This is a genomic window from bacterium, from assembly GCA_037147175.1.
Taxonomy (GTDB): Bacteria; Cyanobacteriota; Vampirovibrionia; order Gastranaerophilales; family UBA9971; genus UBA9971.
Map to the genome: position 1 here is coordinate 1 of JBAWVS010000010.1, position 57,671 is coordinate 57,671.

Annotated in this window: 63 protein-coding genes and 3 tRNA genes; 37 read left to right on the forward strand and 29 right to left on the reverse strand. The window is 33.0% G+C overall.

Annotated features, from left to right (window positions below; genetic code table 11):
* Positions 1–183: 183 nt before the first annotated feature.
* From WCG23_03785 to WCG23_03815, 7 genes are all read right to left on the reverse strand, one after another.
* A complete protein-coding gene (locus WCG23_03785) occupies positions 184–1,725 on the reverse strand; it encodes an oligosaccharide flippase family protein (GenBank protein ID MEI8388990.1) in 1,542 nt (513 codons plus the stop codon).
* Positions 1,719–2,309: an acyltransferase gene (locus WCG23_03790; protein ID MEI8388991.1), complete on the reverse strand. Its 591-nt coding sequence runs from the start codon at positions 2,307–2,309 to the stop codon at positions 1,719–1,721. Before WCG23_03790 ends, WCG23_03785 begins: the two co-directional genes overlap by 7 nt.
* A gap of 88 nt (positions 2,310–2,397) precedes the next feature.
* Complete coding sequence (locus WCG23_03795; GenBank protein MEI8388992.1) at positions 2,398–3,321, reverse strand: polysaccharide pyruvyl transferase family protein; 924 nt, start codon at positions 3,319–3,321, stop codon at positions 2,398–2,400.
* A 1-nt stretch (position 3,322) separates the two neighbouring features.
* The gene (locus tag WCG23_03800) at positions 3,323–4,453 is read right to left on the reverse strand and encodes a glycosyltransferase family 4 protein (GenBank protein MEI8388993.1); all 1,131 of its coding nucleotides are present in this window, start codon (positions 4,451–4,453) and stop codon (positions 3,323–3,325) included.
* 22 nt (positions 4,454–4,475) lie between these two features.
* Complete coding sequence (locus tag WCG23_03805) at positions 4,476–5,453, reverse strand: glycosyltransferase family 2 protein (protein MEI8388994.1); 978 nt, start codon at positions 5,451–5,453, stop codon at positions 4,476–4,478.
* A 38-nt stretch (positions 5,454–5,491) separates the two neighbouring features.
* Positions 5,492–7,648, reverse strand: coding sequence for a Wzz/FepE/Etk N-terminal domain-containing protein (locus tag WCG23_03810; protein ID MEI8388995.1), 2,157 nt, complete (start codon positions 7,646–7,648; stop codon positions 5,492–5,494).
* 27 nt (positions 7,649–7,675) lie between these two features.
* A complete protein-coding gene (locus tag WCG23_03815) occupies positions 7,676–8,779 on the reverse strand; it encodes a polysaccharide biosynthesis/export family protein (protein MEI8388996.1) in 1,104 nt (367 codons plus the stop codon).
* Between the two features lie 458 nt (positions 8,780–9,237).
* Between WCG23_03815 and WCG23_03820 the strand changes: the two genes are divergently transcribed.
* The gene (locus WCG23_03820) at positions 9,238–9,870 is read left to right on the forward strand and encodes a flavodoxin family protein (GenBank protein ID MEI8388997.1); all 633 of its coding nucleotides are present in this window, start codon (positions 9,238–9,240) and stop codon (positions 9,868–9,870) included.
* A gap of 68 nt (positions 9,871–9,938) precedes the next feature.
* On the opposite strand, the gene WCG23_03825 is transcribed toward WCG23_03820, so the two are convergent.
* Positions 9,939–10,478 carry a hypothetical protein gene (locus tag WCG23_03825; GenBank protein ID MEI8388998.1) on the reverse strand — a complete coding sequence of 180 codons (540 nt, stop codon included), beginning with the start codon at positions 10,476–10,478 and terminating at the stop codon, positions 9,939–9,941.
* A 303-nt stretch (positions 10,479–10,781) separates the two neighbouring features.
* Between WCG23_03825 and WCG23_03830 the strand changes: the two genes are divergently transcribed.
* Positions 10,782–11,798 carry an alcohol dehydrogenase catalytic domain-containing protein gene (locus tag WCG23_03830; GenBank protein MEI8388999.1) on the forward strand — a complete coding sequence of 339 codons (1,017 nt, stop codon included), beginning with the start codon at positions 10,782–10,784 and terminating at the stop codon, positions 11,796–11,798.
* Between the two features lie 95 nt (positions 11,799–11,893).
* On the forward strand, positions 11,894–12,931 hold the full coding sequence (locus WCG23_03835) for a zinc-binding dehydrogenase (GenBank protein MEI8389000.1): 1,038 nt from the start codon (positions 11,894–11,896) through the stop codon (positions 12,929–12,931).
* Between the two features lie 4 nt (positions 12,932–12,935).
* Here the strand turns inward: WCG23_03835 and WCG23_03840 are convergent, their stop codons facing one another.
* The 4 genes from WCG23_03840 to WCG23_03855 form a co-directional block, all read right to left on the reverse strand.
* On the reverse strand, positions 12,936–13,874 hold the full coding sequence (locus tag WCG23_03840; protein ID MEI8389001.1) for an RluA family pseudouridine synthase: 939 nt from the start codon (positions 13,872–13,874) through the stop codon (positions 12,936–12,938).
* A gap of 20 nt (positions 13,875–13,894) precedes the next feature.
* Entirely contained in the window at positions 13,895–14,392 is a 498-nt protein-coding gene (lspA, locus tag WCG23_03845; GenBank protein MEI8389002.1) for a signal peptidase II, read from the reverse strand.
* A gap of 170 nt (positions 14,393–14,562) precedes the next feature.
* Entirely contained in the window at positions 14,563–15,561 is a 999-nt protein-coding gene (locus tag WCG23_03850; protein ID MEI8389003.1) for a fused MFS/spermidine synthase, read from the reverse strand.
* An 81-nt stretch (positions 15,562–15,642) separates the two neighbouring features.
* The gene (locus WCG23_03855) at positions 15,643–16,536 is read right to left on the reverse strand and encodes a hypothetical protein (GenBank protein ID MEI8389004.1); all 894 of its coding nucleotides are present in this window, start codon (positions 16,534–16,536) and stop codon (positions 15,643–15,645) included.
* 219 nt (positions 16,537–16,755) lie between these two features.
* Between WCG23_03855 and WCG23_03860 the strand changes: the two genes are divergently transcribed.
* The 5 genes from WCG23_03860 (at position 16,756) to WCG23_03880 (ending at position 21,452) form a co-directional block, all read left to right on the forward strand.
* Positions 16,756–17,940: an acyl-CoA dehydrogenase family protein gene (locus WCG23_03860; GenBank protein ID MEI8389005.1), complete on the forward strand. Its 1,185-nt coding sequence runs from the start codon at positions 16,756–16,758 to the stop codon at positions 17,938–17,940.
* A gap of 261 nt (positions 17,941–18,201) precedes the next feature.
* Positions 18,202–18,906, forward strand: coding sequence for an MtnX-like HAD-IB family phosphatase (locus WCG23_03865; protein MEI8389006.1), 705 nt, complete (start codon positions 18,202–18,204; stop codon positions 18,904–18,906).
* Complete coding sequence (locus WCG23_03870; GenBank protein ID MEI8389007.1) at positions 18,878–20,260, forward strand: aminotransferase class III-fold pyridoxal phosphate-dependent enzyme; 1,383 nt, start codon at positions 18,878–18,880, stop codon at positions 20,258–20,260. Before WCG23_03865 ends, WCG23_03870 begins: the two co-directional genes overlap by 29 nt.
* Positions 20,257–21,087 (forward strand): alpha/beta fold hydrolase, encoded by an 831-nt coding sequence (locus WCG23_03875; protein ID MEI8389008.1) that lies wholly within the window; start codon positions 20,257–20,259, stop codon positions 21,085–21,087. The genes WCG23_03870 and WCG23_03875 overlap by 4 nt, the downstream gene beginning before the upstream one ends.
* Before the next feature lie 5 nt (positions 21,088–21,092).
* The gene (locus tag WCG23_03880) at positions 21,093–21,452 is read left to right on the forward strand and encodes a hypothetical protein (protein ID MEI8389009.1); all 360 of its coding nucleotides are present in this window, start codon (positions 21,093–21,095) and stop codon (positions 21,450–21,452) included.
* Positions 21,453–21,463: 11 nt separating this feature from the next.
* Here the strand turns inward: WCG23_03880 and WCG23_03885 are convergent, their stop codons facing one another.
* The 3 genes from WCG23_03885 to rpsB all read right to left on the reverse strand — a co-directional run bounded on the left by WCG23_03885 (position 21,464) and on the right by rpsB (position 23,797).
* A complete protein-coding gene (locus WCG23_03885) occupies positions 21,464–22,159 on the reverse strand; it encodes a hypothetical protein (protein MEI8389010.1) in 696 nt (231 codons plus the stop codon).
* 144 nt (positions 22,160–22,303) lie between these two features.
* Positions 22,304–22,954: a translation elongation factor Ts gene (tsf, locus tag WCG23_03890; protein MEI8389011.1), complete on the reverse strand. Its 651-nt coding sequence runs from the start codon at positions 22,952–22,954 to the stop codon at positions 22,304–22,306.
* A 15-nt stretch (positions 22,955–22,969) separates the two neighbouring features.
* Positions 22,970–23,797, reverse strand: a complete 828-nt coding sequence (gene rpsB, locus WCG23_03895; protein ID MEI8389012.1) for a 30S ribosomal protein S2 — start codon at positions 23,795–23,797, stop codon at positions 22,970–22,972.
* 381 nt (positions 23,798–24,178) lie between these two features.
* Here rpsB and WCG23_03900 point away from each other — a divergent pair, with 381 nt between their 5' ends.
* Positions 24,179–24,727: a 50S ribosomal protein L25 gene (locus tag WCG23_03900; protein ID MEI8389013.1), complete on the forward strand. Its 549-nt coding sequence runs from the start codon at positions 24,179–24,181 to the stop codon at positions 24,725–24,727.
* Between the two features lie 184 nt (positions 24,728–24,911).
* Here WCG23_03900 and sepF read toward each other — a convergent pair whose 3' ends face one another.
* The 5 genes from sepF to WCG23_03925 all read right to left on the reverse strand — a co-directional run bounded on the left by sepF (position 24,912) and on the right by WCG23_03925 (position 28,752).
* Positions 24,912–25,388, reverse strand: coding sequence for a cell division protein SepF (gene sepF / locus WCG23_03905; protein ID MEI8389014.1), 477 nt, complete (start codon positions 25,386–25,388; stop codon positions 24,912–24,914).
* 25 nt (positions 25,389–25,413) lie between these two features.
* Positions 25,414–26,064: a YggS family pyridoxal phosphate-dependent enzyme gene (locus WCG23_03910; protein MEI8389015.1), complete on the reverse strand. Its 651-nt coding sequence runs from the start codon at positions 26,062–26,064 to the stop codon at positions 25,414–25,416.
* Between the two features lie 314 nt (positions 26,065–26,378).
* Positions 26,379–26,927, reverse strand: a complete 549-nt coding sequence (locus WCG23_03915) for a hypothetical protein (protein MEI8389016.1) — start codon at positions 26,925–26,927, stop codon at positions 26,379–26,381.
* A gap of 178 nt (positions 26,928–27,105) precedes the next feature.
* Positions 27,106–27,435 (reverse strand): hypothetical protein, encoded by a 330-nt coding sequence (locus tag WCG23_03920; protein MEI8389017.1) that lies wholly within the window; start codon positions 27,433–27,435, stop codon positions 27,106–27,108.
* A 159-nt stretch (positions 27,436–27,594) separates the two neighbouring features.
* Complete coding sequence (locus tag WCG23_03925) at positions 27,595–28,752, reverse strand: PLP-dependent aspartate aminotransferase family protein (protein ID MEI8389018.1); 1,158 nt, start codon at positions 28,750–28,752, stop codon at positions 27,595–27,597.
* A 185-nt stretch (positions 28,753–28,937) separates the two neighbouring features.
* Here WCG23_03925 and holA point away from each other — a divergent pair, with 185 nt between their 5' ends.
* Both holA and WCG23_03935 read left to right on the forward strand, forming a co-directional pair.
* Positions 28,938–29,954 carry a DNA polymerase III subunit delta gene (holA, locus tag WCG23_03930; protein ID MEI8389019.1) on the forward strand — a complete coding sequence of 339 codons (1,017 nt, stop codon included), beginning with the start codon at positions 28,938–28,940 and terminating at the stop codon, positions 29,952–29,954.
* 4 nt (positions 29,955–29,958) lie between these two features.
* Positions 29,959–30,927, forward strand: a complete 969-nt coding sequence (locus WCG23_03935; GenBank protein ID MEI8389020.1) for a hypothetical protein — start codon at positions 29,959–29,961, stop codon at positions 30,925–30,927.
* Here WCG23_03935 and WCG23_03940 read toward each other — a convergent pair whose 3' ends face one another.
* From WCG23_03940 to purB, 5 genes are all read right to left on the reverse strand, one after another.
* Positions 30,928–31,986, reverse strand: coding sequence for a peptidoglycan DD-metalloendopeptidase family protein (locus WCG23_03940; protein ID MEI8389021.1), 1,059 nt, complete (start codon positions 31,984–31,986; stop codon positions 30,928–30,930).
* A 417-nt stretch (positions 31,987–32,403) separates the two neighbouring features.
* Positions 32,404–33,339 carry a homoserine kinase gene (gene thrB / locus WCG23_03945; GenBank protein MEI8389022.1) on the reverse strand — a complete coding sequence of 312 codons (936 nt, stop codon included), beginning with the start codon at positions 33,337–33,339 and terminating at the stop codon, positions 32,404–32,406.
* Between the two features lie 2 nt (positions 33,340–33,341).
* Positions 33,342–36,002, reverse strand: coding sequence for a pitrilysin family protein (locus WCG23_03950; protein MEI8389023.1), 2,661 nt, complete (start codon positions 36,000–36,002; stop codon positions 33,342–33,344).
* Positions 36,003–36,155: 153 nt separating this feature from the next.
* Complete coding sequence (locus WCG23_03955; protein ID MEI8389024.1) at positions 36,156–36,509, reverse strand: hypothetical protein; 354 nt, start codon at positions 36,507–36,509, stop codon at positions 36,156–36,158.
* A gap of 183 nt (positions 36,510–36,692) precedes the next feature.
* Positions 36,693–37,988: an adenylosuccinate lyase gene (purB, locus tag WCG23_03960; protein MEI8389025.1), complete on the reverse strand. Its 1,296-nt coding sequence runs from the start codon at positions 37,986–37,988 to the stop codon at positions 36,693–36,695.
* 100 nt (positions 37,989–38,088) lie between these two features.
* Between purB and WCG23_03965 the strand changes: the two genes are divergently transcribed.
* Positions 38,089–39,075 (forward strand): ABC transporter ATP-binding protein, encoded by a 987-nt coding sequence (locus WCG23_03965; GenBank protein ID MEI8389026.1) that lies wholly within the window; start codon positions 38,089–38,091, stop codon positions 39,073–39,075.
* Between the two features lie 29 nt (positions 39,076–39,104).
* Here WCG23_03965 and WCG23_03970 read toward each other — a convergent pair whose 3' ends face one another.
* Positions 39,105–39,959 carry a hypothetical protein gene (locus tag WCG23_03970; GenBank protein MEI8389027.1) on the reverse strand — a complete coding sequence of 285 codons (855 nt, stop codon included), beginning with the start codon at positions 39,957–39,959 and terminating at the stop codon, positions 39,105–39,107.
* A gap of 189 nt (positions 39,960–40,148) precedes the next feature.
* On the opposite strand from WCG23_03970, the gene WCG23_03975 reads away from it, so the two are divergent.
* From WCG23_03975 to WCG23_04090, 24 genes are all read left to right on the forward strand, one after another.
* Positions 40,149–40,220 (forward strand) — tRNA-Thr (locus tag WCG23_03975).
* 14 nt (positions 40,221–40,234) lie between these two features.
* A tRNA-Tyr gene (locus WCG23_03980) sits at positions 40,235–40,317 on the forward strand.
* A 119-nt stretch (positions 40,318–40,436) separates the two neighbouring features.
* Positions 40,437–40,508: transfer RNA gene (locus WCG23_03985), tRNA-Thr, on the forward strand.
* Between the two features lie 80 nt (positions 40,509–40,588).
* Positions 40,589–41,797 (forward strand): elongation factor Tu, encoded by a 1,209-nt coding sequence (gene tuf / locus WCG23_03990; protein MEI8389028.1) that lies wholly within the window; start codon positions 40,589–40,591, stop codon positions 41,795–41,797.
* An 81-nt stretch (positions 41,798–41,878) separates the two neighbouring features.
* On the forward strand, positions 41,879–42,211 hold the full coding sequence (gene rpsJ / locus WCG23_03995; protein ID MEI8389029.1) for a 30S ribosomal protein S10: 333 nt from the start codon (positions 41,879–41,881) through the stop codon (positions 42,209–42,211).
* 96 nt (positions 42,212–42,307) lie between these two features.
* On the forward strand, positions 42,308–42,955 hold the full coding sequence (gene rplC / locus WCG23_04000; protein MEI8389030.1) for a 50S ribosomal protein L3: 648 nt from the start codon (positions 42,308–42,310) through the stop codon (positions 42,953–42,955).
* A 41-nt stretch (positions 42,956–42,996) separates the two neighbouring features.
* Positions 42,997–43,632, forward strand: coding sequence for a 50S ribosomal protein L4 (gene rplD, locus WCG23_04005; GenBank protein ID MEI8389031.1), 636 nt, complete (start codon positions 42,997–42,999; stop codon positions 43,630–43,632).
* Positions 43,633–43,941 (forward strand): 50S ribosomal protein L23, encoded by a 309-nt coding sequence (gene rplW / locus WCG23_04010; protein MEI8389032.1) that lies wholly within the window; start codon positions 43,633–43,635, stop codon positions 43,939–43,941.
* 2 nt (positions 43,942–43,943) lie between these two features.
* Entirely contained in the window at positions 43,944–44,765 is an 822-nt protein-coding gene (rplB, locus tag WCG23_04015) for a 50S ribosomal protein L2 (protein MEI8389033.1), read from the forward strand.
* A gap of 14 nt (positions 44,766–44,779) precedes the next feature.
* Entirely contained in the window at positions 44,780–45,061 is a 282-nt protein-coding gene (rpsS, locus tag WCG23_04020) for a 30S ribosomal protein S19 (protein ID MEI8389034.1), read from the forward strand.
* A gap of 3 nt (positions 45,062–45,064) precedes the next feature.
* The gene (gene rplV / locus WCG23_04025; GenBank protein MEI8389035.1) at positions 45,065–45,409 is read left to right on the forward strand and encodes a 50S ribosomal protein L22; all 345 of its coding nucleotides are present in this window, start codon (positions 45,065–45,067) and stop codon (positions 45,407–45,409) included.
* A gap of 65 nt (positions 45,410–45,474) precedes the next feature.
* Positions 45,475–46,200 (forward strand): 30S ribosomal protein S3, encoded by a 726-nt coding sequence (gene rpsC, locus WCG23_04030; GenBank protein ID MEI8389036.1) that lies wholly within the window; start codon positions 45,475–45,477, stop codon positions 46,198–46,200.
* Between the two features lie 45 nt (positions 46,201–46,245).
* Complete coding sequence (gene rplP, locus WCG23_04035) at positions 46,246–46,653, forward strand: 50S ribosomal protein L16 (protein MEI8389037.1); 408 nt, start codon at positions 46,246–46,248, stop codon at positions 46,651–46,653.
* 57 nt (positions 46,654–46,710) lie between these two features.
* Positions 46,711–46,911 carry a 50S ribosomal protein L29 gene (gene rpmC, locus WCG23_04040; GenBank protein ID MEI8389038.1) on the forward strand — a complete coding sequence of 67 codons (201 nt, stop codon included), beginning with the start codon at positions 46,711–46,713 and terminating at the stop codon, positions 46,909–46,911.
* A gap of 49 nt (positions 46,912–46,960) precedes the next feature.
* Positions 46,961–47,206, forward strand: coding sequence for a 30S ribosomal protein S17 (gene rpsQ, locus WCG23_04045; GenBank protein ID MEI8389039.1), 246 nt, complete (start codon positions 46,961–46,963; stop codon positions 47,204–47,206).
* A 106-nt stretch (positions 47,207–47,312) separates the two neighbouring features.
* Positions 47,313–47,681, forward strand: coding sequence for a 50S ribosomal protein L14 (rplN, locus tag WCG23_04050; protein ID MEI8389040.1), 369 nt, complete (start codon positions 47,313–47,315; stop codon positions 47,679–47,681).
* Positions 47,682–47,744: 63 nt separating this feature from the next.
* Complete coding sequence (gene rplX / locus WCG23_04055; protein MEI8389041.1) at positions 47,745–48,083, forward strand: 50S ribosomal protein L24; 339 nt, start codon at positions 47,745–47,747, stop codon at positions 48,081–48,083.
* 105 nt (positions 48,084–48,188) lie between these two features.
* Positions 48,189–48,740, forward strand: a complete 552-nt coding sequence (gene rplE / locus WCG23_04060; protein MEI8389042.1) for a 50S ribosomal protein L5 — start codon at positions 48,189–48,191, stop codon at positions 48,738–48,740.
* Between the two features lie 49 nt (positions 48,741–48,789).
* Positions 48,790–48,996 carry a type Z 30S ribosomal protein S14 gene (locus tag WCG23_04065; GenBank protein ID MEI8389043.1) on the forward strand — a complete coding sequence of 69 codons (207 nt, stop codon included), beginning with the start codon at positions 48,790–48,792 and terminating at the stop codon, positions 48,994–48,996.
* An 81-nt stretch (positions 48,997–49,077) separates the two neighbouring features.
* Positions 49,078–49,473, forward strand: a complete 396-nt coding sequence (gene rpsH, locus WCG23_04070) for a 30S ribosomal protein S8 (protein MEI8389044.1) — start codon at positions 49,078–49,080, stop codon at positions 49,471–49,473.
* Between the two features lie 53 nt (positions 49,474–49,526).
* Positions 49,527–50,066, forward strand: a complete 540-nt coding sequence (gene rplF, locus WCG23_04075; protein ID MEI8389045.1) for a 50S ribosomal protein L6 — start codon at positions 49,527–49,529, stop codon at positions 50,064–50,066.
* A gap of 21 nt (positions 50,067–50,087) precedes the next feature.
* Positions 50,088–50,456: a 50S ribosomal protein L18 gene (gene rplR, locus WCG23_04080; GenBank protein MEI8389046.1), complete on the forward strand. Its 369-nt coding sequence runs from the start codon at positions 50,088–50,090 to the stop codon at positions 50,454–50,456.
* A gap of 125 nt (positions 50,457–50,581) precedes the next feature.
* Positions 50,582–51,253 carry a uracil phosphoribosyltransferase gene (gene upp, locus WCG23_04085; protein MEI8389047.1) on the forward strand — a complete coding sequence of 224 codons (672 nt, stop codon included), beginning with the start codon at positions 50,582–50,584 and terminating at the stop codon, positions 51,251–51,253.
* Positions 51,254–51,339: 86 nt separating this feature from the next.
* Entirely contained in the window at positions 51,340–52,335 is a 996-nt protein-coding gene (locus tag WCG23_04090) for a flagellar biosynthetic protein FliO (GenBank protein MEI8389048.1), read from the forward strand.
* Positions 52,336–52,338: 3 nt separating this feature from the next.
* Here WCG23_04090 and WCG23_04095 read toward each other — a convergent pair whose 3' ends face one another.
* Together WCG23_04095 and WCG23_04100 are read right to left on the reverse strand one after the other, a co-directional pair.
* Positions 52,339–54,180, reverse strand: a complete 1,842-nt coding sequence (locus WCG23_04095; protein MEI8389049.1) for a 6-hydroxymethylpterin diphosphokinase MptE-like protein — start codon at positions 54,178–54,180, stop codon at positions 52,339–52,341.
* Between the two features lie 8 nt (positions 54,181–54,188).
* Positions 54,189–54,713: an HAD hydrolase family protein gene (locus tag WCG23_04100; protein ID MEI8389050.1), complete on the reverse strand. Its 525-nt coding sequence runs from the start codon at positions 54,711–54,713 to the stop codon at positions 54,189–54,191.
* 325 nt (positions 54,714–55,038) lie between these two features.
* Between WCG23_04100 and WCG23_04105 the strand changes: the two genes are divergently transcribed.
* Positions 55,039–56,496: a B12-binding domain-containing radical SAM protein gene (locus WCG23_04105; GenBank protein ID MEI8389051.1), complete on the forward strand. Its 1,458-nt coding sequence runs from the start codon at positions 55,039–55,041 to the stop codon at positions 56,494–56,496.
* Between the two features lie 25 nt (positions 56,497–56,521).
* On the opposite strand, the gene WCG23_04110 is transcribed toward WCG23_04105, so the two are convergent.
* The gene (locus tag WCG23_04110) at positions 56,522–57,409 is read right to left on the reverse strand and encodes an N-acetylneuraminate synthase family protein (protein ID MEI8389052.1); all 888 of its coding nucleotides are present in this window, start codon (positions 57,407–57,409) and stop codon (positions 56,522–56,524) included.
* Between the last annotated feature and the right edge of the window lie 262 nt (positions 57,410–57,671).

Below are 57,671 nucleotides of genomic sequence, written 5' to 3' on the forward strand. Positions count from 1 at the left end.
CAAATTTATTTGATGCCCCTACAATAAAACAGCAAAACCAAAAAGGGTATTAGCCAACAAGAGTTTTAACTCTCAAATGTTAACTAGCCGCAGCGATTAGAAGAGAATATACCCGCCTTTATTTATAAAGACAAAACCCGAACTTTATAAAATCCGGGTTCGTAAAAAGATTATTTAAAATTATCATCTATTATTTCCAATAATAAAAAAGTCTTTTAAGTAGGGTAGTATAATTTTTTCTCTTATAAGTGATTTCTCTTCATTATTAAGCATAAAGGTGAAATGAATCAGAGCAATTAATACAAAACATAATGCAATACCAAAAATTTTGAGATAACCGTCAATATTTATTTGCAAAACTAATAGTCCGGCTAAAGAGTATAAAATAAGCCCGATAGATATATTTTTGATGAAAAAGTAATAATACTCAGAAACTTTTATTTGTAGAATTTTACTGACAACAAAGGGCTGAACAAAAGTTTTAACTAAAAATATCGATACAAATGTTCCAAGAGCAACACCTATAATACCCATTTTGAAATATATAACGAAAACAAGGCTGAAAATAAGATTAGATACCCCTTCTAGAATTGAGATGTAAGCAAAATATTGATGGGTATTGGTGGAAAACATATAGTTAACCCCTACTGATTGGGATAAAGCTATAAAATAACCCGCTGCAAGAAGAATTAAAGGGTAATATGCCTTAAGATAATGTACCCCCATCCATATTTTTATGAACGGATAACCAAGAAAAAGAAAACCGAAAAATACTAAAGAAGAAAGGAGAATTACCGGTTTTGATATTAGGAAAAATAATTTTACTCTTTCATCGTTAGATTTTATATTTATATATTTTGAAAATAAAGGATTTAAGATTCCTAAGAATGATAAGCTGAAATTATTTGCAGAACTGTTTAATTTATTGGCAATAGAATATGTAGTGACCATTTTTACTGATATAAATGTGCCTATAACCATCTCATCTAATTTGGATCTAAGGATGTCTGCAATTTGTACTATAAAAGTTTTTCGGCTGAAACCCAATAATTTTTTGATAGTATCTTTATTTATCAGGCTGAAATCAAAAGGTAAAAAATCAAATAATTTTATGGCAAAGATAAAGTATAAGAGGTTTGAGAAAAAAGTTGCCGTTAATGTTGCCAGAGCCAGAGATATTAATCCATAACCTTTTGACAACAGTACAAAAATCATTAAAGAATTTATCAAAAGCTGGATTGACATAATGCTCGATATAATCTCAAATCTTATATTTGCTGAGATAATACTGATAAAAGATTTGAACGGAAAACATAGAGCCAGATTAATACCCATAATTAATATAAGAATTGAAACCAGCTTGTATTCTTTAAAATGGATAAGAGTTATGGCAGCAATAATTAAAAATGTAATAATAAGAACTAAAAATAATATAATAAAATTTAAAAATAGCCCATTATTATGGACTTTATTAAATTCTTCTTTGTTTTTATCGCCGATAGCAACGGCCAGATTTCTTTCAATCGCGCTGGACACTCCTAGCTCTGTATATCCAAGATAATTTACAAAAATAGTAACAAGAACCCATATCCCGTAATTATAATCACCTATATTTTTTATCATGAAAGGGGTCAGGAAAAGCAGGGTTAATATGGACGCAAATTGATACGATAAACGTGATATTGTCGATATCACTATTTTTTTAAAATCACTTTTTGCTAGCATACTTTATCCTCAAAAGTCGGGCTGGAGATAAATTTGATACTTGTTTTCCCCTCTTTTTTTAATCTTAAATAATGCATTTTATTTTGGTTCAGCCTGTTATATTGTTCTTTGTCGCGCATCTTTAAAATTTTTGCAGGATTTCCGCCAATTATAGAGTATTTAGGAACATCTTTAGTGACAACAGACCCTAATGCAATTACCGCACCTTCTCCAACTCTAACCCCCGGGCATATACTCACATTTGCACCAATCCAGACATTCTTTTCTATTGTTACAGGTTTGAGAATATAATAATCATCATAGGGCAGCATCTCTGCGTTCTCATATCTATGGTTTGATGTAAGAATTGTAACTTTGGGACCTATTATTACATTTTCATGAATTTCGATCTTGCCGCGAGCTTCTAATAGGCACTCCGGTCCTATATATATATGGTCTGACAGCTTTATGTTTTCGGGAAAAATAAAAGTAGAATTTAAATCTATAGACAAATTATCACCGCTACTATCGAATTTTTTCATTTTATTTTTTAATTTTATTGAACTGATTATATTTCTCAAATAATTAATAAATTTTTTTATCATTGCTGTTATATTCCTATATTAACCAAATTATAGTGCTCTGAAAAAGTAATTAAGAAATGAAATATTTTTTGCGAAAGCACTATAGCTTTTAGGAGTGATGCTTTTCGGGAAAATTCGGCTTTGCCGGTTTTCCTGAAAACAAACTCGTTTCAGTATAGCTGTTAATTTCCTGCGAGAAAGCTTTAATGAGAGATTCTTGAATTGATTGAACTTTATCAGGATTAATACTGTACTGATCAATATAATCTCTAATGCCATTCTCATTTAATTCACAGGAATTAAGATCAACAGGGGGGCGTTTAATATTGTAAGCAGAATAATAATCATCGAATTTATAGTTTTCTCCTTCAATTCTGTTGGAGAGTTTTACCCATACATTAGGAATATTCATACTATCAGCTGCAATTAAGCCATGCATTGCTGATGAAATAACTATCTCGCACTCAGCAATGAGTTTTGCTACAGACATAGTATTTTTAGTAACATCAATAAATATTGAGTCAGGCAATACATCAACCAGTTTATGTATTGCCTGCTCATTTATATCTACATAATGAGGTATTATTCCATATTTATATTTTTTATTGATTTTTTTGTAATCAAGAAGAAACGGTAAAAGCAAGCCGGGATCACCGAGCGGTAAGTTTTCAAAAGTTTTCTTTTCGATTTTTTCTATTCTTTCTTTGCTTAATTTGCCTCTTACAGCAAGGAATATCAATTTTCTCCTGAAATTTTCCAGATATCCTTTGTTTCCCGGTGGTGCGATAAATCCCGAACCAAAAACTTTAACAGGCTGAAAGAGTGATTTTTCAATATTACACTTGATCTGTGTAACCGAAGTATTATCGGGCTGTAAAAAAGTTTCCAGCAAACTTCCAATACCAAGCCCTTCTGAAAACAATCTGGATGTAGCTATAAGTTCGTATCCTATAAACTTTTCAAAAATTATAACATTAAGATTATCACCAAAATTTGAAGCTCCCGAGGAATAAAATAACCTGAATTTTTTCAATTTAATATTTTCCTTTCCCCTTAATTAGCGCTTTATAAAGTTCATAATATTTTTCACTCATAGTTGAAATATCGAACTGCTGCACAAAACCAAGACCGGTTTTTGAAATTTGATTTAATTTATTCCTGTCTGAATATAATTCGCGGATTTTGTCGGACAGGTCAACATGATTTTCTCTTTCAAACAGCAGACCATTGTGTCCGTGTTTTATTATTTCAGCAGGTCCGCCGATATTGCTGGCTATAACAGGCAAACCAACAGCCATTGCCTCCAATAAGACAAGCCCAAATCCTTCTGAACGAGACGGTAAAACAAATACGTCATAATTTGAAAGCAATTCTTCTATGTTTGATTGATGTCCCAAAAATGAGACCTCATTTTCGAGATTATAGTTATTTACTAACTCTTTTAAGTGAATTATTGAGTCTGTGTCATAGCTGTAAACACCACCTGCAAAATCACAGGTAAATTTCAAATTATTCTTTTTGCATTCATTTAGTGCTTTTACTAAAATATCCTGACCTTTTATTGAATTTTGTATTCTTGCAACATTTATTATTCTTAAAACATTCGTATTTAAATTCAGATTTGCTCTGTATGTTGAAAAATCTTTGACCCGAATCCCGTTATAAATAAGGGATATTCGCTTGACTGAAAATTTGCTAAAGTAATTTAATACTGACTTTGAGATTGCTATATGTACATCTACAAAAAAGTTTTTAATAAATACCCTCGGTTTGCTGAAAAATTGATGCATATCATGCAATGTATAAACCAGTTTGATTTTAGGAAACATTAATTTTAACAGGATTGCCCATTTCTCAGTACTTAAGTCATGGTAATGGATCAAATCAATTCTATTTTCAATTACTATTTTTAATAATTTAATAAAAGATTTCAGTCTGTTTTTATGACCATTTTCAGGGAAAATATAAATATTAGTGTTTGTGGATAGAAGTTCTTCTTTATATTCTTCATTAATAACTCCTGCCATAATAACCAGATTGTTTTGTATATCTTCTCTATTTGACAAAGATTTCAGGGTATCCAAAAGCAGTATTTGTGATCCGCCATTATAAAAATAGTAAATCATATGTAAAATGTTATGTTTTTTTGAAGATTTATTCTGCAAGGTTCAAATCCTTAATTATTACCTAAAATAATGTCAATAATATGTATTTTAATAAGCAATACATATATGATTTTTTGTTATAAAGGACTGTTTTATTTCGTATAATGAATTTTAGAGCCTCAAAAGACAACTTTGAAGTTATAATTGAATAAAAATAACAACAGGATTCTTTAAACAGTTCTTTTTCGTTTTTTGTAAGCAAGTTCGTTTTATCTATAAGTATATTTATGTCCTTAAGTTTTGATTCAAAACGTTTCTTTCTGAATTGTTTTTTTTCTTTCAATAAAGCACTCACAGCAGAGCCGATTTTGCTGTAGAAATTTGTGTTACTGAACAATTTGCCAGTAATATTGTCAGAATGTCTTCTGTATAAAACAAGAGGTCTGTCAATAAATTTTACTCCCGAATGTTTGCATGCAACGATTAAAAACCAGTAATCATGATAACTAAACCCTTCAGGTATTGGTAAAGCCTCTTTTAACAAATTTTTATCGAACAAAATAGTACAACCCAGTGCATAAGGTGTATAAAATAATTTTTTAAAAATTAATTCGGGAGGCTCGAGAAAAACTTCCGTGTCAAAATTCAGGTTTTTTACGAGTGATTCAGCGACCTGATTATTATTTTCATCAATCAATTTTGCATCAGAGCAGATAAGAGAATTATTACCGATTTCACTTAAAAGAATTTCTATTTTATCAGGCAGCCATATGTCATCTTGATCTGCGAATGCTATATATTCTCCTGTACAAAGAGAAGCCGCTTTTTCGAAGTTTTTAACAAATCCTAAATTTTGTTCATTAATAAAAAACTTCAAGCCATATTTATTTTTATATTCCTGAAGGATTTTAACAGTTTCATCAGAAGAGCGATCATCACATACAATGAATTCAATATTTTTATATGTTTGATTATAGATAGAGTCTAACTGTTTCCGCAGGTATTTTTCTCCGTTATATGTTGCCATAGCAATAGAAACAAGTTTGTTTTGATAATTCAAATTAATCTTCCTCTTCATTAGATCTCATTTTTCTGTAATTAATCAGTGCTGACGCTTAATTGTTTAATATACATGTTTTCAGGAACTTCAAGTTCTGTTAAGGTGTCTCTGGCAACGGCTCCAAGTATTTCAACATAGTGATCGTCACATATTTTTTTGATTTTTCTAAGATTAGAACGTGAAGTTTTGACTCCGCAAAGAACAACCAGTCCGTCAAGATATTGGGAAGTTATGATTGAATCGGCTACAGCAAGCATTGGTGCAGAATCTACAATAACAAAGTCAAAATTTTCTTTTAAATTTTGTATTAATTTAGGAAAAATATCATGATTCAAAATTTCGTAAGGATTGTTTACTTTGTTATTGTTCGGAATCAGGAATAAATTTTTCTGATTAGGAATTTGAACAACAAATTTTCGTATAATTTCATTATAATCCGCAGCCTCGCCTAATTTGGATAACTCTAATACAAGATCTGTCAGATCCGGATATTGGCTGAAATCAATATTAAATTCTCTGGTTAAAGAGCCGTCTCTAAAATCGGTATCAATTAAAATTATTCTGTCATCACTTTTAGCAAAGGTATTTGCTAAACCGGCTGTTACTATGGAGCGTCTTTTTTCAAGTTCGGCAGAAATTATCCCGATAGAATTATTTTTTTTCTTATAACATTTGATTTTAATGGACGTTGCGATTTTTTGGTAAATAATAGCAACAACTGATTGAGTATTATAATCTGTAAGGAAATTATTATAATTTGTATCCATCAACCAGGGAATAATACCTAATACGGGAGCCTTAATTATCTCTTCAAGATCATTTGAGCCGTCACAAATATCTTCAACATAATGTAATCCGAGGATTGTACCTATTCCAATAAAAATACCCGCAAACATAAAAAGAGCAGTGATGTGAAATAAGGTCGGAAAAGATTCTGAAGTCGGCAATATTGGGTTTTCTACCACATCAATATTGCTGACTATGGCAGATTCTTTGATTTTTGCTTCAACCAGCTTGCCATTAAGTATTTCTACTATTGAAGCCAGACTCTTTTCTTTTTCTTGCATTGCTTGAAGAGTTTTTTGCAGTTCAGGAATAATATTTTGATTATTTTTAAGTGTCATTAAAGATTGTTGTAAAGTTTCTTTTTGAGCTAATAGAGATTTGAGTTCAATATTATTGTTAACAAAATTTGCGACCATTTCTGATCTTACAGAGTCAGAAATGACAGAATTGTTTTTATTAAAAGTTTTTTTACCTATAAGTGTTATTGTTTCATTATTTATTTGAGATTTTATTTCATTAATTTCAGATAACAGGACTCTTATTTGTGGAGTAGTCACAGGATATTTTATTTTTAAGGAAGCAAGTTTTTGTTGATCTTCCATTAATTTTCTATTTAAAGTTGCTAAAGATTGGCTTTGCCCGATAGCTACTGATTCAACGGCATTTGTTAAATCAACTTTTAAATTTTGCGATAATTCTTGTACTTTTTTATTTGCAGACGCAATATTTGCATTAATATCAGAAAGAAGATTTTCGGTTCTCCCGAGTTTGTCAATCAAACTTCCTGATTCTAAATCAATATTTATGCTTGAATTTTTTTTACGATAATTTTCTATTTCTTCTCGTATAGCTGAAAGTTTTTGATTAGTATCTTTAAGCTGATTCTCTATATATCTTTTAGTGTTAAAAATAGATTTTTTATAAAGAGTTTCATTGTAAGCATAATAGCTGTCTAATAGTGCTTTTGTTATTTTTTGAGAATCTAAAGGATTATTCCAACTAACAGTCAATTCTATGATATCTGTACCAGGCGGATTAACAAGTTTAATGCTGTTTTGTATAGCTTTTGCAAATTGTTTTTCGGGAAAGTTTTGAAAATCCGAATCTTTTGATAGTTTATTAGCTACTTTTAGAGCAATATCAAAAGAGTTCAGCACTTCTATTTGAGTTAATACAGGGTTTTTGTTTTGTCCTAAAGAAGAAACTTCTGTGTCAGAATTCAGCTGGGTAACATATGTATTTGGATTATTTTGTTTTAATAAAATTTTAGCTCCTGAAGTATAGGTCGGACTGTAAAATAAAATACCGTATAAAACAGCTAGCCCTAAAAAAACCAGCATAAAATAAACAACAATTTTCCATCTCTTTAATATTAATTTATAAAATTTATCAAAACTCATATATTCCATTGAATTGAATTCTCCCTATTATTAATTTCATCTATTTATCTTTAAAATATAATTCCAGGAACTATATGTATAGGCCGTATTTAAGAATGGCGAAATAATTCTTGTAAAATATTCTGAACCGGATACAACTTTCATAAATGTTCTTTTTCTAACCTCAACAAGATCATTCGGTCTTAAAAGGAAATCATTCATAAAAGGATCTACGAATATTTTTGAAAGTTTTTCATTATCGGCTTTTCGATAAACCACAACTATCGTTTTTTTTGCATCTAAAGTGTAGCCGTTGGCGTTTGAAACAGCAGTATTTAGATAAGGTGATTCCCCTGAAATATTAAATGTTCCGCCTGTTTTTACCTCTCCAATAATGCGAATCGGGAAAGTTGCAGGGAAAAGGGACATTTTTGAAAGAAGTTTAAAATTCTCATCATTAATCCCTATAGATTCCAGTTTAGGCACAAAGATTACATCGCCTGATTTGAGTTTAATATTTTGCGAAATATCACCGTCTTTAATAAATTTCCATAAATCTATTATTGTTTGTTTTTTGTTCAAACTTGTTACGGTAATATTTGATAAATCAGCATTGTTTGAAATACCGCCGGCGTTGCTTATTATATTAGATAAAGTTAAATCAGTTCTTACGGTGGTATTTTTTGAATCTGCATAATACTTGCTTCCGTTTGTCAGTTGTTGGTACATTCCCGGTTTTTGTACCGCACCGAATATATAAATTGACGGGGGATTAAATTCTTTTATATTTACAGAGATTATCGGATCATTAAGAAAATTTTTAAATTTATTTTCTATAATTCTGGTTAAATCTTGTATATTAAGCCCTTCAACCAAAATTTCCCCGATAGGGTCTATTGTTGCATAACCGTCAGGTCTTACAATGATTTCGGGTTGTAAAAAATTCGGTTCATCATAAACCGATACGGATATTATGTCCCCGGGAATTATTTTATAGTTAAGGGCAGAGAAATTGTCATTTTTTACTATAGTTACGCTTCCCTGCGTAAGCGGCGTTTTCGCAGGATTATTTTCTGTACAAAAACCTTTATCGCAAAAAATTAAAAAAAAGACAAAAGACAAAAATAATATGCAGATTATTTTATTAAAAAATATTTTCATAAAATTAAAATTCTACCTCCCAATATGATTTATCTTTAAACTATTACTGTAAAGTTTAAAGATAAATCATATTGGAACATGGTTTAAATTTATTGATAATAATTCAACTGACTAAATATTATAATAATGCGATGTAAGCCATGTATTCAGAGTTTTTTGTTCAAGAATTATTAGTCTGGTCGATATCCTCGGCTTAAGCAGCAGACTGTTCTGCGTTTTCTTTTTTAAAATAACAGGGGATTATATTTATTCTTGAACAAAATAAATTAATCAAACTGTCATTGCGAGGAAGCTTGAAGAGCTGACGTGGCAACCTATTTAGACTTTAAGATAGATTCTCACGCTCCTGTTAGTCGCTCAGCATGGCAAAAAGAAAATACTCTAAAGACTGCGAATTGGTATTATAATTAATACACTTGTATAATGTAAAATGCTCAAAAGTGATTTAGGAGATAAATATGAAAGTATTACTGATAAACGGAAGCTCTAACCAAAATGGTTGCACTTTTACGGCATTGAATGAAGTTGCAACCACGTTAGAAAAAGAAAATATAGGAACAGAAATCATTCAAATAGGCAACGACCCGCTTAGAGATTGCTGCGGCTGCTTAAGTTGCAGAAATAATACTATAGGTAAGTGCGTGTTTGATGATGATATTGTAAATGAGATTATTGAGAAAGCAAAAACTTTTGACGGTTTTGTATTTGGAACTCCTGTTTATTATGCGCATCCCACAGGAAGAATCCTTTCTTTGTTAGATAGAGTATTTTTTGCGGGAAACTCTGCTTTTGCATACAAACCGGCAAGTGCAGTTGTTTCAGCAAGGCGTGCAGGTACAACTGCCAGTTTTGATGTTTTAAATAAGTATTTTACAATCAACAATATGCCTGTTGTTTCAAGTCATTATTGGAATAACGTCCATGGACACAAACCTGAAGATGTGCAAAAAGACTTAGAAGGTTTGCAAATAATGAGAACTCTGGGACGAAATATGGCGTGGCTGTTAAAATGCATAGAACTCGGAAAACAAAACGGTTTGCATAAACCTGAAAATATAGAGGAAAGAATCAGAACAAACTTTATAGAATAGAGAGAAATGATTGTTTTATTACAGTTAAAAACTCCTGTAAATAAACTCCTTTTCAGGAGTTCTTTTTATTATGCAACAAGGTTCAATCCTTCTTTTGCTTCAACTTTATTTTTTGTATTTCTTGGAGCGTAAAAAGAACCGGAGCCGTTTTTATCTTTGGATAAATTCATGCTTTCAAGGGTTTTGGTAGGATTATTTAATGCGGAAATATTTTTTAAACCGCTAAAATCAGGCTGTTCTGCGTTTATATGAATAAGACCGTTTCTGAACTGAGTAATATTATTCACTAAATCGCTGGCGGCTTTAGAATTTAATGCGTTGACCGCTGAAAGTGTTTTTTGTGAAAGTTGGAGATCATAGCCTGCATTATTTGTTGCAGCGAGTTTAATTGCATTTGTATCATTACTTGCTGTTGAGCCAAAAAGGCTTACATCAAGGCTTCTGCCTAGATTTAATCCGCTAAAGGAGGAATTTGATGAAGAAATTGAAGATAAAGAAGTTTTTGCCGAAAGAATTTCTTGAGCGACTTTGGAAAGTTCTGCCCCGGAAACAGTTTCAGCAGGCTTTGCAAATATATTTTGATTAATATTGTTAATCCCCAAAGCCATTTGCACTCCTTAATCTTTTTTACTTACATAATATTTATCGGCTTTAAGTTATTTTTCCTTTAGGAATCCTGGAAATATGTTTACAATTCTTAAGGTATATTTTGTTTCAAAAAGTTCTTTTAAGATAAAATTTTAGAAGCTGTCTTGTTATACCGCTTCAAAAATAAATTCGGGATTTTAATAAACGGCAGAAAAGCGGTATTGTAGAATAGGAGCGTTATTTTCGGAAACAATGAGTTTTCAAAAATATAAACTCGTTTTAGCATAACAAGATTGGCTCTTAAAATAAAAGGAACTCGAAAATTGAAAGCATTTTTATATAAAGATAAAAAAAATTTAGAATTAAAAAATATAGAAAAACCGGAATTGGAAAATCAGGGTGCGATTATAAAAATTAACGGATGCGGTTTATGCGGGTCTGATATTGTAAAATTCAAAGAAGGAACTGTAAAAGAAGGCACAGTCCTCGGCCATGAAGTTGTAGGGATTATAGAAGAAATAAAAACAAAAACCGACTTTAAAATCGGCGACAGAGTTGTTTTGGGTCATCATGTTCCTTGCTATAACTGCGTTTATTGCAAAAATCAGAATTATTCCATGTGCCATGAATTTAAATCATCAAACATAATTCCGGGCGGATTTTGCGAATATATATATGTTTCGGAAAAACATCTTGATGATACGGTTCAAAAAGTTCCCGAAAATTTGTCTGATATGCAGGCATCTTTTACAGAACCTTCGGCATGTTGTTTAAGGGCAATAAGACGTGCTGACATTAAAAAAGGCGATATTGTCATGGTCATAGGTCTTGGTTCTATAGGTTTATTGATGGGACAAATTTTAAAATCTTTCGGTGCTGTTGTAATAGGCTGCGATCTTATAGATGAAAGAATAAAACTCGCTGAAGATCTTGGCTTTGACAAAGTTTATAAGTATAGTTCCGATGAAGAAATCTCGGAGTATTGCAGGGCTGACTTTCAAAAAGAGGCAATGGACAAAGTTTTTCTTGCTTCAGGCAGCGAAAAATCGATTTCTCTTGCTTTAAAATGTGTAAGAAACGGCGGAATTATATGTGTATTTGCAAGCGTGTCTTCTTTCGAAAAAGGTTTTTCCAATAACGAAATTTATTATAGGGATTTAACTGTATTTGGAAGTTATTCGCCTGCTTCTTCTGACCTTAAAGATTCGCTGAATCTTTTGAAAAATAATATAATTAAAGTAGAGAGATTAATTACTGAATACAAATTTGATGAAACAAATCAGGCTATTCAAGATACTTTGTCAAACAGGATAATAAAAGCGTACATAAAAATTAATTGAATTTCAGGTATAAATTAGCATAAATATGACAAGGCAATTATAATTAATTAGAAATTAAGATTATTTTAAAAGATTCGGAGAAATTCCAAAAAATTATGAACATGAAGGCAGTTTTATTTTACGAACCGGGAGTGGTTAAGTACGAGGAAATAGATGTTCCGAAAATCGGAGCCGAAGAAGTACTCATAAAAATCGGTACGGCTCTCACCTGCGGAACTGATATAAAGACTTATGAAAGAGGGCACCCTGTTTTAATAAAAACAGTACCGTCCGGATTCGGCCATGAATTTGCGGGAACAGTTCATAAGGTCGGCAAAAATGTGAAAGGCTTTGAACCGGGTCAGCGCGTGGTTGCAGCAAATTCTGCACCCTGCCGGAAATGCTATTATTGCCGAATTCATGAATATAATCTTTGCGAAAATCTTGACCTTTTAAACGGAGCTTTTGCTGATTATATAAGTGTTCCAGAGCTTATTGTAAAGCAAAACCTTTTGCATATTCCTGAGCATGTTACTTTTGATGAAGCAGCTTTCACCGAGCCTCTTGCTAATGTGGTTCTGGGAGTTGAGGAATTAAATATTAAACAGGGACAAACTGTGGGAATTATCGGTTTAGGTCCTATAGGTCTTTTATTTGTACGTCTTGCCAAGCTTAAAGGCGCAAAAGTAATCGCCGCAGGAAGAAATCCTCTTAAATTGCGTCTTGCAAAGGAATTCGGCGGAGCTGATGAAGTTATTAACCTGAAAGAAGTTTCTGACCCTAAAAAAGCTTTTCTTGATTTCACTCCTGAAGGAAAAGGTCTTGATTTTGCTGTTGAAGCAGTCGGACTGCCTGAATTGTGGGAAAAAATGATTGATTTAGTGAGAAAAGGCGGGACAGTCAATCTTTTTGGCGGGTGTAAATCAGGAACCAAAATAACTCTCGACACTCGAAGAATACATTATGACGAAATAAAAATAGCAAGCACCTTCCATCACACTCCGAGACACATTAGAGAAGCTTTAAGGCTCATTAGTGAAGGTCATATTGACGTAAAAAAGCTTATTACTCATACGCTGCCTATTTCGCAAATTGATGAGGCAATAAGACTTCATAATGAAGGAAAAGCAATTAAAATAGCTTTAAAACCTTAAAAAATCAGCTTCTCAAATATTTCAGCAGTTTTTTAATGTCTTCATCAGGCTCTATCTCAATAACCATTTGTTTTTTATCGTCAGGTTTAAAAAATTTAAGCCTGTAAGCCTGAAGAGCCTGTCCTTTTAGTTTTATTTTTAAATTATCACCGCCATACAGAGGATCACCGGCAACAGGGTGGTTAATATTCGAAAAATGCACTCTTATCTGGTGAGTTCTTCCTGTTTCCAGCGTTGCTTCAAGAAAAGTAAACTTTTCAAATCTTTCGAGAACTTTCCAATGTGTTATTGACTTTTTGCCGTCTTCAACAACTCCCATTTTATGTCTTTGGGTCGGATGTCTATCGATAGGAGCATCTATAGTGCCTTCATCCTGCTCTATAACGCCATTAACTATCGCCAAATATTGTCTTACAGCAGTTTTTGTCCTGATTTGTTCTGCCAAAAATTGGTGGGCAAAATCATTTTTGGCTATCATTAATAGCCCTGAAGTATCTCTATCAAGCCTATGAAGGATGCCCGGTCTCATAATTCCGTTTATCCCCGATAAATTACCTTTGCAATGAAATAAAAGCGCATTAACCAGCGTATGCTCTCTTTCTATTGAAGTCGGATGAGTCAGCATCCCCGCAGGTTTATTTATAATCAGCATATTTTCCTCTTCATAAAGGACATCAAGAGGAATATTTTCTGCTTCCATTTCGAGAGGCTTTGCTTCAGGAATTTTTATGCAAACTTCATCACCGTATTTTAATTTATAAGAATTTTTAGAAAATTTACCGTTAACAAGAACGGTTTCTTCTGATTTAATAAGCTGTTGCACTCTTGTACGCGTGAGTTCAGGAACTAAATTCGCTACAAAGATATCTAATCTTGAGTTTACTTCGTCTAAATCAACTTCAAGGTTTATTATTTTTGATATTTTTTCTGAATTTTCAGTCATTTTTTAGAATCATTTTGGTATTAATTTTTCAGCTCTACTTGGGGTTCATTACTATTTGGTGTAGTGAGCAAATATATTATAAGAAGTATAGCGCCGCAATTAATGCATAAATCAGCTATGTTAAAAATTGGAAAATTAACAAAATCAAATCTTATAAAGTCGAGAACATATCCTAAACTAAGCCTGTCAACAAAATTTCCGATAGTTCCTCCGAGAACAAGACCCCATGCGATTGTATTAACAAAATTCAGGGACTTATATGTTCTGACTAAATATACAGATATTGAAATAATCACAAATACTGAAAATATTGCAAGAAACAAAGTTTTGTTCTCAAATATTCCAAACGCTGCGCCCGTATTATAAATTTTTGTTACACTCAAAATATTATTTAAAATAGTAATTTGTTCATTTAAAAGCATGTTTTGAGATATTATGTTTTTCATTGTTTGATCAGCTAATAATACTATTATTGCTACAAAAAAAGCATAATACCTGTTTATAAGATTCTTAATCATTCCAGCTAAATTTCCCGTTTGTACTAGCACCAAAACATGGCTTGGATTCCTGTTCTCGGGATTTTTATAGCCTTCAAAATCTCTCGTTTTAATAAATCAGAAAACTAATTTAATTTGAGCATAAAATCTCCACCACTATTTTATTATCGAATAAAAAGTTTTGGCTGTCCTCAAATGTTATCAAATATTTCATTAAATTTATTCATATATTTTTTAAAAAATTGATTAATAAAAACACTGTTATTTTCATCTTCATCAGAGAAGATTCTTGCATTTTCAAGATTTATATCGCCCAAATAAAAATCCTGCACATATTTATCAAGATTTATATTTAATTTATCCATAATTTCCAAGACTTTTGAAGTTTTAATATCAATTTCTTCTTTGCCTGAAAAAATAATAATATTTGTCAGGTCTGATAAATTGTGTTTTAAGCCGATTAAGAGCTTATAAAATTCGTAATTCCCGTAGTTTGTCGGGAAAATCAGGTTGTCTTTAAACGCAGAAGTATAGGTTTTAAGCAAGGACTTAAAAATAATATTATTTTCGGAGTCTATATCTGTAAGCCCAAAAACATTAGAAGCAATAATTCCGTCAGGAGAAAGTATATTATTAAGCTCTTCCAGAAATTCCTTTGTCATGAAGCGATAAGCCATTCCTGATTCTGAAAAAATATCGAGAATAATTAAATCGTATTTTTCGCAGGAAGTTCTTACAAAAACCCTGCCGTCCTGTATATTTATGTTAATTCCTGATTCATGCCTGTAATCAAAATATTTTTCTGCAATTTCTACCAGTTCAGGATTAATTTCAACCACATCAATCTTTTGGACTTTAGGCAGAATACTTTTTAGCTGATTAACAAAATATCCCGTACCCAGACCGAGAACAAGAATATTTTTTATTTCTTTTTTCATCGCAGCAGCAAGCAAAAAATAATTTATGTAGGGAATATTGCCTGTATATAAAGGGTGATTAATTTTTCCGCCCTGATAATTGTCTTCAAATTTTAAAAATCTGCTCAATTCATTTTCGACAACCTTAACTTCGTTGTTAAAAGATGTTTTTTGGCTGAAAATGATTTTTTCCGAACACTCAAAATTATCCAGAATTTTTAAGTCTTCAGGATGCAAAGCCTTTGTAATCATTATTTCCGGTGGAATAATCATTTAAATTACTTCTGATAAATATTTTCTGAACTAATATAAAATTAACATAAAAGAGGAATTAAGATGCAAAGCCATCAGGAATTATTTTTTTGGTAATACGTTTACACGTTTTAAAATTACCGCGATGCCCGTAACTTTAAGGTCAAGGTTTGTGTAATTAGTCCTTTGCGCTTCGCAAAAACTAACAGAAGCTGAAGAAATCTCATTGAAACCATCTTTGTTTGATTTAATGAGTCTTTCAAGTGTTTTTAAATCAGGCAGTATTTGCCTAAATGTTTCTTCAGGCTGTTTTATTGGATAAACAAGAGGCACCGAAGCTAATGAGCCTAAAGCAAAAACTTCAGGAGGCAGGTCAACATTTAGTAAAGCTGTGTAGTTTTCTCCCGATAATACTTGTTCAGGTACGTCAAAATTAATGTTTATATTTTTTGCTGTGCCGTATTTTATAGCTGTTTCTTCATAAAGGGTTTTGTCGGTAATGATTTTCCAGCCGCATCCGTATTTTTCAAGATATAAAATATTATGAGATGTTCCGTTTACACAGCCTTTATCTTTTGTTATTTCGGATTTATCCTTTGTGGTTGCTGTTATATCTTCGCTGAGTTCAACACTAGCCCTGTTATTATCAAGTCGCAGGTTTTTAACAGTGGTTGAATATTTTAAATCAGGGTATTTTTCCCATGTTTGTTTTATTAAATCAAGCACCTGCTCTTTATTAAGAGAATCACCGCTTATATAATTTGAAGCGTAGTAAGTTTCTATTTTTTGTATTTCGTGAGCATTAAGATCAATTAAATAATTTGCTAAAAAATTGTTTAACTCATTTGCAGCATCAGATTGGTCATCTTTTACACAATATGAATAAACGGTATTTTCTTCTTTAGCCTTTCCCTGAGCTAAAGAAGGCATGCTGAGGCTTTGCGAAAAAATAGTACTTAATATAAGTATGCTAAATAAAAAAAAATTTTTTTTCATATAAACTCAAAACCCATTTATTGTCTGATTAGAGAAGATAATAACCTTTTTTTCTAAATTAATCAAAGGCTTTCTTTTGTAATTTATTACTTTTTGTACAAAGAATAATAAAACAATTTACTTTTGCATGCTTTTGAGATAAATTAGTGTCTGAATATTCGTATGAATTTTTTATTAAAATTAAGCTAAAATAATGATATAACACACGAGGATAAGTGAATGACAAATCAGGCGGTTTTAAAAGAACTTGAGGGAAGCACATTTCAGCTTACAGACGAGCAAAGAGATATTAAACAGGTTGTTCGTGAATTTGCAGAAAGTGTAATAGCACCACGTTCAGCAGAAGTTGACGAAACAGCAAAGTTTCCTTGGGATGTATACAAAGAAATGGTAGAATGCGGACTTGTTTCTCTTCCCTATCCGGAACAATACGGTGGGGGCGGAGCAGATCCTATTATGGAATGTATCCTTGTAGAAGAATTATCAAGGGTTGACCTTTCTGCAGCACTTGCATGCCTCGTTAATACACTTGGAAGCCAACCAATTATGCTTGGCGGCAACGAAGAACAAAAAAGAAAATATATTACTCAAATCACTTCAGGCGAAAAACTTTGTGCCTTTGGTTTGACAGAAGCAGGCGCAGGAAGCGATTTTATGGGAATAAAAACCCGTGCTGTAAAAAAGGGCGATAAATATATTATTAACGGAACAAAATTATTTATAAGCCATGCCAATTTGTCAGAAATCGTAACCGTTTTTGCAAAAACAAGTCCGGAACCCGGCCTTAAAAGCTTAAGCTGCTTCATCGTCGACAGCAGTTCTCCCGGATTTAAAGTTGGAAAAACAGAGCATAAACTAGGAATTAGAGGTTCTGAAACTGCCGAACTTATTTTTGAAGATATGGAAGTACCTGCAGAAAATCTTCTCGGTTCTGAAGGAGCCGGATGGAAACTGGCTATGAGTACTCTTGATCACTCAAGACCCGGTGTTGGAGCTCAAGGCGTTGGTGTTGCTCAGGGATCTCTTGATTTTGCATTCAAATATGCTCAGGAAAGAGTTCAATTTGGTCAGCCTATCGGAAACTTTGAAGCTGTCCAAAATATGCTCGTAAAAATGGCTATGAAGGTTGAAGCAGCAAGACTTCTTGTTTATAAAGCAGCTACTTCAGTTTCAAATGATAATAGAGAAAAATCAATGTATGCTTCTCTTTCAAAATGTTACGGCGGCGATATAGCTATGGAAGTTACCACAGATGCTGTTCAAGTTCTTGGCGGATATGGATTCACTAAAGAATTCCCTGTCGAAAGAATGATGAGAGACGCAAAAATAACACAAATTTATGAAGGAACCAATCAGGTTCAAAGAATGGTAATAAGCAGACACCTTCTTAAAGGTTATAAATAAAAATCGTAAATTTGTTTTTCAACATTAAACAGAAAACAAAATTTTAAACAAAATAGCCTGACTTGCTTAAGTAAGTCAGGCTATTTTTCTATGAAACAGAAGAAATTTTTTTATCCTGAAAATAGTTTAAGTATTATAGACAACATTTTTTGTATATGTTAATTTTACATAAAATAAAACAGATAATTAATAAATATAATATATATATGTTTTGCAATAATAGGGTTTGAGACTTGTAAACAGGAAATCAAGGTTGAGGGAATGAATAATATTGTAATATTTTGTGATTTTGACGGGACAATTACAATAAATGATACAGTAGATCATTTGTTAAGCATTTTTGCAGATAAAAACTGGATAAATATTGAAGAATCCTGGAAAAAGGGAGAAATTGGTTCAAAAGAATGTTTGAAAAAACAATTGGAATGTATAGATTATATTTCTGAAAAACAATTAAACGAATTTATAGAGGATATCGAAATAGATGTCTATTTTATTAACTTTCTTGAATTTTTAAAAATTCAAGAAAATTTAAATCATAAAAAAATCGAACTTTATGTGGTAAGTGACGGGTTTGATTTTTTTATAAACAGGACTCTGGAAAAATACGGCATAAAGCGTTTTGTTAAAGTTTTTTCCAACAAATTAATTTACAGCAAAGGTAAATTAATACCTGTTTTCCCTTTGTTTAATCAATATTGCAAAAAAGATTCAGGCTTATGCAAATGTGAAATTATAAAAAAACTAAAAAAAGATAGGAGAGTTCTGTATATAGGAGACGGAACTTCTGATATTTGTGCAGCAAATCTAGCCGATATATTGTTTGCAAAAGATTCACTTGCAGAACATTGCGACCAAAACGGCATTAATTATATAAAATTTAAAACGTTTAAAGATATTTGTGAGTATTTATATTTGAATTTGGGGGAAGAACAATATGTTAAAAACGAAATGCTTGTCGGATAAAGAAATAAGAGAAATTGACAGCAAATATTCTTCTTATGGAGATACTGTCCATTATTCTGAGCAACCAAAGGTCTTTAAGGAATGTGACGGGTCATTTGTTTATGATACAAATGATGTTCCTTTTCTTGATATACAAATGTGGTATTCCGCATCAAATTTTGGCTATAACAACAAAAGAATATCTACGGCTTTAATCGACCAAATAGATAAAATGCCTCAAATTGCACCGCAATTTCTTTATGATTATAAAGTTTTACTGTCCCAAAAAATTTGTGAGGCGAGTTATCAAAGGTTTGGCAGTAAAGGCCGCACGCATTTTAATGTGGGAGGTTCTCAGGCTGTTGAAGATGCTTTGAAACTTGTCAGAAATGCAACTAAAAAGAATTTAATGTTCGCTTTTATGGGAGGTTATCACGGAAGAACTTTAGGCGCTTCTGCAATAACATCAAGTTATAGATACAGAAGGCGTTTTGGTCATTTTTCCGAGCGGGCTCATTTTATACCTTATCCTTATTGTTTCAGATGTTTTTACGGCAAAAATTGCGACAGTTGCGATTTTTATTGTCTTGATCAATTTGAAAAAATGTTTGAAACAGAATACAATTCTTTTTGGGATAATAAAACCGGAGAAACAGAGTTTATAGCCTTTTTTGCAGAAGCAATACAAGGCACAGGCGGATATATAATACCTCCTAAAGGGTATTTTGAAAGATTTAAAAACATACTTGATCAATATAATATTCTTCTTGTAGATGATGAAGTGCAGATGGGCTTTTATCGAACAGGAAAGCTTTGGGCTATAGAGCATTTCAATGTAAATCCCGATGTTGTAGTCTTTGGAAAGTCCCTAACAAATGGAATGAATCCGTTATCTGGCTTGTGGGCAAAAGAAGAGCTGATTAAACCTGATATTTTTCCGCCCGGCTCAACACATTCAACTTTCTCCTCCAACCCGTTAGGAACTAGAGCAGGATATGAAGTGATGAGTATGCTTGAAGAAGTAGATCACGAAAACTTAGTAACTTCGCAGGGCAAAAAATTTCTTGAGGGATTAGAATATTTAAAGAAAAAACATAAAAAAATCGGGAATGTCGATGGAATTGGTCTTGCTTTAAGATTAGAAATTTGTGAAAACGATGGCTATACACCAAATAAGGATTTGACAGACCGTATAGTTGAAGAAGGCTTAAAAGGAAATCTTGAATATAACGGTAAAAAATATGGCTTAGTTCTCGATGTAGGAGGATATTATAAAAATGTCCTTACGATTGCCCCGTCTTTGTACATTAAAGATTCCGAAATAAATATGGCTGTTGATTTGTTAGATCAGTTATTTACGAGGTTTAATTATTGAACTCTGATACAGGTTTTGAATTTAAACAGCCCAATAACGGGAAAAAAGCTGTTTTGCTTCTGCATGGAATGACAGGCAGTCCTTTTGAGATGAAACAATATGGAAAAAACATTCATAAAGCAGGTTTTGATGTGTTTTGTCCTTGCCTTCCGGGTCATGGCAAAGATATTCAGAATGTAAAAAAAATAAAATGGCAGGATTGGTTTAATTTTGCTGAAGAAAAATATAAAGAATTAAAACAATCGTATTCGGAAGTTTATCTCGGCGGTATCTGTATGGGGGCTGTTCTTGCCCTTGCTGTAGCGGAAAGCCATAAGGATGTTTCGGGGATTATAGCGATTTCCACAACATTTTTTCTCGATGGATGGACAATTCCCTGGTATAGTTTTTTATTTCCGCTCGGACTGCATACTATTTTGAGATTTTATTATTCATTTCCCGAGAGTGATCCTTATGGTATTAAAAATGAAATTGTTCGCAGGAAAATAAGTTCTTTAATGAAAGAAAATACAGTTGTATTAAATTATATCCCTATGACCTGTGTTTATGAGCTTTTAAAAATGTCCCGGCATGTAAGAAAAGCTATTAATCTTATAAAGCAGCCTGTTTTGGTTATTCATTCTAACCGTGATGATTTAACCAGCTTGAAAAGCGCTGATTATGTCTACAAAAATATTTCTTCCGAAGTTAAAGATTATGTTATTTTTAAAAACAGTTATCATTTAATCACAATGGACAATGATAAGGATCTTGCCGTGCAAAATTCAATTGAATTTTTAAATGGTCTTGCGTCTTTAAATAATTCTCAGGTTAAGCAAATAGGATAAAAATAATGAAACCGATTTTATATTCTTTAAGTTCGTTCCTGATTTTTAATTTAAGTTTAATTGCGGCTTTTATTGCAGGAAAATCAATTTTTAAAAAAGAAAATATAATTTTAAATTCTAATTATTCAATTTTTCTATCTGTTCTGCTTATTTTTTATTTTTTATCAATTTTAGCTTTAAATTTATTTTCGTTTAATACCAAATATATTTGGTACGGTTTTATATTTTCCCCATTTTTATTTACACCATTTATTATCGGGCATTTTTCAAAATACGAAAAAATAGATTTATATATGACTATTCAAATTTTAACGCTGGTTTTGAGTTTTTTGGCAGGTGTTCTGGTAATTTTCAAAATTGGTTAGAAAAGACTTTACTATGAGGTTCTTATCTGTTTGAAAACTTTTGCATAAAGTGAAAAATAGACAATAATGGCATATACAATAAAAAATCCGATTATAAAAGAGCTATAAGCCGCACCAATAATGGAAATAGCCGCCCAATACATTATTCCTATTATTAAAGCATAAGCCGCTGTATAACCGGCAGCTTTTAAATAATCTAACCAGCAGCCGCCGGTTATACCCACTATTGTAGTGAGATTCAAAGCTTCAAGAGGATTAAAATTTTCTGAAAATAGCCCCATTGCAACGGCATTAAACATTAAGAGCCAATAAATCGAACATATACCGGCTATTATATAAGCAGCGTTTTTAAAATCAGGCACGCGCTGAAGGATAAGCCATAAAATAAACAATATTACAGCAAGGACAAAAGCAGATGCTATAAAAAAAATCAGCCCTTTAAGTCCAATAAAAAAGTTACTTATAAAATTCCATTTAGGAAAGTTATTGCTGTCTTCTTGAACCTCGTTCTGAAAAATTGACCATAAATAACCGTTTGAAATAATTAATGCAGCAGCAAGTGCTATTTTGAAAATCAAATTTTCCGTACCAAGATAGTTCGCTGACAGAATAGCAGGCAAAAACAATAAGGCTAAACTGAAAATTAGTATTAATAAATTTTTAGGCTTTAAAGGTTTGATTAAAACATCAATAAAATTGATACTCATAAGCATATACCTCATTTCTAAAAACTAAATCACATAACCTTAAAATAAATGCATCTAAATTTATTTTAAATTATTATTTAAGAAATGAATAGCCTATTTTAAAAAAAATTACAAAAAAGACGGGTCAAACCCGTCTTTTTTAATTTATTTACCGCATTGCTTCATAACTTCTTCAGCAAAGTTTTCTTCTTTTTTCTGAATACCTTCGCCAAGAACGTATCTGGTGAATCTTCTTATTGTGATTTTTTCACCGATTTTAGCAATTTTTTCTTTAACTAAATCTTCGATTTTGATGTTTGGATCTTTAACAAAAGGTTGTTCAAGCAAGCATTTTTCGGCCATTAATTTATCAACTCTGCCTTGAATGATTTTTTCAACAATATTTTCAGGTTTACCTTTAAGATCTTCTTTTCCTGACTCAATTCTTTTTTCTTCTTCGATAACAGAAGCAGGAATTTCGTCTCTGGAAACGAATTCAGGTGCAGTGCTTGCAATGTGCAGGCAAATATCTTTAACTAACTGTTGAAAGTCTTCGTTTTTAGCAACAAAGTCTGTTTCGCAGTTAATTTCAACCATTACGCCAATTTTCCCGTTATGAATATAAGAACCTACTAACCCTTCGGCAGCTATACGTCCCATTTTCTTTTCAGCTGAAGCAATACCTTTTTGTCTTAAAAGTTCTACAGCTTTATTTATATCACCGTTTGTTTCAGTAAGTGTTCTTTTAGCATCCATAATGCCGGCACCGGTTTTATCTCTAAGTTCTTTTACTTGTGCAGCAGTTATATTAGTCATTTTTTCCTCCGAAAATTATTTTTCTTCTTCTATTTTTTCTATTACTTCTTCAAGACCTTCAACTTTTAATTTAAGATCTTCTTCTGTTACTCCGGCATCTTCAGGTTTTACTTCTTCAATTTTTTCAGCGGTGTCTTCCTGAGAAACGCCTGCGCTTTCTCTGAGCGCTTTTCCTTCAAGAACCGCATCCGCAATTTTTCCTGCGATTAATTTGATTGCTCTTATAGCATCATCATTACCGGGAATAACATAATTAATGTCTTCAGGGTCACAGTTTGTATCAACAAGGCCAATAATCGGGATATTCAGTTTATTAGCTTCTTTGATAGCAATAAGTTCTCTTTTTTGATCGATAATGAATAATAAATCAGGCATGCCTCTCATTTTTTTGACACCGCCTAAAGATTTATTAAGTTTTGCGATTTGTCTTGTCATAACAGCGACTTCTTTTTTGGGAAGTCTGTCAAAGTGACCGCTGTCTCTTAGTTCTTCAAGTTCATTAAGTTTTTTGATTCTTGTCCTGATTGTTTCAAAGTTTGTTAAAGTTCCGCCCAACCAGCGTCTGCTGATATAAAAAGAATTACATCTGGTGGCTTCCTGCTCGATGATTTCGGTAGCCTGTTTTTTTGTTCCTACAAAAACAACGTTTTTGCCTTTTGAAGCGATTTCTCTAGCTGCTTCATAAGCTTTATCGAGCATTACAGTTGTTTGTTGAAGGTTTATAATATAGATACCGTTTCTTTCACCGTAAATATATTTTTTCATTTTCGGATTCCAGCGTTGTGTCTGGTGTCCGAAGTGAACGCCGGCTTCTAAAAGTTCTAACATTGATGCTACTGGCATAAATTTTTCTCCTTTATCTTGTATTTAACCTTAATCATTTAACTTTTTAAAAAGCAATTTTGTGACAAAATTTATGATTTAAAGCAGGTTAAACACGCTTAAATAACTCTACAGTAAAAATTTATCATAAAAATATTTAAGTACAACACTAATTTAATGACTGAGCAACTAATACGTTTGAAAACCAGTTTAAAAAAGAAGCTTTGCAGGTTGAAATCTGTAAAACCCTTCATGATAAAGATATTTGGTAATTATTTTAAAAAGACAGCTTCAGGTAATAATTTTAAAACTATATCCCTCTATGGACTTAATTTTTTTTGTTGTATATTTATTTAGATACGAAATAAAATATGCAAAATTTGATATAAAAAGGAGAAAAAAATGGCATTATTAGAGGCAAAGAAAAGGGATATTTCCTTAAATCCAAGGCAAATAAGAGCAGAAGGGCTTGTTCCTGCTACAGTTTATGGAAGCGCGATGGATTCAATTTCAATTCAGCTTGATGTTAAAGACTTTATAGCTGCTTACAAAAAAGATAAAAACGCAATCTTTGAATTGAAAACAGAAACAGAAGCACACAAAGTTATCGTGAAAAAAGTGCAAACAGACCCTGTAAACGATAAAGTTCTTAATGTTGAATTTCAAAGAATTAAAGCTGACCAGAAAGTAAAAATAACAGTTCCGTTTGAAACAGTTGGTGATTCTGCTGCTGTAAAAGCCGGCGGCACATTAGTATTTAATATTTCAGCTATAGAAGTTGAATGTTTACCTTCTGATATCCCTTCAACAATAAAAGTTGATATTTCAAAATTAGAAAATTATGAAGATTCTTTGACTGTTCAGCAAATAGAATTTCCAAAAGGCGTTAGAGCTGTAGGAAATGCAGAAACAATTGCTGTAAAAATAGTAGCACCAAAAGCTTCTAAATAAATTAATTAAAAATTAATCTATAACCCTGTTATATATCACCCTCAAGAAGAGTGAATAAATAGGGTTTTTTTATGCGTATAATTTTTACAGCCTGAAGTTGTTCTTAGATAATGACAATAAAAAAACATCCTTAATCTAAACCATAAAGTTTAAATCAGGATGTTTTTTAAAAAAGTTTTAATTCTTATGCCTGGCTCCAGAAAGCGTCTCTTATAACTCTGGTTTTTTCTGTTTCTACAGCAATATTGATATTGTTAGGAGTAAAAACAAAAACACCTTCGCCGACTTTTTGCTGGTGACCGTCAATTGCGTGCGTTGCACCTGAAATAAAGTCAACAACTCTTTGAGATTGTTCAGCGTCTAAAAGATGAAGATTTAAGATTAATGACTTTCTTGTTCTTAAGTTGTTAACAACTTCGAGTGAATCTTCAAAAGACTTTGGTTCAATAACCATTACTTCATAACTGGAAGCGCTTGGATGTGAAAGAACTTTCAAATTGTTTTTCCTGTTTCTAATAGGGTTCTCCTGATAAGTTTCCACTTCTACTTCGTCTTCCCCTTCTACTGATCCGTATAATTCATCATAAAGATCATCTTCATTGTCTTCCATTTGTGGAGACAAACCAACCATGTGTTTAATTCTATTTACTAGACCTGCCAATTTGCACTTCCTCCCTGCAATATTCCTAAATAAATAACGCTTGTCCTATTCTTACTACAGTAGCGCCTTCTTTAACCGCTATTTTGTAATCATTGCTCATACCCATTGAAAGTTCGTTAAGCTGAACGCCGAATTTCTTTTGAAGCTGATTCCTTAACTCTCTTAGCCCCCTGAATGCCTTTTTTTGTTCTTCAATGTCTGAAGTAAAAGGAGCCATTGTCATCAACCCTACTATGTCTATCGAGTCAAGTTTGGAAATTTCAGAAAAACTTTCTTCTGCTTCCTCCGGTGAAAAACCGAATTTACTTTCCTCTTTCGCAATATTTATCTGAATAAACACTTTCTGAATTAAATTTTGAGAAGCTGCGCATTCAGATATTGCTTTTGCGATTTTTAAAGAATCAACGGAATGAATATAATCAAAAATGCCGACAACTTTTTTTACTTTGTTAGTCTGCAAATGCCCTAAAAAATGCCAGTTTGAATTTTTTTCCACTTCCTCCGGTAATTCAGCCCTTTTCTTTTCCGCATCCTGAACCTTGTTTTCCCCAAAGTCCCTGATACCTGCTTTAAAAGCTTCTATTACCTTTTCCGCGGTTATGTATTTCGTTACAGCAATTATTCGTGCATTTAATGTATAAGTTTGAATATTTTTCAGATTTTCACTGATACTCATTTATACATCTTTCCGATTTTAACCGTTTTTCCTCCTTCTGCGGAGCGAGATGTAAAAGCCTGAAGGGCTTGAACTTCTTCTCCTAATTCAAATCATTTTCTCTTTAAATAAAAGATAATAATTCAAATTTTATTTAGCTTAAGGTGTATTAATTATAGTAAAAGTTTATCAGTAATACAAAAATTTGTTTACTATCCATTTAGATGATTTTTGTATTTGTTGAGTAATTTTTCTAAAACAAATGTATGAGTTGCTTTTGACCATTGCGAAAAAAGCGGTTTTTTCTTTAATGCTTCTTAATATTTCTCAACATTTTATAGTATATCGGCTTTAGAAATTTTATTGAGCTTTTCGGTAATCAGATTTTTGTTTTCAATTTCTTCATTTTTCAGGATTTTATCTATCGCATCTCTTAAATCGAGTCTGGAAGCGGTATTTATATCAATAGGATTTTTAATTGTGACTTTTTGGCATAATTTTTTGTAATAAGAAATTTGCGCTCTTGTGGGCAATTCCTTCGACATTTTAGATTCCTGAACTTTTTTTCTTTGCACTTTAATATAAGCCTTTTGTTCTTCATAAAGAGGTTTTAGTTTTTCTTTATATTTGAATTTTTTTTGACACTCTTTTATATAAAGTTCCAGTTCTTTCAAGAATTCCGGCTCATCAATAAATTCTTTTAAAAATGGAAATCTTGTGGAATTTATTTCCAGATAATATTTTTGATCTTCCGTAAATTTTTCGGCAAGTTCGGAAGAGTCTTTGTCAAAGCCTTTTTTGACAAAACTGGCAATATAATGACACAGGTCAGATTTCTGAACCTTTGTAAGATAGTTAAAAATTTGATGTTTTAAAGAATTCATTTTTTGTGTCCATTTAATTTTATAATTATTATATTAGCTTAAATGAATTTTTAAAAAAGTGTTTTTATATTTTCAAAATAAACGCCTGTCCGAAAAAAAGTGGACATTGCAACGGGAGAGTAAGCATTAGCTTACTCTCCCTGATTTTGATTAAAAGAATATTTAAATATTCAATAAATTAATATCCTAAGAAACGTTTCCAAAAGCCTTTTCTGTCTTGACAACATTGGTTGCATGGATTATATGCACCATAAGTAACGATTGGAACTGCCGCGCCTGTTTGGCAAGGATTACAGGTATTGCAAGTGTTATAAGGATTGCTTATAACTACAGGAGCTATAGGAACTGCGGCGCCTGTCATGTAAGGGCTGCATGTGTTACATGGTTCAGCAATAGGTACTGCTACTGCCTGTACTCTTGGCAGACATGTGTTGCATGAAGAACACTGAGCAAATACAGGTTGCGAAACAGCGAGTAATAAACCTAATATCGCTAGATATTTTTTCATTCTTTGATCTCCTTTTTTTATTTACTTCATAAATTTGAAGTACATGTAATTTATAACTCAATAAAAAAAAAATTAGATTCGCAGAATTATTAATATTTAAAATAATCTTTTAGTAGAAAACAAATTAATTTGTAGTAAGACTTTCTGCTATTTTAGAACTTAAATTTTTTCAAAAGCTTGTTCTATATCTGCTATTAAGTCTTCAATATCTTCTATGCCCAAAGAAATTCTCATTAAGCTATCCGTAATGCCTATATTGCATCTTGTTTCAAGAGACATTTTTGCATGAGAAGTTTCGCAGGGTAAAGAAATAAGCGATTCTACTCCGGCAAGGCTTCCTGCTTCCTGAAACAATTTAAGCTTTGAGAGAAATTCTCTTGTTTTTTCTTTGTTTAAAGATGTTTCTACTGATAAAACACCTCCAAAACCTGACATTTGTGCTTTTGCTATTTCGTGTCCGGCATGGGACTTGAGTCCGGGGTAATAAACTTTTTTTACAAGCGGGTGTTTTTCAAGATATGCAGACAATTTCTGGGCATTTTCGTTATGTTTTTGCATTCTTAAATTCAGGGTTTTTATACTTCTTTCAAGAAGGTATAAATCCTGTGCATTCAAAGTACCGCCTGTATTTATTACATAAGGGCGGATTCTTTTCATAATCTTTTCTGAAGTAACTATTACTCCGCAAATTAAGTCGCTATGTCCGTTCAAATATTTACTGGCACTGTGTACAACAACGTCCACCCCGAATTTAAGCGGGTTCTGGTTTATCGGAGAAGCAAAAGTGTTATCTATGATTGTTATAATGTCGTATTTTTTTGCGATTAGAACAATTTCTTCTATATCAACTATTTTCAAAAGAGGATTCGAAGGTGTTTCAAAGTAGATAATTTTTGTATTGTCTTTGATTCTATTTTCAAAATTTTCAAGATCATCTGTAGAAGCAAGAGTGTAGTCTATTCCAAATTTTTCGAGTTCTTCCTTAATAAAATAATCAGTCCCGCCATACAAGTCTTCAGAAAAAAGTACATGATCGCCTGTCTTTAAAAGTGCCAGCATCGCAGAAGAAATTGCTGCCATTCCGGAACTTACAACAACGGCTTCTTGTCCGCCTTCTTCTAATTCGCAGATTTTTTCAGCTACTGCTTTGTGATTAGGCATATTTAGGTATCTGGGATAATATAATCCCCCTGAATCATTGTCAAAACCGTTTGAGGTTGAGGTATAAACGGGAGTATTTGCTCCATTTGTTAATTTATCGTGAACAGTTCCGACATGAACACATTTTGTATTTTTTCCGTGATTATTTTCACGCATGATTTTCACCTATCTTTGCTTTAACTCATTATTTAAAATTTCTTAAACAAGCTTAAATATACTATTGTCAAAAATTTTTTACCAGCAAGGAATTATCTATTTTTTTATAAATTTCAGAGTAAAAATGAATAAGTTAAAATATTTTTCGTATAATAATGTAGTGGAAAAATATAAAAGGGAAAGAAATGCCTGCATATCTTTATTGGGGCGAAGAAGAATTTAATCTTGAAAATGCGGTAAAAGAGCTTAGGAAAAAGGTTCTTGACGAAAATTGGGCTTCAATAAACCATAAAAAACTCAACGAGCCGGAAATTCTTGAGCTGATTGAGACATTGCAAACTTTGCCGATGATGTTCGGGAATTTGCTTGTGGAAGTTAGTGCAGCAAATCTTTTTTTAAGAGCAAATAGAAAAAGTACAAATCAGGATGATGCTCTCCCGCTTGGCAATAAAAAACTCAGTTCTTCTGACAGTTTGATGCAAAAGCTTTTTGAAGTTATTGAAAATTTAAATGACAGGGTTCATCTGCTTTTTGTGTGTCCTATCCCTCGAGAAAGCGGCAAAAAAATTGACGGCACTTTAAAACTTACCAAAACTCTCCAAAAAATCGGGAAAGTTGAGGAATTTCCGGCATATAAGTTTTATGAGGATTACAAGCTTGTTGACTGGATTATAAAGCAAGCAGGCACTAAATCATTGAAAATTTCAAAAGAGTCTGCCGCTGTTCTTCTTGCTAATTCAGGGACGGATTTAAGAAAAATCGATACGGAACTTGAAAAAATAAAAACTACGATTCATCCTAAAGTGCAAATTTCAACAAAAGACTTTGAAGAAATGATTTCTACAGGTGAAAATATATTCAAGCTGGCGGATTTGTGGATTAAGGGAGAAAAAATTCAGGCAATAAAAGAACTGCATAAACTTTTTGAAAAAAATCATTCCCTGAGAATTCTTGCCACTTTGCAAACTATGACAAGAAGATGGCTGAAAATTAAAATTTCATCGAAAAAACATAATGCTTTTGATATTGCAAAATTCGTAAATTTACCTAAATTTGTGGTTGAGCAGGATTTAATCAAGCTTAAAAATATTTCTGAAGAAAAATTGATAGAATTTAGAGAAAAAGCCGTTCAGGCTGAGTATAAAATAAAAACAGGGGAACTGTCAGCAGAAAATGCTATGGAACTTTTGATAGCAGGATAATTTGATGTTTAATGAAAAAATAAAAATAAATCAGCCATTTGCCACAAAATTTTTTGAAGCCGCTTTGAATTTAGATAACGGAAAGCTTAGTCATGCTTATATGTTTACAGGCAGTGATTCAATGGCTCAATATAATTTAGCCATGCAGATTGCAAAAATTCTTAATTGTCAAAACAAAACGGATGATTGCACTTGTACAAACTGCAACTGGATTAAGCAAAACAGACATCCGGCAGTGATAACAATTTCTCCGATTGATTATTGTTATGGAAATGAAGGAGGAAAGCCCAAAACAGAAATAACTATAGCTCAATCAAGATATTTAAAACATGCGCTGTCAAATGCTTCCCAGTATCACAGGGTGATAATTTTTACCGATGCGGAAGAAGGAAAAGAGCAGGAAAGCAAAGCAACGGCTCTGTGGCAAAATTATAAAGACCAGCTGACACCGCCTTCTTTGGATATGAGTGACGCAACAAGAGATAGCTGGATTCCAAAACCTTTAACGACAAAAGTGTTTGATTCTGCGCCGGCAAACGCTTTATTAAAAACTATAGAAGAGCCTTCAGGAAACATAACATTCTTTTTCCTCACAAAAGATAAGGAAGATATGATTGAAACCATTGTTTCCCGTACTCAGGTTATTCCTGTGCTTTCTCAAAATCGGGAAACTCTAGATTTGAAAATTCTTGAAAACTTTTTTATGGTTTTTCCTCCTAAAAATAGTGCTGAAGCTCTTTCTTATTCAGAAAGACTGCTTGAAGTCGCAAAAGAAAATTGCTGTACAGAAGAGGATTTGCTGATTTTAATGCAGGAATACATGCGCAAATTTCTTAGAGAAAACGCGGAAAATACAGTTATCAGTGCGAAAATTATTGAGAATATTCATAAAATTCAGCATGCACAGGATGAACTTGTCAATTATGTGAATACTCAGGCGGTTTTTGATTCTTTGATGATGGGCTTAATCTAGCTAAATCCTTACAAAACCCAGCGGATTATTTGGCTTTCCGTTAATCCTCACTTCAAAGTGGACATGAGGTCCTGTACTGTAACCGGTCATTCCTTCATAACCTATAATTTGTCCTTTTTTTACGCTGCTTCCATTACCGATAGCAGTTGAGGACATATGAGCATAAAGCGTTGAAAATCGCTGTCCTTTATGAGAACCGCAGTCCATATTGCCGTGGTCAACAATTACAACTTTGCCATATCCGCCATACCACCCTGAATAAATAACTTTACCACCATTAGAAGCCTTAATCGGTGTACCGTAAGAATTTGATATATCGACTCCCGTATGAAATCTCATGCTTCCAAAAATAGGATGTCTTCTCCACCCGAAAGGAGAAGTAATTGCTCCTGATATAGGTTTTATGAATTTGCTGTTAGCGACCATTTTTGTTATTTTGCTGCGTCTAATTTGATTTTCCAGCCTGTTTGAAAGATATTCGAGCTCCTGTTGTGCTTTTTCGTAGGTAGCTCTATCTGTTCTCAGCTTATTAATGAGATATTGGCTTGATTTTATTGAAGAATTAATCTCCTGTTTTTTTTGATTCATCACGCTCAAGTCAGAAGCTATGTTGTTTTTTTCATATTCAATAGACATTCTTGACTGATCTATTTCTCTTGCACGGGTTCTTAAGTTAGTAAGAATACTTTTGTCTTTTTTAGCAAGTATTTTTTGGTAATAAACCCTGTCAAGAAACGTTCCCATATCGCTTGAGGCAAAAATAAGATGAAGAAGGTTGATCCTTTCACCTTTATAAAGCTCCCGAATTCTCTTTCCTGCGGAATCAGCAACTTCTTCCTGATCCTCAGAAAGTTTGTTTAATTTATGCTGGAGATGTTTTAGGTTTGATCTTGATGTTTCCAGTTTATTTTTGCAATCTACTATATTATTTTGTGTTTCTTCAAGATTTCTTTGTTTTTTAGTGAGATTTTTTATTTCTACTTTTTCTTTTCTTTTTAATTCAAAAATTTTGCTTATAATTTTGGCTTTTTCCTTTTCGTACCATGCATTTGCGGGCAAAGAAAAGAAAAATATACCTGTTATTAGTATATTTATAGATAAAAAGAAAATTAATGTTTTTTTGAATCTATTATCCACTCTTCAATAAATTCCATTTGATTTTTATCGCCCGTACCCGACCATTTGCATGGATGAGTTAAATTTTCCAATCAGACTTTTAGCCATGCCGTTTTTTCGGTTAGCGCATGCTTTATAAGCCTTAAGGGAATGATTTAGATTTTTGTTGAAACCCTTACATGAATAAAGGAAGAACCATTCCTGCAACTGTCCAGAGTATAAACGTAATAGTTATTACTAATATAATAGTTTGTTTATTATTACGAAGGAATTCCATATTAAATACCTCCTTATTTATTGTTAACTGACAATATTTTACCTCAAATATATAAAACATTGCCATCTTATCAAAATTATCTGTCAGGAAAGAATAATAGCTCCTTTAGTGTCTATATTCAGCTTTTTGACAGTAACTTTGACGCCGAGATCCTCCCAAACACTGTTAATTCTTTTGTTTATTTCATCAAAATTATTATTTTCATAGATAACTATTATGCTTGGACCTGCTCCGCTTATTACAGTTCCTATAACATCGGGCATTTCTGCAATGTCTTGTTTTATTTCCATAAATCCCGGAATTAACCTGCTTCTGTACGGGTGATGAAGTTTATCTCTGAGTGCAAAACGCATTAATTCCGAATCCTGTGTATGCAGTGCATCTACGAACATGGCGCTTCTTTTAAGGTTAAAAATAGCATCTTCCATATTGACTTTTTCAGGAAGAACAGATCTGGAAATTTGTGTGGCGAGTTCATAATCCGGCATACAGGCGGCTATTTTCCAGTCATCCGGCCACTCTATTTTTTTATAAAGAATACTTCCGTCTTCTTCCGCAGATGATAGGCAAAAACCTCCCAGCATAGCAGGAGTAATGTTGTCAGGATGTCCCTCAAGGTCGTTTGCTATAGATAAAAGCGCGGCTTCATCAGCAGGATTTCCAAGAAGCTTGTTAGCAGCAAGGATTCCTCCGACAATTACGGAAGCACTGCTCCCCAGCCCTTTTGCAACAGGAATATCTGTCTGAATATTTATTCTTAAAGCAGGCGGTGTCTGACCAACATAGTTGTATAAAAGCTCTACGGCTTTATAAACGATGTTGGTTCTATCTGTAGGAATAGTAAAGAGTGTGTTTTCATTTTCCTGTTCGCCTGAAATCATATTAATTTCCAGACCTTTATCAGGATAAACAAGCTCTTCCAGTGTAATTTTATTATAAAGAGTAAGGGCCATGCCAAAACAGTCAAAGCCGGGACCGAGATTGGCCGTTGTTGCAGGTACTTTAACGCTTATTTTCAAAATTATTTTTCCTTACATAAATTTTTCATACTTGCCTCCGGTGCAACTACTGAAAGTACGTAAGGTGAACTTAAATATTTATTTGCCGTACTCATTACATCTTCGGAAGTTACTGTATTTATCAGATCAGGAAAATCATAAGTAAACCTGAAACCTTTGTCAATGATTTCAAACCACCCCAGATAATGAGCCTTCTCCTGATTGGTTTCCTGTGAAAGCAAAAAATCGCCTATAAGTTTTTGTTTGGCATCATTAAGCTCGTCCTGACTTACTGTTTCTGTTTTTAATCTTGTTATTTCCTGTAAAAACTTGCTTTTTACCAGATCAATATTTTTCGGCTCCGTGCCAATGTACATTGCAAACACCGACCCATCTTTTTTTGGAGAATAAGAGCTTCCAACGCTGTAGCACAAACCCTGTTTTTCACGGAATGTTTTAAAAAGTCTTGAACTTAATCCGCCGCCAAGCATGGAATCAATGACTTGAAGAGAGGCGTATTCTTTTTCATTTCTGATTCCTTCGACAGGCCAACCTATTAACATCCATGCCGCTGAGGTTTCATCTTTTTGGCATACAATTTTATCGGCAGGAAATTTCTTGACTTCCGCAGAAGGTTTGAGAGTCAGCTTTTCAGTGTTTGAGCAAGGAAAAGCTGTAGTGAATTTTTGCGTTATTTTATCTTGATTTATGTTTCCTGAAACAGATACAACCATATTTTGCGGAATAAATATTTTTTTGTGAAAATCTATAAGTTCTTCTCTGGTTAAAGAAGGAACACTTTTTTCGAGGATTTCGCCTATGTTTCCGTAAGGCTGGTTTTGATACATAGCACGGCTAAAGCCTTCAGACATCTTGGACATGGGTCGATCTCTGGATTTTGTAATGTCCTGAAGAATGTCTTTCTTCCCTTTTTCTACATATTCAGGGGAAAAAGCAGGATTATTTATCACATCAGCCAGTATTTCAAAGGCTTTATCAAAATCTGCTCTGGTCGATTTCAGCTGAATTTCGAAGCAATCCGAATCAAGCATCGGAGAAATAACTACTCCCATGTCTTCTACTGCTTTTGTAATTTCATAGGCGCTTCGGTTTTTTGTTCCCTGTAATATAGTTTTTACAAGAAGATTCGTTATCCCAGCTGGAGAATCCAGGAGTTTTCCTCCTTTTACAAAAACACTTAGTGAAATAATGTCATTTGAAGTAACAGGGTTTGTTATCAAAGTCATTCCGTTATTTAAAACGGTTTTTGTGGTGTTTTTGCAGGTTTCCTGAGGTGGGGAAACAGAATTTACTTTTATTTGGGAAACAGGAATCACCGATGAGTTTTCCGGCTTTGCTTGCTTTGAATTCTTACTGTTTGAAGGAAGAAGCACAGACAAAGCCATGCCGGAAGGTTTAATATATTTTTGTGCTGTTTTCTGAATCTCCTCTGCTGTTACAGCGTTTACATATTTTAAATGATTTGTATAAGAGTCAATGTTTCCTTCTATAGTCATAACATAGCCCAAAGAGTTTGCTATTTCTTCTACTGATTCATTTTCATAAACAAAAGCTCTTTCTTCCTGAGTTTTTGCTCTGTTTAGTTCTTCGTCCGTAACTTTTGTTTCTCTAAGTTTTTTTAATTCATTTTCAATAGATGTTTTTACTTTTTGGTATTTTGAAGGATCAAAGTCTGCTGATACAAAGAAAATACTGTCATCTCTCAAGCTGTAATGCCCTGAATCTACTGAAGAAACAATGTTTTGTTTTTCTTTTAAATCCTGATAAAGCCTTGAACTTTTGCCGCCTCCGAGTATTGAAGCCGCAAGATCAAGAGCATAGCTTTCTTTTATGTCATTTATAGGGACTCCCTTGAATCCCATACAAATGTATCCAAAATTAATTTTTTCTTTAGCTGTCTTTGTTTGTGGTTTTAACAATGTGGCTTCTCTTGGAAATTTAGGAAGTACAACTTTGTTAGAAACTTCTGCTTTATAGTTTTCTTCAAGCATACAAAGAATTTTTTGAGGATCAACATCTCCGACAATAATAGTGGTCATATTTGAAGGCACATAATAATTGTGGTAATATTCCAAAATGTTTTTTCTCGGAATATTTTCTATATTTGATGCCGGTCCGAGAGTTTCATATCTATAAGGATGTGTTTTAAAAATCAGACTTATTAAATTATCGAACAATATGGAGTCGGGGTTGTCTTCTGATCTTCTTATTTCTTCCTGAACCACTTTTCTTTCTTTATTAAGTTCAGCTTCCGGAAAAGTTGCATTAAGCAGCATATCAGCATTAAGTTTTATTGCTGTCGCAACGTCTTTTGAGGGTATTGTTATATAAAAATGGGTAAAATCCTTGCTAGTCGCTGCATTAAATTTCCCGCCTTTTGACTCAAGAATTTTGTCAATTTCGCCCTGTTTATGTTTTTTTGTTCCTTTGAATATAAGATGTTCTAAAAAATGCGAAACCCCGTTATTTTTATTATTTTCGTTGAGCGAACCTGTGTTTACCCATGTGTCAACTGTAACGATAGGATTGGTGTGGATTTCCTTAATTACAACAGTGTGTCCTGTTTTGAGGTGAAAAACACATGGAGGGCTGTCCTGCGCAAAACTTGCTGTGCTTATGCAGAAAACTAAGCATACAAGCAGTCTGATAAAAATTTTGTACATCTTATATAATCCCCAATCTTTCAATTTTAATCACAACAAAAATATACACTAAAAAGCAACTGTTCGGAAAGTCATTACATGGGGTAATTTATTATACTAAAGAGCAGACTGATTTAAGGTCTGCTCTTTAAAAATTAATTCAGATTTTTTGTTTTATGCAAGTAGATCTGTTTTAAATACAGGCACTTTAATTTCTTGTTGGTGGGCATCTTCAATAACTATCGTAGAACCGCTCATTTTCTTAAGCAACTCTATAAGAGCTTTAACAGGATCTTTACCAAAATTAATTAATCCTTTAAGCATACCCTTTTCATCTTTTATTGATGCGGTAGCACCTTTTTTTGTTAGAACTTCAAAAATAACGTTACCGGTATTTGTTGTCCCATCGACATTTAATACTAAACCTTTTGTGTTAATAGCCCTAATTGCGTTAACAGCTTGTCCTCTTACCGGTCCTGATGAAGGAAGTCCAACTTCTAAACTTTTAAGTGCTTGTATCGCCGTCATATTGTCCTCTTTCTTATGATTTTTTTACATAGTTTCAAAACTTCTATTTATATAAAACATGTGAAGAAAAAAAGTGATACCCGATTTTAAATAAATTTTCTTTTTAAAAAGAAATCAGGGTAAAACTTTCGCTATGCTTAAAAAAGACTGCTTAATGTTTCTTAATGTTATTTGTAAAAGTATTTAAATTCCAAGTCTCTCGTATATTTTGTTAATATTTCTTAAGTAAAAATCAGTGTCAAAGCAGGATTCTATTTCTCTAACCGAAAGTTTTTCGGTAATCCGTAAATCTTTAAGCAAATTTCCTTTGAAGTCACCGACAGGGTTGTTCCATGCCTGATGGGCATTGGATTGAACAAGCCTGTAAGCGTCTTCTCTCAACATTCCTTTGTCGCAAAGGGCAAGCATTACTCGTTGGGAATAAATTACTCCGCCGTAAAGCGCTGTATTCTTTTTCATGTTCTCAGGATAAACCTGCAAATTATCAACAATATTTTTGAATCTGTTAAGCATATAATCAACCAGAATAGTCGTATCAGGGAAAATTATTCGCTCGACAGAACTGTGGCTTATATCTCTTTCATGCCAAAGAGGAATATTCTCAAGTGCCGCAATAGAATTTGCTCTTATGATTCTTGCAAGACCCGTTAAATTTTCAGAACCTATAGGATTTTTTTTATGCGGCATGGCTGAAGAGCCCTTTTGTCCTTTAGAAAATCCTTCTTCAACTTCAAGTACTTCCGTTCTTTGAAGATGTCTTATTTCTACACAAAATTGTTCAATTGTAGTAGATATTAGCGCAAGTGTCTGCATATAATAAGCGTGTAAATCTCTTTGAATTACCTGCGTAGAAACCTTTGCAGGATTAAGACCAAGTTCTTTGCAGGCAATCTCTTCGATTTTTGGGTCGATATTGCTGTAATTTCCAACAGGTCCGCTAATCATTCCGACATTAATTTCTTCCGATGTTCTTTGAAATCTTTTTAGGTTTCTCTGCATTATATCGAGCCAGAGGCACATTTTATGACCAAAAGTCGTTGGCTCGGCGTGAATTCCGTGAGAACGCCCGATGCAAACTGTTTCTTTATGTTCTTTTGCTTTTATTTTTATTGAGTCGATAACAGCTTTAATGTTGTCCTCAATGATTTTATTAGCCTGTTTAATCTGAAGAGCAAGAGCCGTATCCAAAACATCGGAACTTGTCATTCCCATGTGTATATATCTTGAGGATTCTCCGACTTTTTCATTTACACTTGTCAAAAAAGCTATAACATCGTGTTTTACTTCCTGTTCAACTTCATCAATTCTCTTTATATCAAAGCCTGATTTGGTTTCAATTTCTTTTAATGCTCCATCAGGAATATTTCCCAGTTTATTGTGCGCTCTACAAACAGCCAGTTCTACATCAAGCCAGCATTTATATTTATTTTCGGGTTCCCAGATATTTGTCATTTCCTGTCGTGAATATCTTTGAATCATTGCCAAATCTCCTTTTTCCTCTTCTTATTAGTAATTATAAGATAAACATTTTTTATTTGATTTTTCAAAGACGATAAAATTAGTTATAATAAATATTGTTATGAACAAAGAAAAAATACTTGAAATAAAAAACCTTAATATAAGTTTTCAAATGGAAGATGAACTGGCAAGAGCGGTTCATGGAGTGAGCTTTGCTCTTGAAAAAGGTAAAGTACTCGGAATAGTAGGCGAATCGGGTTGCGGAAAATCTGTAACAGCCATGTCTATAATGAAATTATTGCCCTCAAATGCGGTCATAGAATCAGGAGAAATATTATACTTCGAAGCGAAATCAAATCTGTTAAATGAAATAAACCTTTTGAAACTTTCTGCAAATGAAATGCAAAAGATAAGAGGAAGCAAGATTTCATTAATTCCGCAAGATCCCCTGACAGCCTTAAATCCTCTTTATACAATCGGAGAGCAGATTATTGAAACAATAGAATATCACAGGAAAGTTTCAAGGAAAAAAGCAAAAGAAATAGCCATAGAAACTCTAAAAAGCGTAAAAATTCCTGAACCTGAAAACAGGTTAAATGATTACCCTCACCAGTTTTCTGGAGGCATGAGACAAAGAGCCATTATTGCCATGTCTTTATGTTGTAATCCCGAACTTATTATAGCTGATGAGCCTACAACTGCCCTTGATGTCACGGTTCAGGCGCAAATTCTTGATCTTATTAAACAAATTCAGGCGGAAAGAGGAACTTCGTTAATATTTATCACGCATGACCTTGGAGTTATAGCGGAATTTTGCAACCATGTCGCTGTAATGTATGCAGGAAGAATAGTTGAATATGCTCAAGTATCCGATATTTTCAAAAATCCTTTGCACCCATACACACAAGGACTTTTGGACTCGTTACCGTCTATTGATAAAGAAGTCCTAAACGTAATACACGGACAGCCGCCAGCAATTACTGAGGATATTTCAGGATGCGTTTTTCACCCGAGATGTCCTCGCAGAATGCCTGTTTGTGAGGCAATGGACCCTGCTTTGACTGTAAAAGAAAATGAACGTCAAGTATATTGTCATTTATTTGATTAATCATAAATTTTGTAAAATATTTTTTTGTTTTATTGATTATTCCATTTATATACTGATTTTTTATCAGGAGTACTATCAATAAAAGGGGCATAATTCGTAAAAGTTAAATCATTTTTTGTTCGCATTCTTTCCTTCATTTCTTCAAGCCATTGCAAATTTAGCTTGTCATCCTTGAAAACAGGCTGGACAATATCTCCCCATGAGTCAATTAGTACAGCTTTTTTTCCCCATGTTAAAGGGTTGCTTAAATTTGCATTTTTATCCAGCCCTACAACAACAAATACGTGATCTGAAGAGCATGAATTGTTTTTAATTTTTTTATCATAATAATCTAAAGGTGAGTCATAAAAACCTTTAGTGTCTTCAATTTCAGAAAAGGCTGCAATTAAGGCAAAATTTGTAATTTTTTTATTTTCAGCCAGATAATTTGCGGTCAATATAGCGTTTTCAGTACAATTTCCCATATGCATTATCGGAGCGTATTCACAGGTAATTTTTACAAAATCGTCAATGCTTTTTCCTTTTCTCTGCTTGTCTAAATATATCCTATCGCTCATTAATTTATGATTGAAATCGTGCAGCGAGTAGTCATCAGCAAATCTTGATTGATTAAACGAGTCCTCGTCAATTTTTTTAGTTGTAGAAAATAAATTCAAGTTTTTAACGTAACTATAGACTTCTTGGGCAAGCTTTAAATTATTATTAAGCTCTTTGTTAGAACCAAATGACAAAAACCTGGCTTTTATTGAGTCAGTAGGGATTTTTGCCAAAGGAATAAGATTATTGTCAAACATTTCATTTTTGGCAATGTTAGTTTGTTTAGCGCTGTTTTCACTGTTAGAATTTAAAATATTTGAATTAATTTTAAGAAGCTTGATATGCATAACTTATCTCAATTTGTTGAACATAAATTTATAAAACATCTCAAGTTGAAAAATTGCTAATAAAATAAAAATACTTGATAGAAAATCATGTTCATGGTTTTTTAGATAGTGTCACTTAATATGAGAAAGTATCTGTTTTCTATTGACAGTAGTTCTTTAGCAAATATGATAATAACTTATAGGTAAAGTGCCGGTGTAGCTCAACGGCAGAGCAACGGTTTTGTAAACCGTAGGTTGTAGGTTCGAATCCCATCACCGGCTGATTTCACTAAAATGGGTAGGTGCCCGAGTGGCTAATGGGGGTGGACTGTAAATCCACTGGCTTGCGCCTACGCTGGTTCGAATCCAGCCCTGCCCAATATTTTTTTCTTGCCGGACGGGGAAATACAAAATCCCCCAATGCAAGGGAACGAGTTCCAAAAACCAACAACGAAAACTCATTATTTCCGTTTAGGTTTTCTTCACTCCGGCCCGCATGCCCATGTAGCGCAGGGGTAGCGCATTCCCTTGGTAAGGGAAAGGTCACGAGTTCAAATCTCGTCATGGGCTGAATAATAACCCCACAAAGTAATGTGATACGAAATATAGACGGTATCAAACGATTGTTAATTTAAAAAGGAGAGTTTAAAATGGCTCGCGAAAAATTTGCAAGAACTAAACCACACGTTAACGTCGGTACAATAGGACACGTTGACCACGGTAAAACAACATTAACAGCTGCTATAACTGCAAGTTTAGCTGCTGTAGGACAAGCAACTGCTAAAAAATTCGATGAAATTGATGCAGCTCCTGAAGAAAAAGCAAGAGGAATTACGATTTCAACAGCACACGTTGAGTATGAAACAACTTCAAGACACTATGCTCACGTTGATTGCCCTGGACACGCAGATTATGTTAAAAACATGATCACCGGTGCTGCTCAGATGGATGGCGGTATCCTCGTTATATCTGCTGCTGACGGACCTATGCCTCAAACAAGAGAACATATTCTTTTAGCTCGTCAGGTTGGCGTACCTAAATTAGTAATATTTCTTAACAAATCTGACATGGTTGATGATGAAGAACTTTTAGACTTAGTTGAATTAGAATCAAGAGAACTTTTGAGCATGTACGAATTTGATGGAGACAATATTCCATTCATTCGCGGTTCAGCTTTAAAAGCACTCGAAGCAGTTCAAGCTAATCCTACAATTAAACGTGGCGAAGACAAATGGGTTGATAAAATATGGGAATTAATGGATGCAGTAGATGACTATATCCCAACTCCTGAAAGACAAATCGACTTACCATTCTTAATGCCTGTTGAAGATGTATTCTCAATCACAGGTAGAGGAACAGTTGCTACCGGAAGAGTAGAAAGAGGAAAAGTTAAAGTTGGCGAAGAAGTTGAACTTATCGGTTTCGGTGAAACAAGAAAAACAGTTGTTACCGGTGTTGAAATGTTCAGAAAAATGCTTGATGAAGGTCTTGCCGGAGATAACGTTGGTCTTTTGCTTAGAGGCGTTAACAAAGAGCAAATTGAAAGAGGTCAAGTACTTGCTAAACCAGGTTCAATTAAACCTCATACAAAATTCACAGCTAACGTGTACGTACTGAAAAAAGAAGAAGGCGGAAGACACACCCCATTCTTCCCGGGATACAGACCACAATTTTATATCAGAACAACTGACGTTACCGGTTCAATCAAATTTGAACAAGAAATGGTAATGCCTGGCGACAACGTAGTAATGGATATTGAATTAATCGCACCTGTAGCTATCGAGCAAGGTATGAGATTCGCTATTCGTGAAGGCGGAAGAACAGTTGGTGCCGGTGTTGTAGATAAAATCATTCAATAAGTTAAAGCAAGATTTGCGAATGCCTGAAAAGGCGTTCGCAAATTCATTAAATTAATTAAAGAAAGGTAGATATACTGAATCATGGCAACTAAGCAGCAAAAGCCACCAAAAAAACAAAGAATCAGAGTATGTTTAAAAGCATATGACCATCGTTTAATTGATGCTTCAGCAGAAAAAATTGTTGAAACAGCAAAACGCACTGACGCAAAGGTTGCCGGCCCAATTCCGCTACCTACTAAACGCAGAATATATTGTGTTTTGAAATCTCCTCACGTTGATAAAAAATCAAGAGAACATTTCGAAATGCGTATACACAAAAGAATAATAGATATTCACGAACCAACAAAGCAAACAACAGAAGAGCTTAGCAGATTAGATTTACCTGCCGGTGTTGACATTGAAGTTAAGTTGTAATACAACTAAATAAAATTGAATACATTAAGTAGTTGAATGTGATCTACGGCTTGGTAAAAAAGTTACGTAGCGCTCACAAAGAGAGGAAAATATAAAGTGACTCTAGGATTATATGGTGAAAAACTAGGGATGACTCAAATTTATACTGAAGAAGGTATAGTCATTCCTGTAACAGTAATAAAAGTTGAAAAATTAACAGTAACTCAGATTAAAACCAAAAAAACTGATGGCTATGATGCTATACAAGTTGGTTTTTATGAATGCAAAAAGAAAAAATTAACAAATGCGCAAATAGGGCATTTAGAGAATAATAAATTACCTACATTTAGACATTTAAAAGAATTTAAAGTAGAAAATGCTGCTGATTATAAAGTAGGTCAAGAAATTGATTTATCTGTTATGGAAAATGTTGAAAAAGTTGATGTAACAGGAAAATCAATAGGTAAAGGTTTTCAGGGAACAATAAAACGTCATAATTTTTCAAGAGGGCCAATGAGCCATGGTTCAAAGAACCATAGACTCCCTGGTTCTATTGGTGCAGGAACAACTCCCGGCAGAGTCTATAAAGGCTTAAAAATGGCGGGTAAAATGGGAAATAAACAAGTAACAGTAAGCAAACTTAAAGTTGCTAAAATCGACAAAGAAAGAAGTTTGTTACTTATAAAAGGATCTGTACCCGGTCCCGAAGGAAAAATTGTTAAAATTCAACCTTCGAGAACGGTATGGAATTCAAATAATAAATAAATTCAATCAAAAATCTGAATATAAATTTGAGGAAAAATATAATGTCAAAGCAGTTAATAATACATAATAGCGATGGAAGCGAATTAGGGCACATCGATATAGATGAAAAAGTATTTGGTGAAGAACCAAATGTTCATATTATGCACCTTGCGGTAAGACGTCAATTAAGTAACGCACGTTCAGGAAATGCTTGCACAAAAACACGTGCGGAAGTTCGTGGCGGCGGTAAAAAACCCTGGAAACAAAAAGGTACAGGCAGAGCAAGAGCAGGAAGTTTAAGAAGTCCTTTATTCGTTGGTGGTGGTGTAATATTTGGACCAAAACCTCGCGATTACAGTTTTTCAATGCCTGCAAAAGCAAGAAGACTGGCATTAAGATCAGCTTTATCTGCAAGAACAGAAAGCATTAAAGTAATAAAAGATTTTTCTGCTATAGCTACTCCAAAAACAAAAGAATTTATCAAAATATTGAATTCAATGACTTTGAGTGGAAAAATTCTCATTGTTGCAGATGTAAATAATGCAGAAAACCAGCACTTAAAATTATCGTCAAGTAATGTCCCTAACGTTAAGTTGATATTACCTTCAAACCTTAACGTGAAAGATCTTTTAGAAGCGGATAATATTGTTATAACTGAATCTGCAATAAAAGATATAACAGAGAGGTTAACAAAATAAATGAGTACTTTAAGACAAGAGCAAGAATACTTATATCAGGTGATTAAAAGACCGCTCGTAACAGAGAAGTCAAGCAGTCAAACATCATTAGGTAAATATACTTTTGAAGTATTGAGAGATGCAACAAAAATTGATATTCAAAAAGCTATAGAGCTTCTTTTTCCGGGAAGAAAAGTAAAGGAAGTAAGAACAATCTATATGCCAAGCAAAGAAAAAAGACGCGGCAAGAAAATGGGAAGAACTCAATCAGGTAAAAAAGCAATTGTAACCATTGAGGGTGAACCTATTGAAGAATTACTAGGAGCATAAAAATGGGTATTCGTAAAATAAAACCGACAACTCCCGGTCAAAGATGTGTAATGCTTAATGATTTTGCGGAATTAACAACCGATAAACCAGAAAAGTCATTACTGAAATTTAAAAATAAAAGATCCGGAAGAAATAATACAGGTAGAATAACCTGTCAACACAAAGGCGGCGGAAGCAGAAAAGCTTATAGGATTATTGATTTTAAAAGAAACAAACACAATATCCCTGCTGTAGTTAAAAGTATCGAGTATGATCCAAACAGAAATGTAAGAATTTCTTTGGTGGATTACGCAGATGGTGAAAAAAGATATATTCTTTCACCAAACGGTATTAAAATAGGCGATACACTTTTTAGCGGACCGGAGAGCGAAATCAGAACAGGTAATGCACTTCCATTAGAAAATATACCTCTTGGTACTATAGTTCATAATATCGAACTAATAGCCAAAAAAGGCGGTCAAATGGTAAGAAGTGCAGGAGTTGGCGCTCAGGTTATGGCTAAAGAAGGTGATTATGTTACCATAAAACTTCCAAGTTCAGAAATGAGAATGGTTCGTAAAGAATGTTACGCAACCATAGGTGTTTTGGGTAATTTAGACCATAAAAACCAGAGAATAGGTAAAGCTGGAAGAAACAGATGGAAAGGGATTAAGCCTACAGTCAGAGGTAGCGTTAAAAACCCTTGTGATCACCCACACGGCGGTGGAGAAGGTAAATGTCCTATAGGTGGACAACCGAAAACACCTTGGGGTAAACCTGCTTTGGGCTATAAAACAAGAAAACGTAAAGCATCTGATAGATTAATTGTCAGAAAACGTAAATAAGGAGAACTTAATTAATGTCTCGTTCATTAAAAAAAGGACCTTTCGTAGAAGAGTCATTGATGAAAAAAATCGAAAAGATGAATTCTGCAGGTGACAAAAAAGTCGTTAAAACCTGGTCAAGACCGTCAATGATTATTCCGGAAATGTTAAATCATACAATAGCTGTACATAACGGTAAAACACATGTTCCTATTTATATAACAGAACAAATGATAGGACATAGACTTGGTGAATTTGCCCCAACAAGGTTTTATCGCGGACATGCCGGTTCCGCTAAAACCGCAAAGAGGACATAAACAATGGAAGTAAAATCAAAAGAAAGTTATATTAGAATGCCTGCCAGAAAATTGCGCAGGGTAATAAACGAAGTGCGCGGCAAAAAAGTTCCGGATGCATTAAATATCCTTAAATTTATGCCGTATTTTGCAGCAAAAGTTGTTGAGAAAAATCTTGTCAATGCTGTTGCAAACGCATCTGAAAAGTGGGGTGTGGTTTCTGATAATTTAGTTGTATCTGAAATCTATGCTGATGAAGGTCCTACCTATAAAAGAGCAAAACCAAGAGCTCAAGGAAGAATCTACAAAATATTAAAACGCACCTCTCACTTAACCGTACAAGTAAAAGTAGTTGAAGAAAAAAAATAATCATTTAAATTCTCTCAACTTGTAATTTTAAAAAACAAGTACTTATATAAAAAGGAGGCTAACCCTTGGGTCAGAAAGTACATCCAACAGGATTCAGAATAGGCGTAATAAAACCTTGGTTAAGCAATTGGTACGCATCCAAAAATAATTATGCTGAATTATTAGACGAAGATAATAAAATTCGTAAATACATAAAGAAAAAATTATATTCTGCAAGCATTAGCAGAATAGTAATAGATAGAAAAGCAACAACTGTTAATGTTAATATAATTTCTGCAAAACCGGGAATTATAGTCGGCAGAGGCGGTCAAGGTATTGATGATTTAAGAAATGAATTGAACAAATTTGTTAAAAAACGTGTTCAAATCAACGTTCTTGAAGTTGCAAGAGTTGACGCTGATGCGCAGTTGGTAGCAGAATTTATCGCTCAACAACTCGAAAAAAGGGTTGTATTCAGAAGAGCAATGAAGCAAGCTATTCAAAGAGCTATGCGTTCAGGAATTCAGGGAATAAAAGTTGCAGTATCAGGTCGTTTAGGCGGAGCTGAAATTGCAAGAACCGAATGGGCTAAAGAAGGAAGAATCCCTCTTCAGACATTAAGAGCAGATGTTGATTATGGTTTTGCAGAAGCTGATACCATAATGGGGCTTATAGGTGTTAAAACCTGGATATTTAAAGGCGAAATCCTTCCCGGTGAAGCTGTAGATCAAAACATTAAGTCCAAAACAGCTGGCGGCCAAGAAGCACCGACTCAAAGAGCCGGCGGAAGACGCAGAGGAAAAAAACCATAAATCGCTAGAAGCGATAATCAGTATAAGCATTAGGAGCAAATTAAAATGTTAATGCCGAAAAGAACTAAATATAGAAAGCATATGCGTGGTAGAATGACAGGCACAGAAACCAGAGGCGTTGCTTTAGAATACGGAGAATACGGACTACAGGCTCTTGAACCGGCTTGGATCAACAGCAGACAAATTGAAGCTGCAAGACGAGCTATGACAAGATCTATTAAAAGAGGCGGTCGCGTATGGATTAAAATTTTTCCTGACAAAGTTGTTACTGCAAAACCTGCTGAAACAAGGATGGGTTCAGGAAAAGGCGCACCTGACTACTGGGTAGCAGTTGTAAAACCCGGTCGTATCTTATTTGAGATGAGCGGTGTAGACAGAGCTGTTGCACGAGAAGCTATGGAACTTGCTGCGCAAAAACTCCCAATTAAAGTTCGAGTCATCGAAAAACAATAATACAGGTATATAGCAAAGGTGATCAGGTCACCTGAAAAAATAATAGTGGTGGACAATATGAAATTACAAGAAATGAAAGATCACACCATAGAGGAATTAAAAGAACAGATTATTTCTCTAAGAAAAGATTTATTCGATCTAAGAATAAAAAAAGCAACATATAAATTAGAAAACACATCAGAAATTTCTAAAAAAAGACGTATGATTGCTCAAATCAAAACTGTTATAAAACAAAAACAGTTACAATTAGCAATATAAGTTAATTAATCCGTAAAAAATAAATATTCCAAAAGTTGAGGAAAATAGAATGCCTAAAAAGGAAAAAACAGGACTGGTTGTCAGTATAAAAATGGATAAAACCGTTGTTGTAAACGTTGCTGAGTACAAACCGCATCCAATTTACAAAAAAATTATTTCAACAACAAAAAAATATAAAGCACACAATACAGAATTTGTTTGTAATGTAGGCGATGAAGTCAAAATCGTTGAATGTAAGCCTATAAGTAAAACAAAATTGTGGCAATTAGCTGAAATTACTAAAAAAGCAACATAATAAAAAATTTATTTAAGTAAAAATGTTGTTGTGATAGAATTTCAAAATTGCAAGTAATAAAAACCCAGATAATTTCGAGATAATCCTAAGGTAAGGACAAAATAAAATGATACAACAGGAAACAAGATTAAAAGTAGCTGATAATACCGGAGCTAAAGAGCTTTTATGTATAAGAGTTCTTGGCAGTTCCAATCAACAATGTGCCGGAATCGGCGGTGTAATCGTTGCTACAGTAAAACAAGCATCACCGAACATGCCGGTAAAAAAATCTGATGTGGTTAAAGCTGTGGTAGTAAGAACAAAAACGACAGTAAAAAGACCTGATGGTACAAGCATTAGATTTGACGAAAATGCAGCTGTTATTATTAACAAAGACGGCAATCCAGTCGGAACTCGTGTTTTTGGGCCGGTAGCACGTGAATTGCGTGAAAAAAATTACATGAAAATTATTTCACTGGCACCAGAAGTTATTTAGGTGAAATACAACCCCGAAACTTAAATTATTCCAGATTTATTAAAACAAGGACTGCGTGAAACAATGAAAGAAAAAGGAAAAAAACTTCATATAAAAACCGGTGACAGAGTAATGGTAATTGCCGGCAAAGACAAAGGTAAAGTGTCAAATGTGAAGAAAGCTTTGCCTCAACAAAATAAAGTAATCGTTGAAGATGCGAATATGATCACAAAAGCAATGAAAGCAAATCCAATGGCAAACTTTCAAGGTGGTTTAATTAAAATGGAAGCACCTTTGAATGTATCAAAAGTAATGCTTTATTGTGCAAAATGTGAAAAACCGACCAGAATAAGTTATAAAGTACTCGAAAATGGTAAAAAAACCAGAGTATGTAAAAAATGTAGCGAACAATTTGACGTATAGCGTTTGTAATCTTCGGTGATCAATGAAAGCCGAAGAATCTGACAAAAAACGCATAAAATATATTCAGGTGCGTCGGAATGTACCAAACAAAAGAGGAAAAAATAAATGACAGTAGCAAAAAAATTAAAAAATCAGTATCACGAAGATGCAGTACCAAAATTAAAAGAAAAGTTTGGTTATAAAAATACTTATGAAATCCCAAAACTTGTAAAAGTTACAATAAACATGGGTGTCGGCGAAGCAGTACAGAATGTAAAAATGCTTGATGCCGCAGTAAAAGAACTTACTAAAATATCAGGTCAAAAACCTGTTATTACAAGAGCAAAAAAATCAATCGCAACCTACAAATTAAGACAGGGCATGCCCATAGGTACAATGGTTACCTTGAGAGGGCATAAAATGTATGATTTTCTTCAAAAATTAGTCTCCATTGCTCTTCCAAGAATTAGAGATTTTCGTGGAGTTAATGATAAAAGTTTTGACGGAAGAGGCAATTATTCTCTTGGATTAAAAGAACAAATGCTTTTCCCTGAAATTAAATATGATGATGTTGATGTTACAAGAGGCATGGATATTACTATTGTGACAACAGCAAAAACCGATGAAGAAGCAAAAGCTTTGCTTGCAGAGCTTGGAATGCCGTTCAGAAAAAGATAAATAACAACTAAAAAAACAAATTAAAATTAATATAAAAGGAGAAAATATCTTGGCTAAAAGGGCAATGATAATAAAAGAAAAAAAGAGAGAAGCCTTAGTTGCAGCGGGAAAATATCCAAAAGTAAAATTACATAACAGATGCAGCGTATGCGGCAGACCTAAAGGATTTCACAGAGATTTCGGTCTTTGCAGAATCCATTTAAGAGAATTTGCTCACAGAGGATTGCTGCCAGGAGTTACAAAATCAAGCTGGTAATAAGGTTTTAGATTGTCATGCAGGCATAGAACGCCTTATCTCAGTGACAAAAACAAATAAAACAAAGAGGAATAGATAAGAATGAACACAGATCCAATAGCAGATATGCTTACAAGAATAAGAAATGCCGGAATGGCTGATCATGCTTCAGTAGAAATGCCTTCTTCTAAATTAAAAGTAGAATTAGCAAAAGTACTAAAAGCTGAAGGATATATTTCGGAGTTTGCAGTAAAAGACGTTGACAAGTTTAAAATATTGTCAGTAGTTCTTAAATACAAAGAAAACGGCAAACCTATAATCAGCAAATTAAAAAGAGCCAGCAAACCCGGATTAAGGCTTTATATGAAGTCCAAAAATTTACCTAAAATATTAGGCGGGCTTGGTATTGCAATAGTAAGTACCAGCAGAGGTCTTTTAACAGACAGAAAAGCAAGAAAAGAAAACGTTGGCGGCGAAGTACTCTGTTACGTTTGGTAATTTCTTCAAAACTATAAAAAAGTAAACTAAAATATAAAATGGAGACCAATAAGATGTCCAGGATAGGAAAAGCTCCTGTTATAATACCGGATAAAGTAGATGTAAAGCTTGAAGGAAACCTTGTAAAAGTTTCCGGTCCTTTAGGCAATTTGGATTGTGAAATAAGACAAGAAATTTCAATTGTTAAAGAAGATAATAAATTAATTCTTAAACCTAACAATGATGAAAGAAAAACCGGTGCGCTTTATGGCTTAAGCAGAACTCTTGTAAATAATATGGTAGTTGGTGTAAGTCAGGGATTTACCAAAACACTTGAAATACAAGGTGTTGGTTACAAAGCAGTAAAAGAAGGCAATGTCTTGAACCTTTCATTAGGTTATAGTCATCCTGTAAAAATAGATCCGCCTGCAGGAATTGAAATAGTTCTTGAAAGTCCTACTAAAATTATTGTTAAAGGTTTTGATAAACAGCTTGTAGGTGATATTGCAGCTTTGATAAGAAGCAAAAGACCGCCTGAAGTCTACAAAGGAAAAGGAATCAGATATGCCGGTGAGCATGTAAGAAGAAAAGCCGGTAAAACAGGTAAAAAATAAGTTTTAATTCAAGGTGATAAAATGATTAAGAAAAAAGTAAGAAAATTAGTAACAGCAAAAAGACATAAAAGAATCAGAGTAACCCTTTCAGGTACTACTGAAAAACCAAGATTAGCTGTATACAGAAGCACTAAACATATTTATGCTCAAATTATTGATGACACAAAAGGCATTACTTTAGCTTCCGCAGGAAGTGTTGAACCTGTCGTGAAAGCATCAAGACCGCACGGTGGAAACGTCGAAGCTTCAAAAGAAATTGGAAAGCTTCTTGCTGAAAGAGCCATAAAAGCCGGAATAAGCAAAGTGGTATTTGATAGAGGCGGATACCTTTATCATGGCAGAATTGCTGCTTTAGCTGATGCGGCAAGAGAAGCAGGACTTGAATTCTAATATTTGGTACAGAATTAGAATTATATAATTTTGCAAATATAAAAAAGGTGAGTCTTGTAGATTCATCTTTTTTTATGATTATAATAAATTAAACAAAACTGAGTCAGAATTAAGAGGATATTTTTATGGAAGTATCAATAAATAAGCCGTTAAATTTAACAGTATGTTCACATCCGTTAATTTCAAATAATCTTGCTATATTAAGAAATAAAAATACTCCATCAGAAAAATTCCGAAATGCTGTGCAAAAGATTGCGCATGTACTGTTTTATAAAGCAACAAAAAATTTGCCTGTAAGCACGACTACCATTGAAACGCCTTTAATGAGTATGCAGGCAGAAATTATTGCTCCTGATGCGGAAATAATAATAGCACCGATATTAAGGGCTGGTTTGATTTTTTCTGATGCGGCTTTAGAAATTTTACCCCAGGCAAGAATTCATCATATAGGTTTATATAGAGATGAAGAAACCTTAAAGCCTGTTCCTTATTATAACAATTTACCGGATTCTTTTAAATCACCGGAAAAAACTTTTATTTATCTTTTAGACCCCATGCTTGCTACAGGCGGTTCAGCAGTTGCAGCTATTAAATTATTTACAGAGATGAATATTCCTCAAAAAAATATAACTTTTGTTTCTTTAATTTCTTCTCCGCAGGGAATTGATAAAATTAACTCTAAATACAATGGTATAAATATTGTTACAGCAAGTGTAGACACCAGATTAAACGAAATAGGATATATTTTGCCCGGCTTGGGAGATGCAGGCGACAGAGCGTTTAATACAAAATATTAGATAAAGATATAGTTTAATAATATTTATAAAGTATAATATAGTTTAGAATAGCATATTATACTTTATATGTTTTTGAGGAAATTAAATTGGGTTTTTGTATACAAATTTTAATTATAGTGATTTTAAGTTTTACAAGTTTTTCTGTTTCGGCTCAGGTACAGGAAGAAAATAATTTTCTTTCTATTCCCGATTTTACTATACACAGAGTTATACCTGAAAAGCCTGATAATTCTTTGTTGAATAATAAAAATGCAGTAAAAAAAGAAACACCAAAACTCAGGATAGTTGAGCAGCCTGAAAAAAAATTACAACTACAATCAAAAACAATTAGTGACAATAAGCAGAATAAACAAGTAGAAGTTTCTCAAAAAATTAAAGTAAAGATAGAACCGGCAAAAAATTATTCTGAGCAGTCAGTTTCTAAATCAATAAAACAAGAAATTGAGGATACTCAGAAAAAACCGGAAATGGAAAACAACTCAATTCAGCCGTTACAAGAGGCTAATCCTGAAGAATTTATTTCAAAAATAAACAAAATTAACGAAAAGAATCAGTCTTTGTCAAAAGGTAGTGTTGATAAAATTAATATTCGAGAAGAAAAAGGAAATGATTTTTTAAAAACTTTTTCAAGCTTAAGTATTGTAGTATTATTGATTTTTGTTTTTGCATGGGTATATGCAAGAGTGAAAGGCATAAATCCGACCGCAATTTTAACGGGAAAATTTTCGGAAAAAAATATGAACAGGTTTAATGTTTTGTCTACATCGACTCTAGGACAGGGAAAAGATATCCATCTCGTTGAGATTAACGGAAAACAACTTGTAATAGGAAGTACAGCCAATAATATAAATCTTTTGACAGAAATTCCGCCTGAAGAAATAGAAAAATTAAAAGAAATGAGTCAAAAAAATCAAGATACAGAAGAAACAGAACCTGTTAAACTGTCGGAAGAAGACGATTTTTATTTCGAATCCGTTGAAGAAGACGAATTTGTAGATCCTGAATATTATTCCTTAAAATATTCAGAAGTTTATAAAGATTATATTGATAACAAAGAAAACAAAAAAGATTCTGAAGAATAAGGGTTATTTTATTGCTAAACCTGGTGTTTCTTCGAGAGTATTTAGTGTTTCTTTTAAAATCTTGATTAATTTTGTATTAGCGCAGTCAGCAGAATTGAAAAAATATTTATCAAGTTCAAGATTGTTAATTACATCTTCTTTGTTTGGAAGTGTTTTGGTTACATAGTTTTTTGTGTAATTCCATGTTTGAGATTGAATATAATTTGATAAAAACAAGTTATTAACAACTCTTTTTCTTGTTTCAGCAGCTTTATTATTCAGAAGAATATAAGCTTCAGGATCATAATCTGTTTTTCCAAGTTCGCTAAGTTCGGTACAAATTTTTGCAAATTCATTGAAAAGTTCGGATAAATCAGGGCTTATTTGATCCAGTTCTTTGTAGGCCAGACCTATCTTTGAGAAAACATTTGTTAACGCTGAATTCCAGCCTTCTTTTGTTTCTGTGAAAACTGCTGAAGTTATATTATCAATATCGGGTTTTGCGGCTGATAATGTTTCAGCAAATTCAGAAAAAGCCATATATTCCATGCCGTTTATAAATGCACCTTTTAATGAAGTATTTATAACTGTTGCAAGATTAAGTTCTTCAGAAAAAATTTCGTTAAACTGTCTTATAAACCACGCATAATCAGTTCTTGTTATCAGGTCGTTGCCTTCTTTATCTTTAACATGAATTATTTTGTGTTTAATTTCTTCGGCAACATTTTCAATAGTTTGACCGTCAGCAAAAATTTTATTATCAATAAATGCAAGGTCTAAACCGGAAAAGGCGATTTGCCCAAAGCCCAAGGCTTTTGCAATATAATAACTTAATATTGAAACACTGCTTCCCGATTTATAAAATCCCGCATTTTCAGGACAGACGTCTTTAAAAAGCCTTGTAATTGAATCGGTTTCTGAAAAATAAATTATTTTTGTTTTTGATTTTAGTTTGTACAAGTCCTGATCAGTTTTTGCAAGCAAAATTAAGTTTGTTTTTTCAATAAAATTTTCTAAACCCTTGATTTGATCCAAACAATTTTGGGCATCAGCAAAAACTGTAAAGTCAGGAATAACACCGTTGTTAACAAGAGAATTAAAAGCTCTTCCTACGGCAATTGTCACAAATTTATCTTGATTTTCTTTGATTTTTTCAAGATCATCAGCTAAACTTGAACCTGCTGCAATTATTAAGGCTGTTTTATCGGCAAATTTCCCTTCGAAAAAGCCAAGAGGTCTTGCTTCGGAAAAATGAACAAAATTTCTTATAAAATTTTCTGTCCAAAGCCAGCTGAATTTTAGTATAGTATTTTCATCATTTCCTCTACCTTCAACTATTTCAAATGTTTTTGAAGTCAAATCCTGAAGAAGTTCTTGATTTACCAGAGCATATTGATTTAAGAACAAAAATTCCACCCTGTCATTGGAAAGATATTCTTTTTGCAATTTATCGTAAATATCACCGACATTATCAGTAATATAAACTCTCTCATCTGAAAGTTCATTGGAAAAATCGACATGTTCAAGTACAAATCTTAAAACTTCAATAAAAGGTTCAATTATGAAAATTTTTGACTCGGAGTTAACATAAGCTCTTTTGAACAAATATCCAAGTCCCAGTCCAAAGACTATTTGGATATCATTTTTTTTAAGATTATTTTTTATAGTTCTGTTCCATGTGGTTTTCGACTCTCTTACAGGATCTATAGGGCTGTGAAGAGTTGTGTTTTTATAAGAAATAATTAAATCTTTGCTTTCTGATTCAAATACTTCTATTCCTATTATAGAGTTTATATCAATTTTCTCAAGCCTGTCAGCCAGTTTTGAATTTTTTATTCTTATAGTGTCTAAATTTTTTTTAAACATTTTACCCTCTATTCTTTTGTTATTAAAAGAGAATCAATAACTTCTCTAAAAACCCCGTTTCCCGCAGAAGCAGTTGTTATTAGAATATTTTTAATATCTTTTACCTTATAATTCGCCTCAGGAACTGTAATAGGAGTCCCGACCCATTCCAAGGCAGAAATGTCATTTATGTCATCACCAATAAAGCAGATTTCGTCTTGAGAAAGCTGATATTTTTCCGCAATCGATTGCAGGGCAGAAAGTTTGTCTTTTATTCCCTGATGAACATCTTCCAGACGAAATTTATCGGCAAGTTTATTAATGATTTTGTTTTTTTCTCCTGAAATTATTGCAATTTTATAGCCGTTTTTTACGGCAAGAGAAATCCCCATTATGTCTTTAAAATTGATTCTTTTGATTTCTTCGTCAGAAACAGATGAATAAAAAACATATCCGTCTGTTAAAACACCATCAAAATCTGTTGCAATTAATTTTATGCCCTCTTTAAGCTTTAACAGCATTAATTTACGCTTAACCTTATCTTTTAAACTCATTACTTTGAAATCCTGATTTATTATATCATAACACCCCTCTTCTATTTATCGGTTTATTATATTAGTTATACCTTTTTATTTTCTATTTTCTTTTTCAAATTGGTGCTTAAGACAAAAACCCGGCATACGCAAATTGTCTGTTTCTTAGAATCTATGGTAATATTATATTTATACTAAAATGAGTTTATATTTTCGAAAACTCATCGTTTCCGAAAATAACGCTCCTACTATCGAATACCGCTTTTTATCTGTAGTTAAAATCCTAAATTTATTTTTGAAGCGGTATACTAATTTTCGAAAGTATTTTTGGGTTGAATGATTAAAAATGTCTGTGAAAAAAAATAAAAAAGATTTTAAAATTTTATTTGTCTCTTTTTTTAATGGAGAAGCTTTAGGAACAAGACTTTTATTTTCAATTCTTCACAATCTCGGATATAATACAAAATTATTATTTTTTAAAGTTCCATTTCAAAATAAGCATGCAACCTCTCAGGACGTTTCAGAGGAAGAATTAAAGCTGTTCGATGATTTTGTATTGGAATATAAACCTGACTTAATTGCATTTAGTCTGGTTTCTTCTGTTTTTGGTCTGTATAAAAAAATCTATAATAGAATTAAAAATCTGAGTGATTTTAAAATATTAATAGGCGGATGGCAAGCATCATTAAATCCCGATGAATGTATAAAATATTCTGATCTTGTTTGTATTGGCGAAGGCGAGGAGGCGATAGAAGAACTCGTCGACAAATTGTATAACAATTTGCCTATAGACTCAATCCAAAATTTCTGGAGAAAAAAAGAAGATAAAATTATTAAAAATACTCCAAGACCAATTTTAAATAATTTGAGCAAATATCCTGTGTCTGTATTTGATGATGATTTGAGCAGTTATATCGAAAATAATGAGCTGGTAAATAAAGAAGTTTATAAATTAAATACAAGATACGGAATTATTGCAGGAAGAGGTTGTCCTTACAGATGTACTTATTGTTCAAATGTTTATATGGCACAAAATGTATATCCTGACAATTGGTGCAAAATCAGATACAGAAATCCTGATCATGTAATGTCAGAGCTGCTCGAAGTTAAGAAAACGCTGCCCGAAATTGAAAGAATAAATTTTTATGATGAAGTGCTAATACCAAGTAAAGAATGGGCTAATGCTTTTTTTCCAAGATACAAAAATGAAATTGATTTGCCATTTTACTGCATGTTTTTTCCGGGTACGGCAACTGAGGAATTAATAAAATTGTTAAAAGATTCTCTTTTAGCGGGTGTATGGATTGGAATACAATCAGGTTCAGAAAAAATCAGGAAAAATATATTTAAAAGACATTACAAAAATTCAGTTGTTATTGAACAAGCAAATTTGTTCAAAAAATATGATATCAGTGTAAGATATGATTTTATTTTTGATAATCCTTTTCAAACCTTTGAAGATTCACTAGAATCAATTCAATTAATGCTGGAATTGCCGCAACCGTATTCGATGAATTTATTTTCTTTAAAATATTTCCCTAATACTGAAATCACAGAGATGGCTTTAGACGCAGGTTTTATTAGTTCTAAAGATCTCGATGACAAACGTTCAGCAGATAGGGACGGTTATTGGATAAAGCTAAACAATGAAAACACTGACAATAATTTTATAAATCATGTCGTTTATTATATTAATAAAATGGCTTCACAATCAAAACTTGATAAAAAAGAAATTTATGAAGCTATCGAGGAATATAAACTTTCTAATAAACTGGATTTTATTAGAAAAAAGCTTGAACTTTAGAGCTTAACCGATTTATTTTTTTTGCCTAGACAATATTATGTGCGGTTTTTACTTTTCTTAATTTTGCAAGGATAGGTTTTTCGCTTTCATATACTATTTTATGCCCATCTCCTAACATAGCCGGCATTTGTTTTATGTCCCTGACTAATCTGTAAAGTCCTAAAGGCTCAAGGCTTGCGGCATGGTCGCTGCCCCACATTGTTCTGTCCAGAGTAATATGTCTTTCAATAGAGCATGCACCTATTGAGGCAGCTACTAAAGAAGGGATTAATCCTCTTTCATGCCCACTATATCCTATTGGATAGTTATACCTGTTAATAAAATCAAGAATAACAAGTAAATTGGTTTCATTATTGTCTGTAGGATAAGTAGATGTGCAATGATACAGGATTATATTTTCAGAGTTTATAACTTTTAAAGCGTGATCAATTTCTTCTATAGTACTCATTCCTGTAGAAATAAGCAAAGGTTTGCCTTTTGAGGCTGTATGTCTTAATAAATCATCATCAGTCAAAGTTGCAGACGCAATTTTATAACATGGCGGATTAAAATACTCTATAAAATCAACAGAATTTTTATCCCAGCATGAGGCAAGCCACATAATCCCTTTTTTTGTACAATAATCATCGATTTCTTCATAATCTTCAAATTTTAATTCAAGACCTCTTTTTAAATCGCCGTTTGTTTCTCCAAAATGATTGGGTCTTTGCATGGCGAGTTCTTCGGGGGTATAAACAAAATCAACTGTTCTTTTTTGGAATTTAACCGCATCACATCCTGACGAAGCAGCGATATCAATCAGTTTTTTCGCGGTTTTCACACAACCGTTGTGATTAATCCCTATCTCAGCAATTACAAAACAAGGTTGTCCCTTTCCGATTAATTTATTGCCTACTTTTACTGTTTTACCCATATACTCGCTTTACCCCCGTTCATTAAATAGCAGACGTCCCCTTTTGTAACCGTTTGACTCTTTAAGTTTTTTAAACTTTTATTGTCCTTATAGACGTATTTAATATATTAACACTCTTGAGTTTGAAATTCTTGCATTATTTAGATGAAAAATAAAAAACAAAAAATGAATATAACTTATTGATAGTTAATTAATAAAACAAATTGTTTTTGATTTAACAAAAGTTTAAATATGTTCTAAAAAATTTTATTTTGATTATAAT

Excerpts from the sequence above, each read along its gene's own strand:
- rplF (MEI8389045.1), top strand. The coding sequence starts at position 49,527 with ATGTCCAGGATAGGAAAAGCTCCTGTTATAATACCGGATAAAGTAGAT.
- WCG23_03950 (MEI8389023.1), bottom strand. The coding sequence starts at position 36,002 with ATGTACAAAATTTTTATCAGACTGCTTGTATGCTTAGTTTTCTGCATA.
- WCG23_03870 (MEI8389007.1), top strand. The coding sequence starts at position 18,878 with ATGTTAAAAACGAAATGCTTGTCGGATAAAGAAATAAGAGAAATTGAC.
- rpsS (MEI8389034.1), top strand. The coding sequence starts at position 44,780 with ATGTCTCGTTCATTAAAAAAAGGACCTTTCGTAGAAGAGTCATTGATG.
- tuf (MEI8389028.1), top strand. The coding sequence starts at position 40,589 with ATGGCTCGCGAAAAATTTGCAAGAACTAAACCACACGTTAACGTCGGT.
- rpsJ (MEI8389029.1), top strand. The coding sequence starts at position 41,879 with ATGGCAACTAAGCAGCAAAAGCCACCAAAAAAACAAAGAATCAGAGTA.
- WCG23_03835 (MEI8389000.1), top strand. The coding sequence starts at position 11,894 with ATGAACATGAAGGCAGTTTTATTTTACGAACCGGGAGTGGTTAAGTAC.
- tsf (MEI8389011.1), bottom strand. The coding sequence starts at position 22,954 with ATGACTAATATAACTGCTGCACAAGTAAAAGAACTTAGAGATAAAACC.
- WCG23_03855 (MEI8389004.1), bottom strand. The coding sequence starts at position 16,536 with ATGAAAAAAAATTTTTTTTTATTTAGCATACTTATATTAAGTACTATT.
- upp (MEI8389047.1), top strand. The coding sequence starts at position 50,582 with ATGGAAGTATCAATAAATAAGCCGTTAAATTTAACAGTATGTTCACAT.
- WCG23_04110 (MEI8389052.1), bottom strand. The coding sequence starts at position 57,409 with ATGGGTAAAACAGTAAAAGTAGGCAATAAATTAATCGGAAAGGGACAA.
- WCG23_03965 (MEI8389026.1), top strand. The coding sequence starts at position 38,089 with ATGAACAAAGAAAAAATACTTGAAATAAAAAACCTTAATATAAGTTTT.
- WCG23_04105 (MEI8389051.1), top strand. The coding sequence starts at position 55,039 with ATGTCTGTGAAAAAAAATAAAAAAGATTTTAAAATTTTATTTGTCTCT.
- WCG23_03925 (MEI8389018.1), bottom strand. The coding sequence starts at position 28,752 with ATGCGTGAAAATAATCACGGAAAAAATACAAAATGTGTTCATGTCGGA.
- WCG23_03915 (MEI8389016.1), bottom strand. The coding sequence starts at position 26,927 with ATGAATTCTTTAAAACATCAAATTTTTAACTATCTTACAAAGGTTCAG.
- rpsB (MEI8389012.1), bottom strand. The coding sequence starts at position 23,797 with ATGCCAGTAGCATCAATGTTAGAACTTTTAGAAGCCGGCGTTCACTTC.
- purB (MEI8389025.1), bottom strand. The coding sequence starts at position 37,988 with ATGATTCAAAGATATTCACGACAGGAAATGACAAATATCTGGGAACCC.
- WCG23_03810 (MEI8388995.1), bottom strand. The coding sequence starts at position 7,648 with ATGGAATATATGAGTTTTGATAAATTTTATAAATTAATATTAAAGAGA.
- WCG23_03860 (MEI8389005.1), top strand. The coding sequence starts at position 16,756 with ATGACAAATCAGGCGGTTTTAAAAGAACTTGAGGGAAGCACATTTCAG.
- WCG23_03900 (MEI8389013.1), top strand. The coding sequence starts at position 24,179 with ATGGCATTATTAGAGGCAAAGAAAAGGGATATTTCCTTAAATCCAAGG.
- rplV (MEI8389035.1), top strand. The coding sequence starts at position 45,065 with ATGGAAGTAAAATCAAAAGAAAGTTATATTAGAATGCCTGCCAGAAAA.
- WCG23_03840 (MEI8389001.1), bottom strand. The coding sequence starts at position 13,874 with ATGACTGAAAATTCAGAAAAAATATCAAAAATAATAAACCTTGAAGTT.
- WCG23_03910 (MEI8389015.1), bottom strand. The coding sequence starts at position 26,064 with ATGAGTATCAGTGAAAATCTGAAAAATATTCAAACTTATACATTAAAT.
- WCG23_03935 (MEI8389020.1), top strand. The coding sequence starts at position 29,959 with ATGTTTAATGAAAAAATAAAAATAAATCAGCCATTTGCCACAAAATTT.
- rplD (MEI8389031.1), top strand. The coding sequence starts at position 42,997 with ATGTCAAAGCAGTTAATAATACATAATAGCGATGGAAGCGAATTAGGG.
- WCG23_03880 (MEI8389009.1), top strand. The coding sequence starts at position 21,093 with ATGAAACCGATTTTATATTCTTTAAGTTCGTTCCTGATTTTTAATTTA.
- WCG23_04095 (MEI8389049.1), bottom strand. The coding sequence starts at position 54,180 with ATGTTTAAAAAAAATTTAGACACTATAAGAATAAAAAATTCAAAACTG.
- rplR (MEI8389046.1), top strand. The coding sequence starts at position 50,088 with ATGATTAAGAAAAAAGTAAGAAAATTAGTAACAGCAAAAAGACATAAA.
- WCG23_03920 (MEI8389017.1), bottom strand. The coding sequence starts at position 27,435 with ATGAAAAAATATCTAGCGATATTAGGTTTATTACTCGCTGTTTCGCAA.
- rplE (MEI8389042.1), top strand. The coding sequence starts at position 48,189 with ATGACAGTAGCAAAAAAATTAAAAAATCAGTATCACGAAGATGCAGTA.
- WCG23_04100 (MEI8389050.1), bottom strand. The coding sequence starts at position 54,713 with ATGAGTTTAAAAGATAAGGTTAAGCGTAAATTAATGCTGTTAAAGCTT.
- rplN (MEI8389040.1), top strand. The coding sequence starts at position 47,313 with ATGATACAACAGGAAACAAGATTAAAAGTAGCTGATAATACCGGAGCT.
- lspA (MEI8389002.1), bottom strand. The coding sequence starts at position 14,392 with ATGATTAAGAATCTTATAAACAGGTATTATGCTTTTTTTGTAGCAATA.
- WCG23_03785 (MEI8388990.1), bottom strand. The coding sequence starts at position 1,725 with ATGCTAGCAAAAAGTGATTTTAAAAAAATAGTGATATCGACAATATCA.
- rpsH (MEI8389044.1), top strand. The coding sequence starts at position 49,078 with ATGAACACAGATCCAATAGCAGATATGCTTACAAGAATAAGAAATGCC.
- rpsQ (MEI8389039.1), top strand. The coding sequence starts at position 46,961 with ATGCCTAAAAAGGAAAAAACAGGACTGGTTGTCAGTATAAAAATGGAT.
- WCG23_03825 (MEI8388998.1), bottom strand. The coding sequence starts at position 10,478 with ATGGCTTTGGGGATTAACAATATTAATCAAAATATATTTGCAAAGCCT.
- WCG23_03850 (MEI8389003.1), bottom strand. The coding sequence starts at position 15,561 with ATGATTATTCCACCGGAAATAATGATTACAAAGGCTTTGCATCCTGAA.
- WCG23_03790 (MEI8388991.1), bottom strand. The coding sequence starts at position 2,309 with ATGATAAAAAAATTTATTAATTATTTGAGAAATATAATCAGTTCAATA.
- WCG23_03955 (MEI8389024.1), bottom strand. The coding sequence starts at position 36,509 with ATGACGGCGATACAAGCACTTAAAAGTTTAGAAGTTGGACTTCCTTCA.
- WCG23_03865 (MEI8389006.1), top strand. The coding sequence starts at position 18,202 with ATGAATAATATTGTAATATTTTGTGATTTTGACGGGACAATTACAATA.
- WCG23_03885 (MEI8389010.1), bottom strand. The coding sequence starts at position 22,159 with ATGAGTATCAATTTTATTGATGTTTTAATCAAACCTTTAAAGCCTAAA.
- rpmC (MEI8389038.1), top strand. The coding sequence starts at position 46,711 with ATGAAATTACAAGAAATGAAAGATCACACCATAGAGGAATTAAAAGAA.
- holA (MEI8389019.1), top strand. The coding sequence starts at position 28,938 with ATGCCTGCATATCTTTATTGGGGCGAAGAAGAATTTAATCTTGAAAAT.
- WCG23_03820 (MEI8388997.1), top strand. The coding sequence starts at position 9,238 with ATGAAAGTATTACTGATAAACGGAAGCTCTAACCAAAATGGTTGCACT.
- WCG23_03815 (MEI8388996.1), bottom strand. The coding sequence starts at position 8,779 with ATGAAAATATTTTTTAATAAAATAATCTGCATATTATTTTTGTCTTTT.
- WCG23_03970 (MEI8389027.1), bottom strand. The coding sequence starts at position 39,959 with ATGCATATCAAGCTTCTTAAAATTAATTCAAATATTTTAAATTCTAAC.
- rplB (MEI8389033.1), top strand. The coding sequence starts at position 43,944 with ATGGGTATTCGTAAAATAAAACCGACAACTCCCGGTCAAAGATGTGTA.
- rplW (MEI8389032.1), top strand. The coding sequence starts at position 43,633 with ATGAGTACTTTAAGACAAGAGCAAGAATACTTATATCAGGTGATTAAA.
- rplP (MEI8389037.1), top strand. The coding sequence starts at position 46,246 with ATGTTAATGCCGAAAAGAACTAAATATAGAAAGCATATGCGTGGTAGA.
- rplX (MEI8389041.1), top strand. The coding sequence starts at position 47,745 with ATGAAAGAAAAAGGAAAAAAACTTCATATAAAAACCGGTGACAGAGTA.